Annotated in this window: 37 protein-coding genes and 4 pseudogenes; 18 read left to right on the forward strand and 23 right to left on the reverse strand. The window is 41.2% G+C overall.

Annotated elements, in window-relative coordinates:
- Nucleotides 1–69: 69 nt before the first annotated feature.
- Both RMY63_RS33140 and bioU read right to left on the reverse strand, forming a co-directional pair.
- Nucleotides 70–981: an alpha/beta fold hydrolase gene (locus RMY63_RS33140; RefSeq protein WP_322732769.1), complete on the reverse strand. Its 912-nt coding sequence runs from the start codon at nt 979–981 to the stop codon at nt 70–72.
- A 166-nt stretch (nt 982–1,147) separates the two neighbouring features.
- On the reverse strand, nt 1,148–2,167 hold the full coding sequence (bioU, locus tag RMY63_RS33145) for a (S)-8-amino-7-oxononanoate synthase BioU (protein WP_322732770.1): 1,020 nt from the start codon (nt 2,165–2,167) through the stop codon (nt 1,148–1,150).
- A gap of 189 nt (nt 2,168–2,356) precedes the next feature.
- On the opposite strand from bioU, the pseudogene RMY63_RS33150 reads away from it, so the two are divergent.
- Nucleotides 2,357–2,443 (forward strand): annotated as a pseudogene (locus RMY63_RS33150) (toxin-antitoxin system HicB family antitoxin); the annotation flags it as partial.
- A 146-nt stretch (nt 2,444–2,589) separates the two neighbouring features.
- Nucleotides 2,590–3,087, forward strand: coding sequence for a hypothetical protein (locus RMY63_RS33155; RefSeq protein WP_322732771.1), 498 nt, complete (start codon nt 2,590–2,592; stop codon nt 3,085–3,087).
- A gap of 243 nt (nt 3,088–3,330) precedes the next feature.
- On the opposite strand, the gene RMY63_RS33160 is transcribed toward RMY63_RS33155, so the two are convergent.
- Nucleotides 3,331–3,741, reverse strand: coding sequence for a universal stress protein (locus RMY63_RS33160; protein WP_322732803.1), 411 nt, complete (start codon nt 3,739–3,741; stop codon nt 3,331–3,333).
- An 89-nt stretch (nt 3,742–3,830) separates the two neighbouring features.
- Here RMY63_RS33160 and RMY63_RS33165 point away from each other — a divergent pair, with 89 nt between their 5' ends.
- Nucleotides 3,831–5,033, forward strand: coding sequence for a phosphoglycerate kinase (locus tag RMY63_RS33165; RefSeq protein WP_322732772.1), 1,203 nt, complete (start codon nt 3,831–3,833; stop codon nt 5,031–5,033).
- 66 nt (nt 5,034–5,099) lie between these two features.
- Nucleotides 5,100–5,717 carry an NUDIX hydrolase gene (locus RMY63_RS33170; protein ID WP_322732773.1) on the forward strand — a complete coding sequence of 206 codons (618 nt, stop codon included), beginning with the start codon at nt 5,100–5,102 and terminating at the stop codon, nt 5,715–5,717.
- Between the two features lie 208 nt (nt 5,718–5,925).
- Here the strand turns inward: RMY63_RS33170 and RMY63_RS33175 are convergent, their stop codons facing one another.
- The 3 genes from RMY63_RS33175 to RMY63_RS33185 form a co-directional block, all read right to left on the reverse strand.
- Nucleotides 5,926–6,861, reverse strand: a complete 936-nt coding sequence (locus RMY63_RS33175) for a DVUA0089 family protein (RefSeq protein WP_322732774.1) — start codon at nt 6,859–6,861, stop codon at nt 5,926–5,928.
- Between the two features lie 879 nt (nt 6,862–7,740).
- Nucleotides 7,741–9,906 (reverse strand): serine/threonine-protein kinase, encoded by a 2,166-nt coding sequence (locus RMY63_RS33180; protein WP_322732775.1) that lies wholly within the window; start codon nt 9,904–9,906, stop codon nt 7,741–7,743.
- A gap of 208 nt (nt 9,907–10,114) precedes the next feature.
- Nucleotides 10,115–11,809, reverse strand: a complete 1,695-nt coding sequence (locus tag RMY63_RS33185; protein ID WP_322732776.1) for a serine/threonine-protein kinase — start codon at nt 11,807–11,809, stop codon at nt 10,115–10,117.
- 181 nt (nt 11,810–11,990) lie between these two features.
- On the opposite strand from RMY63_RS33185, the gene RMY63_RS33190 reads away from it, so the two are divergent.
- A complete protein-coding gene (locus tag RMY63_RS33190) occupies nt 11,991–13,505 on the forward strand; it encodes a phenylacetate--CoA ligase family protein (protein WP_322732777.1) in 1,515 nt (504 codons plus the stop codon).
- 68 nt (nt 13,506–13,573) lie between these two features.
- Here RMY63_RS33190 and RMY63_RS33195 read toward each other — a convergent pair whose 3' ends face one another.
- Nucleotides 13,574–14,200, reverse strand: coding sequence for a transposase (locus RMY63_RS33195; protein WP_322732778.1), 627 nt, complete (start codon nt 14,198–14,200; stop codon nt 13,574–13,576).
- A gap of 99 nt (nt 14,201–14,299) precedes the next feature.
- Between RMY63_RS33195 and RMY63_RS33200 the strand changes: the two genes are divergently transcribed.
- Nucleotides 14,300–14,437: a hypothetical protein gene (locus RMY63_RS33200; RefSeq protein ID WP_322732779.1), complete on the forward strand. Its 138-nt coding sequence runs from the start codon at nt 14,300–14,302 to the stop codon at nt 14,435–14,437.
- 101 nt (nt 14,438–14,538) lie between these two features.
- On the opposite strand, the gene RMY63_RS33205 is transcribed toward RMY63_RS33200, so the two are convergent.
- On the reverse strand, nt 14,539–17,388 hold the full coding sequence (locus RMY63_RS33205; protein WP_322732780.1) for an NACHT domain-containing protein: 2,850 nt from the start codon (nt 17,386–17,388) through the stop codon (nt 14,539–14,541).
- A gap of 154 nt (nt 17,389–17,542) precedes the next feature.
- On the opposite strand from RMY63_RS33205, the gene RMY63_RS33210 reads away from it, so the two are divergent.
- The 3 genes and pseudogenes from RMY63_RS33210 to RMY63_RS33220 all read left to right on the forward strand — a co-directional run.
- Complete coding sequence (locus tag RMY63_RS33210) at nt 17,543–17,782, forward strand: hypothetical protein (RefSeq protein WP_322732781.1); 240 nt, start codon at nt 17,543–17,545, stop codon at nt 17,780–17,782.
- A gap of 456 nt (nt 17,783–18,238) precedes the next feature.
- Entirely contained in the window at nt 18,239–18,631 is a 393-nt protein-coding gene (locus RMY63_RS33215) for a hypothetical protein (protein ID WP_322732782.1), read from the forward strand.
- Nucleotides 18,632–18,703: 72 nt separating this feature from the next.
- A pseudogene (locus RMY63_RS33220) lies at nt 18,704–18,871 on the forward strand (phenylacetate--CoA ligase family protein); the annotation flags it as partial.
- Here RMY63_RS33220 and RMY63_RS33225 read toward each other — a convergent pair.
- The gene (locus RMY63_RS33225) at nt 18,853–18,936 is read right to left on the reverse strand and encodes a transposase-like zinc-binding domain-containing protein (RefSeq protein WP_416212568.1); all 84 of its coding nucleotides are present in this window, start codon (nt 18,934–18,936) and stop codon (nt 18,853–18,855) included. The pseudogene RMY63_RS33220 and the gene RMY63_RS33225 sit on opposite strands and share 19 nt — an antisense overlap.
- Between RMY63_RS33225 and RMY63_RS33230 the strand changes: the two genes are divergently transcribed.
- Both RMY63_RS33230 and RMY63_RS33235 read left to right on the forward strand, forming a co-directional pair.
- On the forward strand, nt 18,924–19,079 hold the full coding sequence (locus tag RMY63_RS33230; protein WP_322732783.1) for a hypothetical protein: 156 nt from the start codon (nt 18,924–18,926) through the stop codon (nt 19,077–19,079). The genes RMY63_RS33225 and RMY63_RS33230 overlap by 13 nt on opposite strands.
- 36 nt (nt 19,080–19,115) lie before the next feature.
- Entirely contained in the window at nt 19,116–20,312 is a 1,197-nt protein-coding gene (locus RMY63_RS33235) for a DUF3466 family protein (RefSeq protein WP_322732784.1), read from the forward strand.
- A gap of 412 nt (nt 20,313–20,724) precedes the next feature.
- On the opposite strand, the pseudogene RMY63_RS33240 reads toward RMY63_RS33235, so the two are convergent.
- Nucleotides 20,725–21,960: pseudogene (locus RMY63_RS33240) on the reverse strand (glycosyltransferase family 4 protein); the annotation flags it as partial.
- 718 nt (nt 21,961–22,678) lie between these two features.
- Here RMY63_RS33240 and RMY63_RS33245 point away from each other — a divergent pair.
- Nucleotides 22,679–22,846 (forward strand): hypothetical protein, encoded by a 168-nt coding sequence (locus RMY63_RS33245; RefSeq protein WP_322732785.1) that lies wholly within the window; start codon nt 22,679–22,681, stop codon nt 22,844–22,846.
- A gap of 144 nt (nt 22,847–22,990) precedes the next feature.
- Here the strand turns inward: RMY63_RS33245 and RMY63_RS33250 are convergent, their stop codons facing one another.
- The 3 genes from RMY63_RS33250 to recQ form a co-directional block, all read right to left on the reverse strand.
- Complete coding sequence (locus RMY63_RS33250; protein WP_322732786.1) at nt 22,991–24,181, reverse strand: MFS transporter; 1,191 nt, start codon at nt 24,179–24,181, stop codon at nt 22,991–22,993.
- 12 nt (nt 24,182–24,193) lie between these two features.
- On the reverse strand, nt 24,194–24,766 hold the full coding sequence (locus RMY63_RS33255) for a Uma2 family endonuclease (protein WP_322732787.1): 573 nt from the start codon (nt 24,764–24,766) through the stop codon (nt 24,194–24,196).
- Between the two features lie 113 nt (nt 24,767–24,879).
- Nucleotides 24,880–27,039: a DNA helicase RecQ gene (gene recQ / locus RMY63_RS33260; protein ID WP_322732788.1), complete on the reverse strand. Its 2,160-nt coding sequence runs from the start codon at nt 27,037–27,039 to the stop codon at nt 24,880–24,882.
- Between the two features lie 321 nt (nt 27,040–27,360).
- Here recQ and RMY63_RS33265 point away from each other — a divergent pair, with 321 nt between their 5' ends.
- Nucleotides 27,361–27,660, forward strand: a complete 300-nt coding sequence (locus RMY63_RS33265) for a type II toxin-antitoxin system HigB family toxin (protein ID WP_322732789.1) — start codon at nt 27,361–27,363, stop codon at nt 27,658–27,660.
- Nucleotides 27,644–28,063: a transcriptional regulator gene (locus RMY63_RS33270; RefSeq protein ID WP_322732790.1), complete on the forward strand. Its 420-nt coding sequence runs from the start codon at nt 27,644–27,646 to the stop codon at nt 28,061–28,063. The genes RMY63_RS33265 and RMY63_RS33270 overlap by 17 nt, the downstream gene beginning before the upstream one ends.
- Nucleotides 28,064–28,150: 87 nt before the next feature.
- Here the strand turns inward: RMY63_RS33270 and RMY63_RS33275 are convergent, their stop codons facing one another.
- The 3 genes from RMY63_RS33275 to RMY63_RS33285 all read right to left on the reverse strand — a co-directional run bounded on the left by RMY63_RS33275 (nt 28,151) and on the right by RMY63_RS33285 (nt 31,990).
- Nucleotides 28,151–28,762: a Uma2 family endonuclease gene (locus RMY63_RS33275; protein WP_322732791.1), complete on the reverse strand. Its 612-nt coding sequence runs from the start codon at nt 28,760–28,762 to the stop codon at nt 28,151–28,153.
- 88 nt (nt 28,763–28,850) lie between these two features.
- Nucleotides 28,851–30,434 (reverse strand): AAA-like domain-containing protein, encoded by a 1,584-nt coding sequence (locus tag RMY63_RS33280; protein ID WP_322732792.1) that lies wholly within the window; start codon nt 30,432–30,434, stop codon nt 28,851–28,853.
- 143 nt (nt 30,435–30,577) lie between these two features.
- Nucleotides 30,578–31,990: an AAA-like domain-containing protein gene (locus RMY63_RS33285; protein ID WP_322732793.1), complete on the reverse strand. Its 1,413-nt coding sequence runs from the start codon at nt 31,988–31,990 to the stop codon at nt 30,578–30,580.
- Nucleotides 31,991–32,388: 398 nt separating this feature from the next.
- Here RMY63_RS33285 and RMY63_RS33290 point away from each other — a divergent pair, with 398 nt between their 5' ends.
- Nucleotides 32,389–33,348 carry a protochlorophyllide reductase gene (locus RMY63_RS33290; RefSeq protein WP_322732794.1) on the forward strand — a complete coding sequence of 320 codons (960 nt, stop codon included), beginning with the start codon at nt 32,389–32,391 and terminating at the stop codon, nt 33,346–33,348.
- 511 nt (nt 33,349–33,859) lie between these two features.
- Nucleotides 33,860–34,480, forward strand: a complete 621-nt coding sequence (locus RMY63_RS33295; RefSeq protein ID WP_322732795.1) for a TMEM165/GDT1 family protein — start codon at nt 33,860–33,862, stop codon at nt 34,478–34,480.
- 101 nt (nt 34,481–34,581) lie between these two features.
- On the opposite strand, the gene RMY63_RS33300 is transcribed toward RMY63_RS33295, so the two are convergent.
- On the reverse strand, nt 34,582–35,475 hold the full coding sequence (locus tag RMY63_RS33300) for a tetratricopeptide repeat protein (RefSeq protein WP_322732796.1): 894 nt from the start codon (nt 35,473–35,475) through the stop codon (nt 34,582–34,584).
- Between the two features lie 379 nt (nt 35,476–35,854).
- Between RMY63_RS33300 and RMY63_RS33305 the strand changes: the two genes are divergently transcribed.
- A complete protein-coding gene (locus RMY63_RS33305) occupies nt 35,855–36,883 on the forward strand; it encodes a hypothetical protein (protein ID WP_322732797.1) in 1,029 nt (342 codons plus the stop codon).
- A gap of 61 nt (nt 36,884–36,944) precedes the next feature.
- On the opposite strand, the gene RMY63_RS33310 is transcribed toward RMY63_RS33305, so the two are convergent.
- The 3 genes from RMY63_RS33310 to RMY63_RS33320 form a co-directional block, all read right to left on the reverse strand.
- Nucleotides 36,945–38,114, reverse strand: a complete 1,170-nt coding sequence (locus tag RMY63_RS33310; protein ID WP_322732798.1) for a homocysteine biosynthesis protein — start codon at nt 38,112–38,114, stop codon at nt 36,945–36,947.
- A 143-nt stretch (nt 38,115–38,257) separates the two neighbouring features.
- Nucleotides 38,258–39,403: an AI-2E family transporter gene (locus RMY63_RS33315; RefSeq protein ID WP_322732799.1), complete on the reverse strand. Its 1,146-nt coding sequence runs from the start codon at nt 39,401–39,403 to the stop codon at nt 38,258–38,260.
- Nucleotides 39,404–39,493: 90 nt separating this feature from the next.
- On the reverse strand, nt 39,494–39,685 hold the full coding sequence (locus RMY63_RS33320; protein ID WP_322732800.1) for a hypothetical protein: 192 nt from the start codon (nt 39,683–39,685) through the stop codon (nt 39,494–39,496).
- A gap of 195 nt (nt 39,686–39,880) precedes the next feature.
- Between RMY63_RS33320 and RMY63_RS41975 the strand changes: the two are divergent.
- Nucleotides 39,881–40,174, forward strand: a pseudogene (locus RMY63_RS41975) (hypothetical protein); the annotation flags it as partial.
- Between the two features lie 55 nt (nt 40,175–40,229).
- Here the strand turns inward: RMY63_RS41975 and RMY63_RS33325 are convergent.
- The 3 genes from RMY63_RS33325 to RMY63_RS33335 all read right to left on the reverse strand — a co-directional run bounded on the left by RMY63_RS33325 (nt 40,230) and on the right by RMY63_RS33335 (nt 42,443).
- A complete protein-coding gene (locus RMY63_RS33325; RefSeq protein WP_322732801.1) occupies nt 40,230–41,222 on the reverse strand; it encodes a hypothetical protein in 993 nt (330 codons plus the stop codon).
- An 814-nt stretch (nt 41,223–42,036) separates the two neighbouring features.
- On the reverse strand, nt 42,037–42,234 hold the full coding sequence (locus tag RMY63_RS33330) for a hypothetical protein (protein WP_322732802.1): 198 nt from the start codon (nt 42,232–42,234) through the stop codon (nt 42,037–42,039).
- Nucleotides 42,231–42,443, reverse strand: a complete 213-nt coding sequence (locus RMY63_RS33335; protein WP_322732804.1) for a Uma2 family endonuclease — start codon at nt 42,441–42,443, stop codon at nt 42,231–42,233. The genes RMY63_RS33330 and RMY63_RS33335 overlap by 4 nt, the downstream gene beginning before the upstream one ends.
- Nucleotides 42,444–42,527 lie beyond the last annotated feature (84 nt).

Here is a 42,527-nt window from a genome sequence, read left to right on the forward strand (position 1 = left end):
TAACTCCTAACTCCTAACTCCTAACTCCTAACTCCTAACTCCTAACTCCTAACTCTTAACTCCTAACTCCTAACTCCTAACTCCTAACTCAATCCAATCTAAAATCGCTTGGTTAACTTGTTCTGGACATTCATCATGGGGGCAATGCCCGACATCCTCCAGATTTAGTAGTTCCAACTTCTCGTTATATTGGGCAAATTGGCTAGCCAGGGCGGGCGGAACAAACCGATCTTTTTGTCCCCAAATTAAAAGCATGGGAATTGTTAAGGTTGGTAATACTGTCTTGACACTGGGACTAAAATTAATTCCGATCGCAGCTTTGAATAAAGCACTAAACGCCCTCGCAGAACCCCGATCTTGGGGAGGCCCTGCTAAAATTTCGATCAGTTCATCGGTAATCGCCTCTGGGTTAGCGTAGGCAAGACGTGCCCAGCGACGCATCACTCCAGGACGGCGCACGAAGTTAAATATAGGTTTAAGTATCAATGGTGAAGCAACAATATTTTTAATTGCTGTGACAATTGGGCGCAGCACAGGAGGAATTGCTTCTTGTTCTAATGACGGGTCGGGTAAACTCATCATCACCATACCCAGCACCATATCGGGGTGATTGGCGGCGGCGGCCATAGAAATCAGTGAACCGTTGGAATTGCCTATTAATATCGCTGGTTGACGGATAAATGTTTTCCAGAAATCGTAAACTTGCTCAACCCAGAGTTCGATGCTGTAATTAGCTGCGGCTTTTTCAGAAGCGCCAAAACCCAACATATCTATGGCGTAAACCGTGTGATGCTCACTCAACACCTCTAAATTATGTCGCCAATGACCAATGGAAGCGCCAAAGCCATGTAACAGAATTAGGGGCGTTGTCTTGTGGTGATTTTGGCTAGGGCGAATGTAAGTATAGCGGGTTTGCCAGCCACGCCAAATCCAATCTCTTTGATTACCAACCCGTTCCTGCCAGTGTACCGTAGTGGTCACACTTACCTCCGATTTATCAGCGCTGAAATACCATTATAAGAATTGGGGATTGGGCATTGGGGATTGGGATTGGGCATTGGGCATTAATCAATAATTCTTCTTCCCCTGCTCCCCCTGCTCCCCCTGCTCCCCCTGCTCCCTCATCTCCCCATTCCCCATTCCCTATTTACCTAACAAATTGAGGCATAATTTCGGCAGCGGTGAATATTCCATAGATGCCGCGTTCGTGTAATTGTTTACCAGCTTTGAGATAGCCGAAAGCAGGGCCGCAGACATTGGCTGCCATGCTGGTTTCATCTCCCAGAGTAAATGTATGAGTAGAAATCTTCCCTTCAAAGGTACGTCCTGTTACCTTAACATTGGTGCTGAGAGGCTTTTTGGGATTGCGGGTATCAACTACACCACCAACTGTAACGCGATCGCGCCCTACTATCCCTGCGACTTCTAACATCACATCATCAGCGTGTTCCATATTTGTTAAGGTCAGGACGCCATTAGTTTTATCTAGTAGTGCTTCTACTTGTGCGTCAGTCATCGCCCTCGCAGTTTCCACTGTATAACCAGGCATGTGACCTATATCTTCCCGAACAGTGGCGCGGTAAGCTTCCCAGTTCGCAATTCCCACCCCAAAGGTAATTTCAACTTGATGAATTTCGGCGTAACTTTGGGCGGCTAAAGCTGCTGCTGCTGTTAACAGTCCAGGGGTAGCACCACATCCTGTCATATAGGTAATCCCCGCAGCTTGTAGTTCCTCCTTCATCGCTAGGAGTTGTTCTACAGCAGTGGTGCGTTTAATCGCATCTACTAGTACCCCACGCCAACCAGATTTGATAAATTCCTTGGCGACAGTGGGAATAAAGTCATTTGGCAGGTTGGGTAAAGCCAAAAAATACCCATCTACTTCAGCTATTTCAATTAAATCCTGAATACTTTGATTTGTTAATGTACCAATTGGTTCTAAATAACCCACCGAACCTTGAGACTGATAAGTTGCAATGGATTTTTCAGTATTTAAACCTTCAGCAGCGTAAACGTAGCCTTTTTGGTCTGCTGCTGCGACTAAAATCATTTCTTGTTTACCAGCAACTACCTTGGCGGCTGCTTGTCCAAGTCCGCCGAAACCCAGTACTCCCACACGTATCGCTGGCGAAATATTTAGAGAATTTTTGATTTGTTCAGAATTCATAGTTAATTCGTTAAGTTGAATCAAAAGCCTTGAGTATTCCGCATCTCAGCTTCCGGCTGGTAACTGGTGGCTGATGGCTGATAACTCAAAGCTATAGAGATTAATTATGATTCATTATCCTGGGTTCTTTGGCTGGATATTGCAGATATTTATCTGTGAGCGATCGCTTTTGAGTTTTTTGAGTGTAACTATACCAGATTTAAAGCAATGGTCGCAACTGGCAACCCAGAACAAAGCTTAAGAATACTGGCTAAACTTGACGCTTTGACAGAATAGAGTTTCTGGGGCGATGATGCAAACACTCATCAAAGCGATCGCTTCAAATAATTTGTAGTTAGTAATGACCCTCGATAGCGTCCCTTAGTTTCATTCATATTTCTTTCTTCTTGCTCCTCTTATAAATTATTGGCATTTTGAGTATTATGAAGCGTATTTGCACTATATTTAATCTTTTTACAATAACTTCATTATCTGCTTTTATCTTTGCTAGCACCACTACTTTATTGTTAGTGCAGACAGCCACAGGTAAACCAGTACAGACAAAAAAGCAAGTCAATCAACCAATACCATTCAACTCAAAAGTACGAATGTATCCGGCAAATAATAGTTTACCAGCAACCCGTTTTATTACGATTGAAAGTGTTATTAAAAACTCTACCAAGATGCGAATTACAGAAGCGAAACTTACAACATACGAGGAATTTGCAGCCAAAACAGGAGAGTACAAATCATCGATTTCTAACAATCGAATGGTGTGGATAGTGACTGGTTTTGTCCAAGGTGAGTTGAGAATGTCTAAAGGTAGAAGTGTCTGTACTGATAACGCTAAACTTGTGGAATTAAGGGATGCAGAAACTGGCGATTCTTTTGGTAGAAGTATTTACTGTCCCCCAAACAATGTGAGAAATTTTATGCCGTAAAGTTGACTTATAGCGGTTCTCGTTTATGTCAGGTACACCCGTAGGGGCACGGCAGTGCCCATTGGTGTCAACTAAGGAGGCAGGAGGTAGGAGTCAATAATGCTCGGTTAAGGCTAAAACTTGATGCCTGTATTTAGCACCACTAAATCTAGGACAACCTTCCTCAGCCCCGTTTTGACAACAATCGCAGAACTTTTTATTAGCGATCGCACTACAAATTTACTAGTATTGAGCAACACACTGCTAAGGCACAATCAGCACTGGACAAGGGGAAAGGTTAATCACGCGAGTCGTAACACTATCATCCGCTCCCTCTTCAGTCAAGCCTAGCCCTCGACAGCCCATAATAATTAAATCAGCCCCGATTTCATCAGCAACATCGCAGATCGTAAAAGCTGGTTTACCTTGCCTTTCCAGGGTTTCAGATTGAATTCCTTGTCCAGAAAATAAAGATTGGGCATTTTCCAGCAGTTTAGCAACTACCTCTGGCGACACCATTGGATCGTCTGCACTAGGCGCATCTGGAGGTGGCTCTTCTACCACAGATAGCAGCACCAAGCGACTGCTGTACTTTTTGACTACATTGGTAACAACATCAGCAGCTTCACGCGTTTCCCGGCTTTGATCGATAGGAAATAATACCGTCTTAAATATATCTGTCACTTGGGTACCCCTGACTCCGGTAAAATCTTGATGGTTCTACTTTCAAAACAATAACAAAAAGGCAATCAGGAGAGTTTGGTGTGTCCAAAAAAAGTTTAGCAAGTTTATCTTCGGCCGACATATCTGGGAAACGTGCCTTAGTGCGGGTTGACTTTAATGTACCTGTGGACGATCAAGGCAACATTACTGACGATACTCGCATTCGCGCCGCTCTACCAACCATCCAAGATTTGACGCAGAAGGGAGCTAAGGTCATTCTCGCCAGCCATTTTGGCCGTCCCAAGGGTGTGGATGACAAATTACGCCTAACTCCCGTTGCCAAGCGTCTGTCTGAGTTACTGGGGCAAGAAGTCATTAAAACTGATGATTCCATTGGCGATGAAGTTGCAGCTAAAGTTGGCGCCCTGCAAAATGGCCAAGTGCTGTTACTGGAAAATGTCCGTTTTTACCCAGAAGAAGAGAAAAATGATGCAGAATTTGCAAAAAAATTGGCAACTAATGCTGATTTTTATGTAAATGATGCTTTTGGTACTGCACACCGCGCTCATGCTTCTACTGAAGGTGTAACTAAATTCCTCAGCCCTTCTGTGGCTGGATATTTGGTTGAGAAGGAATTGAAATATCTGCAAAACGCCATTGAAAATCCCCAACGTCCTTTGGCGGCAATTATTGGGGGTTCCAAGGTTTCTAGTAAAATTGGCGTGATTGAAACTTTGCTGGAAAAGTGCGACAAGCTGATCATCGGCGGTGGGATGATTTTTACTTTCTACAAAGCCCGTGGTTTGAATGTTGGTAAGTCTTTGGTAGAAGAAGACAAGCTAGAACTAGCAAAATCTTTGGAAGCTAAGGCTAAGGAACGGGGCGTTACCTTTTTGTTACCCACAGATATCGTATCAGCAGATAAGTTTGCTCCCGATGCTAATGCGACAACCGTCAGCATTGAGAACATCCCCGCTGATGGTATGGGTTTGGATATTGGGCCAGACTCGGTGAAAGTTTTCCAAGATGCCCTTGCAGATACCAAAACAGTAATTTGGAACGGGCCGATGGGTGTATTTGAGTTTGATAAGTTTGCGGCAGGTACGGAAGCGATCGCTCATACCCTCGCCGATATCAGTAAAACTGGCACAACTACCATTATTGGCGGCGGTGACTCAGTAGCGGCTGTGGAAAAGGTTGGTTTAGCTGACCAAATGAGCCACATCTCCACCGGCGGCGGCGCTAGCTTGGAGTTACTTGAAGGCAAGGTATTGCCTGGAATTGCAGCTTTAGATGATGCTTAATAGCCATCTTTAGAATTATGTAGAGACGTTACATGTAACGTCTCTACATTAAATAGAGGAAAAATTGTGGAAACTAAATGGCTGGAATGGGCACAAAAATTACAAGCGATCGCTCAAAATGGTCTAACCTATTCTCAGGGTGTTTATGATATAGAACGTTATAAGCAATTACGAGCGATCGCCACGGAAATGATGGCGAGTTACTCAAATGTAGAACATAGCTATGTCCTCGATTTATTTAGCCGTGAATTAGGATATGCAACTCCCAAAATTGATGTGCGAGGAGCAATTTTTCGTGATGATACTATATTGTTAGTCAAGGAACGAGTAGACGGCTTCTGGACTTTACCTGGTGGATGGGCTGATGTTGGCGAGTCGCCGAGTGAAGCAGTTGTGAAAGAAGTATATGAAGAATCGGGATATCAAGCACGCGCTATCAAACTCCTAGCAGTCTATGACAGAAACAAACAGGGACATCCACCATTACCATTTTATGTCTACAAGCTGTTTTTTAAATGTGAACTTATTGGTGGTTCTCCATCATCAAGTATTGAAACTGAAGAAGTAGGTTTTTTCTCTGAAGATGCGTTACCAGTACTTTCCATCGGACGTGTGACACCAGCGCAAATCACGCGACTTTTCCAGCATTACCGCCAACCAGATTTACCAACAGACTTTGATTAAATGCCTCTGCATTACAAAAATTGGCATACAGAATTCATGGCTTTATTCTGACTCCTGAGTTCTGAATTCGGACTCATAAAATAGCCCGGACTTGTAAATAGTCTCTTGTCGGGTAAGGGGGACACGTTACCGTGTTCCCCTAGCTAGGAAGAAAAGTATCCTTGAATCTGCCCTCTGATGTCAGTACTTTTTTAAGTTGACAACGTTCTTATGCCAAACTGACTTGTAACGTATAAGAAAGAGGGTTAAAGGTGCTACTAGAGAAAGTTCCGCCATCTTGAGGGAAGAAAGCATAGTCACTCACTGAGATGAAATACGTACCTGCACCCAGAGAACTGGTGATTAATGACGAATTGCCACCGCCACCATCGTCGTTACTGGTCACTAACTTCCCAGCACCGTTAAACAGTCCGAGAACTGTATCTCCCGATGTCACTGTCCTGATAGTGACAGTTCCTGGATTTGCTAAAGAAAATTTAAAAAAGTCGAAACCAGGACTACTCCCCGGTTGAACTGCTGTTAACTGGGCTGAAAGATTAACGTTTGAGCCTGATGATAAGGAACCTAACCCTTCAGCGCCGCCCAGTGTGCCGTTTGTAGCTTCTCCAGCATTTTCCCGCTCATAGAACAAGAAGTCATCACTGTCAAGTCTGAGATTTTTTCTCCCCTGCACAACACCTATGATCTCATCTTGCTCTCCTGTCGGTTTGTCTAAGAATATTCGTGTGCTGTTTCCAGCAACTTGCAGGCGGTAGTCCTGTGGAGATCCTTTGAGTTCAATTCGATCTTGGCTAGAGTCGAAGTCAATAATAGTAGCCAAGTCCCCAAAACCAGGACTTGTAGTGTTGGTATCGTCGTAGAAAACATTTTCAGCGTCGCCCAGGATAAATCTATCTACTCCAGCCCCGCCAGTCAACTCATCAGTTTCCCCTAATCCAGGTGGAAGCGGACTACCAGGCCAAACACCGATGAGGATATCGTTTCCAAACCCCCCATTGAGTACGTCATTGCCTGGCCCGCCTTGTAGACTATCATCGCCGTCGCCACCATTGAGGATATCATTGCCGAAACCACCGTCTAGCGTGTCATTTGCCGGAGTCCCATCTATCGTTTCAGAACCTGCAGTGCCGAATTTAAATGCCATATTATCTCTCCTGAGTTTCTCACTAATACGTAAGTTCAGCCTCAGTCAAAGAACTATTCATTGTAGATTACTTGCCATTTAAGTAATCTCTAAGTTAGAAAACATTAATTATTTGGTTAGGAACTTCTAAAGAAAAAAATATCCAACTATTTGTTGTAGGCTGACCCGAAAAGCCCATCTTTGGTTGCGCGCGAACGAGACGCCTACTCCACAAAATTAGATAATCAATTTCCTGAAAATTCCTTAATTGATGATTACCCAAATGGAAAGTAATTAGCTGAAATATTTTGGTTCTTTTTTTAAATCTTTTTGAACCCACGTTGTACTTATATGCATATCATGAAGTACAAGGTTACATCAATATCTTTAACAAATCTTAAAAAGGCAACAAATGCGATTGATTAAGACATTAAAAAATAGGTGTAAAATTTAATTAAATATTGTTTAAAACTACTGTTCTTTTTGGTGAACGTTGCGAGATTTTTCAGATGAAGGTGGTATCGTTGTTAAGTTAAGTTTCAACATCAGATTTTATATAGTTATTTGGGATCGGAAAATTAGGTTTTTGTGCCAGTTCTGTGTATTTTTGCTTGCATTGGGATGCTTCCCATAAATTTTATCGAAACAGAATTCAGAAGTCAGAAGTCAGAATTCAGCATAAATTCTGTGCGACTAGCAGACTTCGGCGTGAGCGCTCAATCGAACGCTGAATAGATGGGTTTAAGACCCCCACCAAATCGTAGATTTGGTGGTGCAATCTTTGAGTGGCGGGTCTGAATCCCTCACTCAAAGATTGCTGAATTCTGAATTCTGAATTCTCCATTCTTCTTCAATTCACGTAGAGACACTCCACTCCAGATAGATGCAGAGGATGACTCTCTACTGAGGCGTTGTCTCCTGCGTTGGTGTCGGTGTAGGAGTGGCGGTTTCTGTGGGAGTCGGTGTAGGAGTTGGCGTGGGCGTGGGCGTAGGAGTTGGTGTAGGCGTGGATGTTTCCGTGGGCGTTGGTGTTGGCGATGGGGGAGGGGTGGGATTTTCCGCTGTAATGCTGAGTTGATAATCTACTGGTTTCGTTGCTGTGGAAACTACAACAAACTCATAAAATCCATTTTCTGATAATTTAGTTGACAAACTACGCTTCGTAGAATCTTCTAAAAATCGAATTTTGCCAGAGGGTGAATAGACTGATAACAAGACTTGGGAATTTGCTTCTAGCTTCAAGTCTAGAGATTGGTCTTTGGCAAGTCCAGCAATGAATACTTTACCACCACCAGGTTGGAGAGTACTGCTGACTGTTTTGCCAGTAGCCCCAGGATCGAAGACAAGTTTCTGGAAAGCGTTACCGCCAAGGATAGCACTGAGTCGATCGCTAACAAATCCGTACCAAACTTGCCCAATGGGCTGATCTCGAAAATTTTTACTACGCTGTTCAGGGAATACACTGAAAAAAGCCTCGTCTCCCAAATCATACAAAGAACGACTACCAACGTTGACTTTGTTGACTTCCAGTTTCCAGCGATCGCGTTCAGCAGTTGTGTAAGTTCCCAGTTTTTGGCGTGCATTGGAACTCAGTGGTGCAAGCTTTTCCAACAATTCCGAAGCTGTTTTATCCCATTCTGCGCGCAAACTCTCATCTTCAGAGCCATCGCTGAGAGTGCGTCCTCGTAAACTGGGATTTCTGTCCCAAAAAACTTGATTCACCAAGTTCACGTAGAAGTTAGAGTTAATACCCAACTGTTGACGGCGATCGCTTAATCTTTCTTTGCGTTCTCGTTCTGCTGGCGAATATTGCGCCAAAGGATCGGTTGGTTGTTCGCTAGTTGGAATGGGGCTGGCTGTAGGATTAGGGTCGACTTGCCCGACATCTCGTCTGCCATTCAATCCCCACCAAATTAATCCCACACTACCAACTACTAGCGCCGCCACCAGGAAGGTTTTTGTTGGTGTCCACCAGGAGGAAGAGGGGGAAGATGAGGGATATGAGGGATATGGAGGGGTTGGGGAAGGTGGGGGAGGTGGGGAGACGGCGACGGTGGCGGATGTGGGTTGTGGTGGAGTGGGATATTGAGTTGGTGGATAGTTCGCTGGGGGTGAGTTGAGGGCTTGGAGTACTTGACGGGCTGATTGATAGCGATCGCTTGGTCTAGCAGATAGCATTTTATCTAATACCTGTGCCAAATTTTGACTCAGATTAACTTCCCGTCGCCACTGCCACGTGAGAGTATAGGTATCAATTAATTCTTGGGGTTGTTTCCCTGTCAATAAAACCAACATTGTTGCAGCCATTGCATACAAGTCGCTATGAGGAGATACTAACCCTGTTTGCATTTGTTCTGGGGGTGCAAATCCGATTTTACCTAATAAGGTTGGTGCTGGCGGAGGTGCGGCTATACCGGGTTGGTAATATTCAGAAACTACGGTTGCTACTACTTGTTTGACACCGCCAAAATCAATTAAAACTGGCAGTTTGTCAACAGTCCTAAGCATTAAATTATCTGGGGAAATATCTCGATGAATTACTCCTAGAGAGTGAATGTATTCCAACACTGGCAAAATTGAAAGCACAAGAAAGCGTATTTCCGTCTCTGTAAAGCGCAAACCCTGTTGTATCCGGGCATTTAACAAGGAATTGTAAGTTTCCCCTTCTACATAATCTTGCACCAAAAATAGATATTCTTTGCCCCCTAAATTCAGCCGCAGCAGTTCCCGAAAGCGGGGAATTTGGGGATGTTGTAGTTTATAAAGAACACTCGCTTCTCTCTCAAAGAGTTCTTCAGCTTTTTCGACAACGTAAGCGGTTTGAACTTGGGGGGAAAATTCTTTTAAAACACAAAGTTCTCGGAAACGGTTGACATCTTCAGCTAAATAAGTGCGTCCGAAGCCACCTTGGCCAATTTGACGCACAATCGCATAGCGATCGCCTAAAGTCTGTCCCGGTTGGATACCATAACTCATGGGCGCATCCAACAAATTTTCACCACACTGGAGACAAAAGCGACTACCTGGGGAATTTTCATGTCCTTTAGAACAATAGATAGAATTCATTGGAAAGTTAGGAGTTAGGAGTTAGGAGTTAGGAGTTAGGAGTTAGGAGTTATAAGTTAAGAGTTAATAGTCAACAGTGAGCAGAGAGTAGCGTTTTTCAATTGATTAAACTACACTACTCCCTACTTCCTGTCTTAAACCATGGTCTATAAAGAAAGAAAATTGCCCTAATTCATAACTCATAACTCATAACTCCTAACTCCTAACTCTATCTTTGTACTTTACTGACTTGATCGGCTGCGATCGCATACCAAATTTGACCAAAAGTCTGTTGATTCAGTTTCTTACGATCATGATTGGGAAACAACCGATCAAATTTTTCATTTGTGTCTTTGGTCAACTGATCGATTGTATAGTTCCCAAACTGACCCGATCGCGCTTGTCGTCTCCATGTATCGTAATCTTTTTGACTATAGTTCCCTAATTTTCGACGAGTTGCTGTACTGAGGTCAGCCTGTTCTAGTTTATCCAATAAATCATCAGCGATACCAGACCATTCATCTCGTAAACCAGTGTCTTCAGGTTTAGATGTCAGGCTACGCCCTTTTAATTCTGGTTTTTTTGTATAAAATAAATCATCTACTGTGCGAATAAAAAATCCTTCAGGAATTTCTAGCTCTTGACGACGACTGATAATTTTCTCGAGGTTGCTATTTTTTCCTTTGTCGCTTACTGGTTTACCGCTGGGATTGGGAAACTGGGGAATTTGCGGTAATGAAATTGACGGGATAGTAATTGAAGTTACACTCTTAATCACTGCATTTACCACCGCCCAAGTCCCTGCACCAGTTAAGACAACTAAAGCCGTTCCCCCTAAACTCATCACAAAAGGACGAATCCAAACAGGGAAAGATGCCGGTTTAGCAATCGCTTGCGTTTGCCTCTGGAATCTACTTACAACGGCACTGGCGCGTTGTCTTCCGGGAGCAACTACCATCGTCTTAATCTTGGTGGTAATATAATTACCTGGAGATTTAGCCGCAGTTGGCGATGGTAAATCTTTGAGGATTTGCTCGGCTCGTTGGTAGCGATCGCTCGGTCTATAAGCCAGCATCCTTTTTAACACCGCTTCCAGTTTGGGACTAACTTGGATTTCCTTTCCCCATCCCCAAATTCCCTGATAGCTGTCGTATAGTTTCTGCGGTTCTTGACCTGTGAGCAACACCAGTGATGTTACCGCTAAAGAATATAAATCACTACTAAAAAATGCTTTGCCCTGCCGTAGCTGTTCTTCTGGAGCGTAGCCTTTTTTACCCAGCAAAGTATTATTTTCAGCCAACTTGGTACGCCAAAAACCTTGAGAAGCTGGCAATTGCTTAACGCCACCAAAATCAATTAACACTGGCAGATTATCAGAACGCCGCCAGATGAGATTATCGGGAGAGATATCGCGGTGAATTACATCTCGTGAGTGGATGTAGGATAACACGGGTAAAATCTGTTGCAGGAGGGTGATTACTTCCTCTTCACTAAAGGTTTTTCCTTGACTTTCACGCTGTTCTAATAACTGGTAGTAATTGTCACCATCCACATAATCTTGCACTAAAAAGAAAAAATCTTTAGTGCCTATCTTCACTTGTAGCGAGGCGTGAAAACGTGGAATCTGTGGATGCTGGAGTTTTTTCAGGACATTCGCTTCTCTCTCAAATAACTCTTTAGCTTTTTGTAAATCTTGATTTTCTTGTACTTGGGGTGCAAATTCCTTCAGCACACAGGTTTGATGGGATTTATTGATATCTTCCGCTAAATAGGTGCGTCCAAAGCCACCCTGTCCTAGATGACGGATAATTTGATAGCGATTATCCACAACCTGTCCCACAGCAAGAGGTAATGGTTCACCACAATGGGTACAAAAGCGGTTACTACCATTATTTGTGTGTTGTTTACTGCAATAGAGCTGCATGGTGCTGAAGGATAAATTAAGGTTTTATTGAATGACTACAACGCGCATACCCTCATTTTCGGATATTCTACGAATTACGTAGCTTGCTTCTCGCCTTCTCTACGAGACGCTACGCGAATGGCGAGTATTACGAATTATTTTTAACGGTGTTGATTCTACTTCAGGATAAACAACAAGCGTCATGAACAGCAAATCACGACATCAGCAAGTAATTAAAGCATTTGAAGATTTTTTATCTACCCCCTTAGAAACTATACTGCAACGGCATCTCAACACTAAAATTCCGTCAGCTTTGAGTTTATTTGACGATGTAGCGGCGAATGTACCAGCCTACAAGGCGTTTTTAGCAGAAAGGGAAATTAATCCCGCAACTATTCAAACCTTGGAGGAGTTTCAGAAATTACCAGCGATCGCTAAACAAAATTATATACTGCGTTATCCTCTAGCTGACTTGTGCCGTAACGGACAACTCCAAGAGTGCGACATGATAGCTGCTTCATCAGGTTCTAGTGGTAAACCGACATTTTGGCCTCGTTTTTTCACAGATGAACTCCAAATCGCCACACGCTTTGAACAGATTTTTCACGATAGTTTCTATACAGACACCAGACGTACCCTAGCAGTGATTTGTTTCACTTTAGGCACTTGGGTAGGTGGGATGTTTACCACTAATTGCTGTCGTTATCTTGCTAGTAAAGGTTATCCCATCACTGTAATTACTCCTGGTAACAACAAAGAAGAAATCTTGCGAGTTGTGCAGGAACTAGGCTCAGGTTTTGAGCAAGTGGTGTTATTGGGATACCCACCATTTTTAAAAGATGTGATTGATACTGGTATTGCTCGTGGTGTGGAGTGGCAGCAATATCAGATTAAATTAGTGATGGCGGGAGAAGTATTTAGTGAAGAATGGCGGAGTTTGGTTGGCGAAAGAGTTGGTTCACAAAATCCTTGTTATGATTTTGCATCACTTTACGGGACTGCGGATGCCGGAGTTTTGGGTAATGAAACACCGTTAAGTATCTGTATTCGCCGTTTTTTGGCAGAAAATCCCGATGCAGCGAGAGCTTTATTTGGGGAATCGCGTTTACCCACATTAGTACAATACGATCCCTTCACTCGCTTTTTTGAAGTTCAAGATGGCGGATTGCTGTTTTCGGGAGATAACGGTATTCCCTTAGTGCGTTATGACATCTTGGATACTGGCGGGATAATTAGTTATGATGCGATGCTGCAATTTTTAGCAGAATGGGGATTTAACCCGCTGGAAAATCTCTGTTCTGATACTCAAGAATCACCAAGAGGTATTCATCAGCTACCTTTTGTTTATGTCTTCGGTCGTTCTAACTTTACAGTTTCCTACTTTGGCGCAAATATCTATCCCGAAAATGTGACGGTGGGATTAGAACAACCAGTAATTCAAGAATGGGTGACGGGTAAATTCGTGTTGCAGGTAGTAGAAGACGCAGATAAGAATCGATTTTTATCTGTAGTTGTGGAATTAGCACTAGGGGTAGAGGGTAATGAAGCTCAAAGACTTGCGATCGCATCTTCTATTCTTTCACAATTGTTACGCTTAAATAGCGAGTTTGCTAATTATGTTCCGGTAGAATATCAAACACCACAGGTTACATTAGCGCCGATGGGTGATTTTGAATATTTTCCCATTGGGGTGAAACATCGGTATACGCGTCAATAGTATAAGACGCAATGAATCTAGGAAGAAGACGCGATGAATCTAGGAAGAAGACGCGATGAATCGCGTCTCTACAAGGGGGAATGGGGTGGTTGTTCGCGATCGCGTTCCCAATTGATTGGATTATTGATAATATATTGTCTAATTTTATCGAGGGCGAATTCATTACGAATTATATTGTCATGGAACCTTTCTTGCCATCTAAAACCTTCATATATTTGATTAATTTCAAATGTACATCGTCCTTTATACCACCTAATAATTTTAGAAAGGGAGTTTTTAGACAACATCGGATTAAATAACCCAGTAACCCCACCCCGTTGATCATCCCCCCTTGTAGAGACGCGATGAATCGCGTCTTCTTCCTGTATTTGATTCGCGTCTCCTTCTCGTATTTGATTAATAACCAAAATTCCATGAATATGATTAGGCATGACGCAAAACGAATCTATCTGGCAATTAGAAAAATGATTAGGAATCTCATACCACAATTTCTGAGCAATTTCTCCAATTGGCGATCGCTGCATTTTACCATCCACAACCTCACCAAAAAAGCATTTCTTATCGTCGGTGCAAATAGTAACGAAATATCCAGCATTACTGGCATAACTCCATGCTGGCAAACGGGTTGAGTCAATTCGATATTTACCTTTGTATTTGGGTTTGTTGTTTTTTGGTTGAGGATCGTCATTATTCATAATTACATTTTTTGTTGAGGCAAAAACTTATGCTAGTATTGCCTTGCATTTATGTAATTGCCAACCCAACAAATTCGGAATTATTCTCACTATGTAAATGTGGGAAATAAAGACGCGATGAATCGCGTCTCTACAAGGGGCGATCGTTTTTGCGATCGCATTTCCATCTTGTTCACGATATCTGTTTTATTAGGGGCGATCGCATTCCCTGGATTGCGGAAAGATCGGACGCGATAGATTTACGAAACGCTTACGAGACATGATGAATCGCGTATTTGCAAGGGATTGCTGCTTCTACATTTCGCTTATGTTTTGGCTGGAGGAAGTATTTTTCTTTCCTACTCTTCATCTTTCACTTTCTCTTGTTGATGCCAAGCTTGATAAAAAGCGGGGTAGGGCATACTTTGGGCGCACTTCCAAATAACTTCGTAGCAATATATTCTACGTATAAATTGAGAATCGTCTTCTTCTTTCTGATTTATGCATTCTTTTAAATTATTAACTGCTAATGGGTAAAGCTGGTTTTGAAGTATCTCAATGAGGCAAAAAGAAGCTGATTGTAAAACATTTCCTTCTTTACTCGCATAGATTATCTTAATTAAAGCATTATATATATGAAAATTTCCCCCACATATTTCTCCTATAGCACGGGCAATTAAACTACGTACAAATTTATTACGCCCTAACTTTAATAGTTTATTTAAATTATCCATCAACAGGCTATTGTCGTCACTACTTAGATGAATAAATCGTGCAACCTGTCTTAATTGATTAAAATATTCTACAAAAGTTAAATATCCCACTATTTTGTTGTTTTCATCCAAAACAGGAATTTTTTCTTTTTGTTCACTGATTTCTTTAGTTTCGATTGAACTAGAATGTTTTTTTCTAAGTTTGTCTAACACACAAGAAGCATAAAAACGAATTGACAGGTCTTTGCTAGATTGAAGATTATTTAAAACATGTTCTACGTCTTCGTTATCTGTTTTTATTTCTACTGCGATCTTAGCTAATTTTAAGAGTATTTCTTCATCATGGCTTTCATGTAAAAATCTTGTTAAAAATATTGTTAATTGACGACGATTAGTTTCGATCAATGCAGCGTTAGCATTTGTTGTAATCGGAGTTTCTAAGATTTCTCTCATTCTATTTAAATCACCAAAGCCCCAATCTATCAGTTGAGTAAAGATTTCTTTTGTGCGTTTATAGGATTCATACTCTGCAAGACACATAGCAGCTAGAAAGTAAGATTTAAATCCGTAAAAGTCACCACAGCTATCATCAAACCCTACCAAAGCATCTAAAAAAGCATTTTTCTCCTCCTTCTCCACATCTTCACGTCCCAACCACAGCAAAATCACCTCTTTCCACTGCGGTTCAAAAATGCGATAAACGCCTAGCGCGGGGTTATCGGGAACATGATTCAGAAACTCGTGCCAATCATCAACCGCCAACCCTGCAAAATATTCCTCAAATGTGGGATGGTAGAAAGCGTAAACTTTCTCTTTCGTTGCTGATTCCGCAGCCAGTCCAACTTCATTTAGCCATCCCAACTTTAACGCTAACCAAAATAAAGAATTTTGCTGTTTTGGATCACCTAATTCCTCACGCACAAGCTTATGTCGTAGCCGAAACCGTGACGTTTCTTGGTGAATTGCCCGTTTTACCAAACGTCCCAACGCTGCGTTTAATTCCTCTTGCTGATGTTCGCTGGTAGGGAAGCGGTTTTCTTTCCAGTTGTAAAACTCTTCCACAAACTGTTGATACAGTCCGGCTTTCGTTTCCGGTAAACCTTTATCAGAACTTTGCCAAGTGCTACACAACAGCGCTAACCGCAAAGGATTTTTAACTAAATCTTGGATGCGCTGACGTTCAGCTTTATCTAATTCCTGCCATAATCTTTCCCCTTTGTCTGCATCCTTGTTGTGAAACCAACGCCCAATAAACTCTTGCACTTGTTGCGGATATTCAAAATTGAGTAACCGATACGTCTCAAAATTTTCTAAAGCGTTGGCGTTTGCTTCCCAAACATTTACCCGACAAGTCAGCACAACCCGCGCATTTTTCACCCATCCCATCAACTGCTGGGAAATCTCAGTTAATGGTTGGGGTGAAGACATTTCATCTGCTGCATCCAACAACAACCACACAGAATTATTCTTGAATAAATCTGCAAAAGCGTTTTCCTGTTCTTCTGTTACACGCACCACTTCTAAAGCATTCTTCAGCCAATGTTGCAACAGATAATTTTCTACACTCTTTCCTTGCAAGTCTGCCAAAGAAATCCAAATTGGTAAACCCAGATTTTTGTTTAATATCCAAAAAGCTATAGTTTGCAACTGAGTAGTTTTTCCCGCACCCGGTTCCCCAATTAAAGCGATGCGGTGTCCTTGAGTTTTACCAACACCATCACGGATAATTTGCTCTAAAAAAGCCTGATGTTCAAATCGCTGCTTCTCTTCATAACTCGGTTCGTAAAGTTGCGAACCTTGTTCTGGGGAAATATCCTCGCTGCACTTCTTCGGTTTATTACGCTCCACCAATGCTAAAGGAACATGAATTTCCTTTAGCTCAAATTTCATTTCATCCTCAGCAAACAGGAACTCATTTGTGGTGAGACGCTTGTGCTTTTCCAGCATAGCACCGTAGATTTCTTGCCAGTCAAAGCTATTATCTGTTGTTTGTACCTGGAATGTTTCTTTTAAATTCGTCTTCTGGTATTCCTTCCACTTCTGCTTAACCACCTCCAGATTATCTTTTATCGTTGCTGTCTGATGTTTTAGCGTCAGGGTAAATTTCCAATAACCTTGATTGTTTGCAGCTTTTTCCGGTTCTCGCACTCTCAACTTCCATAGCCAGTCAAGTGCAGTTTGAAGCTCTTGTAATTCTCTTTCTTTCTGAGAAACGTTAGATTCTGCTTTTTGCCGGGGAAGTTTTAAAGTTTTGCCAACATTTTTAATCTGTTGGAGTAAATATTCCTTCTTTGCACCAATTTCAGATGTTTTGCTTCTGTTTCCTCTTGTTTGTTGGCTTTTATATCCGGTAATTCTCAGCTTATCTGCATTCCAGACAACGCAAAGTGGAAGTTTTGACTCACAGTCTTGCTCTTGGGACAGTTGCAGCAATGCTTCTACCAAACTGAGTACATTCTCTAAAACTGATTCATCTCCACGAATATTTCTTGACATCAGTCAAATAATTTTAAATTACCCAAACAAACAAGCTTCCCCAAGCCGCAAAACCTGATTATACAAGCATTATAGACGCTGCGTGGGGGATGTGTCTGAGGAAATACCCAAAAAAAGAATTGACCTTGTAAATCTAAAAACAAGGTGAATTCAGATGTCAGCTAAAAAACCTGTTAAAACTACAAGTCAAAGAGCGATCGCTTTCTTGTTAATTCTGCAAACAATATTAATTGGCGTAAATGTTGAAAACCGCCTTCAGCAAGGTGACTCACCAATCGAAGTTTTAATCTGGATGATTAACCAGTGTATTCCAGTCCTGAAACAAGCCAGCAGTTTCCAAGAAAAACAGAAAAAGAGCCTGTTACCCAGAGCTCGCCATTCTGAAGATAAATAGTAATACAGTTCGGTTAAGGTTATCAGATAAAAATTATAGATCCCAAAAACGCGGTAAATCGCAATTTTTACTTGTAGAGACGGCGATTTATCGCGTCTTTTACCTTAACCAAACAGTATTCACAACACAAGTCCATTCGTTCACAACACAAGTCCATTCATTCACAACACAAGTCCATTCGTTCACAACACAAGTCCATTCGTTCACAACACAAGTCCATTCGTTCACAACACAAGTCCATTCGTTCAGAACGCAAGTCCATTCATTCACAACACAAGTTCATTCGTTCAGAACATAAGTCTGTTCTCAACGATTTGTTGTCTAGTATTGTATAATTACTGAGCTAGCAATCAAATCTTATTACAAAAAACACCTTTTTTTGCAAGTTTTACTGAACCACTAAATTGTTCCATTGAGACACTCTAGAAAGATAAGTTTAGTAAAAGGTGTGCATTGATGCCACGCAAAAAAAGAAGTTCTACCGTGCTAGAAAAAACCGAACAGAGAGTAATCGGATTTAAATCGATTAATTCCAGCCTCGATTTTGGTAATTCGATCAGTTTAAACCATTTAACCGAGTTAACCGGGCAGTTGCGCAACCAGATTGACCAATATAATATGATGTTAACTGCCCTTGACACAGCAAAGGCAGAAATAGAAACCCTTGAAAAGAGCATTCGCGAAACTTCAGAACGCTTAGTCAGTGGTGTGGCGTTGAAGTATGGCAAAGACAGCCGGGAATACGAAATGACAGGCGGAGTACGCAAAAGCGATCGCATTCGTAAAGCTACTATCACCCGGTTAAAATCGACCGCAGACTCAAAAGCGGCTTCTACACAGACAGCGTAACAAGCAATAACTAGGCATTATTACACCGTGAATGATGCCGATTGCTTTGCGTAGGCGTAGCCCGCCGCAGGCATCGCATCTTCTATTCTTTCACAATTGTTACGCTTAAATAGCGAGTTTGCTAACTACGTTCCCGCAGAATATCAAACACCACAAGTTACATTAGCGCCAATGGGTGATTTTGAATATTTCTCTATTGGTGTGAAACATCGTTATACCCGTCAATCGACACAGATGTAGTTCTGTTTACCACGACGATGCCCGTTCTTACGGATAAGGTTGGATGCACAATATGGACAGTTCATCCCTTAATTATGCAACGCCGTATCGAAGAACCGCCACCTTTTTAGAAGTTACACCAGCTTACCTCAAGAAGTTTGAGAGTAGTAAAGAGGCGATCGCTAAAATGCCAGATACGGCAGCTTGCCACCCTACTGTTCAGTGGTAGATTTAGTAGGGTAATAAAAAATCACGGCAAAGTAACATGGTTTTATTTAAGTGGAAATCCTGCATAACAGCAATAACCTTCACCGCAATCAGTCTTACTGCATCCAAGTCGGCATTGGCGGTATCTTTATACTCACTTACTGACTTAGGCAATCTTATAGGAGAACCTTACAGTTACGCTACAGATATTAATAACTCAGGTGAGATAGCCATTAATACTTTTAGCGGTGCTTTTTTTTACAGCAATGGTTCAGTCCAAAAAATTAGTCCCTTACCTGGTGATGGTCAACTTGCAGTGAGTGGTATCAATAACTTGGGGCAAGTAGTTGGTAATTCCATCGGTAAGACCGACAGTGATAATAACATCTTTATTTACAGTGGTGGAACAACGCAAAATACCGGTCTTAAAGGCATTCCTTATGCTATCAATGACTCAGGTGAGGTGGTTGGCGGTACAAGTGGTGGCGGTATATTCCCAAAACTTGCCTTTCCCTACGGAGCCGCTTTTCTATACAGCAATGGTAAGACAACTATTATTAATAGTAATCTAAATGAAAATTATGTTGCCTATGGCATAAATAATCTAAGTCAGGTAGTTGGCATTTTCGGTTCTTCCAGCCGAGCCTTTTTATCCGACAACGGTATAATCACTAATCTCGGTACTCTCCCTGGTGACAGGTACAGTCAAGCAAACGATATTAATGACTCAGGACAAGTAGTTGGTAGTTCGGGATTCACTGGCGTAGGTGATAGTCGTGCTTTTCTGTACAGTTCCAGCACGGGACTCCAAGACCTCGGTAGGTTACGTCCTACAGATTTATTTAGTACTGCTTTGGGAATCAATAATTTGGGTCAAGTAGTCGGGTTTTCTGGCACTAAGAATAACTTTTTTGCAGCAGATGGCAATGGTTTACGAGCTTTTCTTTATAGTGATAACACTCTGTACGACTTAAATGACCTGATTGCTCCTGGTTCAGAGGCTGGCTTTACCTTGACGGCAGCATCTGCCATTAATAATAAAGGACAAATTGTCGGTCGTGGTGCAATTAATGGTGAATTACACGCCTTCCTCTTGACACCAATCTCATCTGTCTCTGTAGCTGAACCAACTTCAGGTGTTCCTATTTTGTCGTTTGGTGCTAGTGTAATTTTATTAGCAACGTTCAAGCACAAACCTCACCGAAGAGGCAGGGGGGGAGAGGGCTTTCTAGCAGGGGAAGCAAGCCCTTCCTAAGAGCGTGGAGTGGAGCGGAACATGGGTATGTTCGCGCAGCGTCTCGTAGATAAGCCCCGCCCTTCCAGGGCGCTCTTACATTTATCTGACCAGGAAGGCATACCAAGAGGTCTTAATTTACCGTTCTTCTTGGGAATCCTACACCGTACCTGTACTCAGGTCGGTATAGGTAGTTCACAATAAATGATTGAGTAATGGTGAGTGACGACTAGGAAAATAAAATTATTGCTTACTTCCGAGTTACCCATTCACCATTATCTGTTACACAAGAGAATTATTTAGCAACCAAAACTGGTTTTTTTGCTGTTGATTGCACTAGTTCTGTGGTTGAGTGTACTAGTTCTTTTGCTTTTGATTGAACTAGTTCGGCGGTTGAGTGTACTAGTTCTTTTGCTGTTGACGCTACTGTTTGTGGCTGCAACAGTTGGGTGTAAAGTTCACTCAATTGATTTGCGACACCATCCCAGCTAAACTTACTTTCAACGCGCTTTCTACCAGCTTTACCCAATTCATCTCGCCATTGTGGACTTAAGAGAATTCGGTCAATAGCAGATGCAAAAGCATCTACATCTTGTGCTGGAGCCAATAAACCAGTTTTTTCATTCACTACAGTAAACTGAAGTCCGCCGACATCACTTGCTACCACTGGTGTACCGCTTGCCATAGCTTCGATCGCTACTAGTCCAAAGGGTTCGTAGTGACTGGGAACAACGCAAACATCAGCAGCGGCGTAATAAGTTGGTAAAATATCTTGACTCAGACGACCTGCAAAAGTGGTAAAGTCACTCATCCCCAATTCGTTGACGATTTGCTCAATCCGATCGCGCTCAATGCCGTCGCTGTTACCTGGAATACTACCACCACCAATAATTAGCTGGAGATTGTTGGAGTCACGTAGCCCAGACTCATTTACTGCCCGCACTAAGGTTTCTATCCCTTTGCGTTGGTCAAAACGCCCTACATATAATACAACTTTGGCTTCTTTGTCAATTCCCAATTCAGCCCTGGCTGCTTCTCGTGCAATCGAACCAAATCGCTGAATATCTGTACCACAGGGAATAATGTCGATATTACCTTTTGTGGAAACTAGCGATCGCATGTGTTCCTCTTCTTGCGGACTTGTCGCCACAATTCGCTCTGCATTTTCCAACACCTGTTTTTCCACTGCTAATCGCTGACTAGCAATTAGAGGAATATCTTCTATAGTGTTGTACTTGACTGCTCCTAAGGAGTGGTAGGTGTGAACTTGTTTACTCTTTTGGATTTTCTTTAACTGCATCCCCACCCAACTAGAGAGCCAATAGTTAGTATGAACTAACTCGTATGTAACATCATTTTTTACTTGAAATTTAAGGAAATTATCAACAAATTCTGGCAGATATTCAAAAATCTCATCTCGCGGCACAAACTCAAGGGGGCCAGCTTTTAAACGAATAGTTCGACAATTGTTGCTATGTTCAACTATCGAGTCTTGCTCCAGACTCACTTTCCGGGTAAACATATCAACTTGCCATCCTAGTTGCGCTAGTGCTTCACCTACGTGGCGCACATAAACATTTTGTCCCCCAGCTTCTTCTTTCCCTATTTCAATCGCTGGGTCTCCGTGGACAGAAATCAAGGCGATACGTTTTTCGGTGGTAGAGTTCATAGTTTGTGTGTTGCTGATTTTAACAAAGTTTTAGGTCGTTCCAAGCTCGTGTATAGCACACTTGGATAAATTGTTTAGGAACTTTGATTTTTATTGATTTTAGTTTATGATGTCTAATTTTTTTTTACATCCTCTGTCAGAAGTAGACTTTTAGATGAAATACAAATATTTTTAGTTTCTTTAGATATAGGAAATTGTTATATCCGTATCTCATACTTTTGATAGATAAAAATGAGATTTTTTCATTCATCTCTAGCTTTAATTTCATAGATATGGCAATTTTAATTTGCTCTTTACCTAGAGACTCAGCTCGCTGACTTCTGCGAGGATATATCTGGTGAATAGGGGGTTTGACCCCCTAACACATCTCAGAGCAGGAAGTCAGAAGACATAAAAAGTAGAGGTATGACGCTGCATCCAAAAAATCAAGGGAAATACCAAGAACGGACAATCAGCAATATCTCTAGGTAAGCTGGGATTATAAGTAGGTTTGACCTGCGACAAACGCTGTTACGCTAAGTGATAACATCTCCTACATATATTTAGATGTTTTCAAATGTTTTCAGAAATCAAATCGGCTTACTATAAGATAAAAATATATTTATTTAGCTTATATTCTTTAAAAGAAATCTAAAATCTGTTTTTACGCAATTGTACTGATTTTGCTTCAAACTAAAAATATAGTCAACACCAATTTTCAAACGGAGAAGATTAATATATGAGTTTGATAGATGGTATATTTATGACGCTGCTAAATACTGTTGCCTGCCTAGCACTGCCTAAGCTGGTATCTGTCATTATGTCTGCCAAAAGCCAAAAAACTGCATCTTCAACGTCTACGCTTACATCACAAGATTCCAACTCGGAAATCCCCAGTTTTTCTTAATGTAAACTGATTATTTATAGATGTCGCCTTGATGAGGAGAAAACTTAGTTATTGGTGCAAGGCGATATCTGAATAATAAGTTATACACATCTTGATTTTGGTAAAAGAATGAGTGTGCTAACTTAATCAAAAACGATTGTTTGATTATTTATTTGTTCTTGCTGTAATTATTTTAGGTCTGACGATAATAAAAAATGCCAGCAAAGTAAAAACTAACATTTGCCAAGTTACTAAATTCCAGCCACCAAGATCCCAGCAGAATAGGCCAATGCTAGTACCTACAGCACCGCCAATAAAATAGGTAGTCATGTAAACTGTGTTGATGCGACTATTCGATTGAGCATCAAGAGTGTATATCCTTGCAACATTGGTGACTTGGACTGCCTGTACACCTACATCTACTAACAATACAGCAACAGCGATCGCTAGTGCAGAATGAGAAGCAATTTTAGCAATTACTAAACTTGCTATCACCATTGATACAGCAATAGTTAAAGAACGTTGGGAGTTACCTCGATCGGCTAGTTTACCAAAAACTGGTGCCATTAATGCACCTGCGATCGCCACAAAGCCATACATCCCAATTGTGTCAGATTGAAAATTAAAAGGCGCTCCGCTTAAATGGAAAGTCAGCGTTGTCCAAAATGAGCAAAAGACACCAAACAATAACCCGCTAATTAAAGATGCTTCTCTTAATAATGAAAAACGTTTTAATTGCTGAAGCGTTGAGTTTAATAATTCTACATAATAACCATTAAATTCATTTTTGACATTAGGCAAGTATATTTTTAATAAAACAATAACAATTAAAATCATTACTGCCGAAAATCCATATACATAACGCCAACTCAACCATTCAGCAATATAGCCACTAAAAACCCTTGCTCCTAAAATTCCAATCAATATACCAGTAAAAATGTTGCCTACGGTTTGACCTGTAGTTACTCTATCTATACTTGCTGCTAAGGGAAGAATAACCTGAGCGGAGACTGTCGTAATCCCAATTGCGACGCTCAATATCCAAACTTGGACGATGTTTTGTGAAAACGTTATGGCTATCAACAAACAGAACAAACATCCCAGTAAGCAAAGAATTAATTTTTTCTTGTTGATTTTATCGCCCAAGGGGATTAAAAAGAAAAGCCCAAAACCGTAACCAACTTGCGTAAGCACAGAGATGCTACCCGCTTCGCCTTCACTGACTCGAAAAGATGATGCAATATCTTTAAGGATTGGCTGATTATAATAAACGTTAGCAACACAAACACCAGCTGCGATCGCCATTATCACTACCTGGACTTTAGTTAATCCGTTACATGAGATTTGTTTTTCCATTCAAGCTAAAATTTATACAGGAAAAAACTGGTTTACAGTACAGCTAAAACCAGGCAATAGCGGAGAAATTATATTATCATTACTAAATAAAGTTGCTACCAAGTTAAGTTGACTTTGTTCGCGCCGATAAACCTCTAGTTTACGCGATCGCCAATCAGCAATCCAATATTCTTTTACTCCTCTGGTAGAATAAAGTTTAAGTTTGGCTTCCTTATCTCGTCTTAAGTCTTCATTGCTAAAAGACAAAACTTCGACTACTAAATCTGGTGCGCCAGTTAAATGTCCCGCTTCATCCAATGTTAGCGCTAAGGTTTCTTTAGTCGCCCAAACTACATCAGGAATCACATTATCTGATTCTGAAAATAAAACGCCGGGGTTGATTACAGCTTCTCCTAAACCAGTAGACTCCGACCAAACATCAAGCTGTCGGAAAATTCTGCCACAAGTTTGCTGATGTTTAAAGTGAGGTGCCCTGGTCATAAATAATTCTCCATCAACTATCTCGTAGCGTGTCCCTTCATTTTCTGCCAAGAGTTCCACATCATGAATTGTCCAGCGTACTCCTGTATTAAGCATCTGACTCATCGCCTAACTCCTTTAATCTTGCTCTTGTATTTTAATCATAAGATTTAAGTTTAGCTTCCTTATCTAGTTTTTCAAAAAATAAATATATGAGTAAATAGTAAGACTTAAGCAAATTATCTCTTGCGATTTTCGCGCCGCCACTTACACCGCACTAAGCGAATTTCATCAAAAGTGTAGCTTTCACCTAGTTGTTCTTTGATGGGAGTCAGGGAAATGTCACCGAGTACTTCTAAAACTTGCCAAATTTTTTGTTGATGTTCTATAGGCACTAATTGATTTAAATCAACTGGCTGATTTTTTTCAATAAGTTTTTCTAGATGATTGCTAACTGTTGCCGGACTAAGGTTACGTTTTTGGGCAATTTGAGCAATATTTAAACCTTGCTGATGTAATTGTAATGTCTGCAATTCAGTGTAAGAAGCTGAATTGGGAAATGATACAGAAGTAACAGATTTATTTTGCAAACCTTTTTCTTGGCGGTAGGCGCGAATTTCTGTAATAAACTTTTCGCCATATTGAGCGAGTTTGTGGCTACCTACACCAGAAAGTTTGGCAAATTCAGCTAAGTTTTGGGGTTGCACCTGTACCATCAATTTTAAAGTGGAATCGTGAAAGATGACGTAAGGTGGTACAGATTGCTCATCAGCCAATTGTTTACGTAGCGATCGCAACTTCTGTAATAATATTTCTGCAACTTCTGCTTTTTCACTCCCCTGTTCCCAGGTAATCTTTTGAACTGTGGTTACAGCTACGGAAACTGGGCGTTGTTTTCGCATTACTTGCCAACTTAAGGCATTTAGTTTTAAAACTGAGTAACCATCGCTAGTTTGTTCTATTAACCCCTGATGTAAAAGCGATCGCCCCAACATTCGCCATTCATCTACAGTTCTATCTTTACCAATACCATAAGTAGAAAGTTTATCGTGTTCATACTGGATAATTTTGTCTTTTTTTGCTCCCCGCAACACATCAATTATGTGCAGCATCCCAAATCTTTCTTTGCAACGCGCCACACAAGATAAAAACTTCATAGCTTCAATTGTCCAATCTTGCATAGGTTTGGGATGACTACAATTGTCACAGTTACCACAATTACCCGCAAATCTTTCGCCAAAATAACCTAGTTGAATCGTTCGCCGACAATCAGTACCTTCAGCGTAATCAATCATCTGCCGCAGTTGTTGTTTAGCAATCAACTGTTCTTGAGGATCAGCTTTTTGATCGATACTCCATTCAATTGTTTTAACATCACCAAAACTGAAAAATATTGCACACCGAGATGGTTCTCGGTCTCTCCCGGCTCTCCCCGATTCTTGATAATAACTTTCTATATTTCTAGGTAGATCGAAGTGAACTACCAAACGCACATCAGGTTTATTAATTCCCATTCCAAAGGCGATTGTTGCCACCATCACCCGGACATCATCTCGAATAAATCGCGTTTGATTACTACTACGTTCTTCATCAGTTAATCCGGCATGATAAGGGAGAGCAACAACTTTATCATTTTGGAGTTTAAAAGTGAGTTCATCAACTTTTTTCCGAGTTAAACAATAAATAATTGTTGAACCTTCAGTTTCTCGAATTAGTTCTAATAATTCAGCGTAAGCATATTTAGTTTTAGGACGAACTTCGTAATAAAGATTTTCACGATTAAAACTAGCAAGATGGATGCTAGGTTGTTTTAGCCCTAGTTGTTGAATAATATCACTACGGACGCGATCAGTTGCTGTGGCGGTGAGGGCGACGGTAGGAACATCAGGATAGCGTTTCCGCAGAGATTTTAACTGGCGGTATTCTGGACGAAAATCGTGTCCCCATTCCGAAACGCAGTGTGCTTCATCAATAGCAAAGCTAGAAATGCCGATTTTTTCTTTAACTAAATCGAGAAACGGAAGAAACCTTTCACTGAGGAGACGTTCCGGGGCGACATAGAGTAATTTTACTTTACCGTTGAGGATGGCTTCTTCCCGCGATCGCACTTGGAAAGCATTCAGACTGCTATTGAGAAATGTCGCATTAATATTATTATTTCGCAGTGCTTCTACTTGGTCTTGCATTAAAGCAATTAACGGCGACACCACCACCGTTAGTCCATTTTTTAACAATGCTGGTAGCTGAAAACATAAAGATTTCCCCCCGCCAGTCGGCATCACAACCATTAAATCTCGATTTTGCAGCGCATCTTCAATAATTTGCCGTTGTCCGGGACGGAATTGATCGTAACCGAAGTGATATTTCAGCGCTTGTTCGAGATGGGGATACTGAAGCATAGCGATCGCTTTTTCCGGGCCGTTCTGCGTGGGTAGTTATTGAAGATATCAAGATTTTAACTTACATCTTCCGCAGCTTTGGTCAGGTCTGCGTTTGTGTTGGCGATGTCTACGACGGGCTACGCCGCCTACGCACGCTGATCAAACATCATAATATGATGCGATGTCTACGACGGGCTACGCCTACGCACTAAATCAATTATCATACATGAGCAAGCGCTTGACTTTCAAGACAGTCCCTACAAAATTGGCGATCGCCCTATTCCCCAGGCGTTCGGCTCAATCAATGCTATCATTAGCACAAATATTCTCACTTTCGGGATGCACGTAATCAGCAAAGTGAAATTGCGGGAATTCTGGGTTCAACACGTTGATTCTGAAGATGCTCTTAATGATTGGTACAAGTTTGCATCTATAGCCAATTGGTCTAATTTGGTGGATGTTCAGAAAAGATATCCAAAGGCAGAAGCGGTTGGTAACTTTACAGTGTTTAACATCAAAGGTAATAATTATCGTTTGATAGTAGACATTAAATATTCTAGCCAGACAATTTTTATTAAATACGTTCTTACCCATCCTGAATACGATAAGGAAAGGTGGAAAGATGACCCCTACTTCTAGTCAAAAAACTTATACTGACTTACTGATTCACTATCAGCCTAAGCCAATTAAAACAGAACAGGAGTATAACAGAGCCTTAACAGCAGTAGAGGGGATGATGTCTGGTGAGTTGACAGAAGCTGAAACTGCGCTTTTTGAGTTGTTGGTTCTTCTAATTGAAAATTACGAGTCACGTCATTATTCGATGGGTGAATCAAAACCTGTTGCTACTTTGGAATCTCTCATGCATGAGTTTGATGTACAGCCAACTTCTTTATTAGGGGTTTTTGGTACTATTGAGATTGTTAGGGAAGTGATTAATGGTCAACGGAAAGTTAGCCAATCTCAAGCTGAGTCCCTAGCTCAATTTTTCAATGACCATTATTCTGGGCTTTCCCTAACGGCTGTTGACTTTGGACAGTAAGAAAATTGAAGATTAAACAGTCACTATAAGATTGGCGATGTCTACGACGGGCTACGCCTACGCGCTTCCCAAAATCGGGCGATCGGCCTAAACTACATTCTCGGCATCAGCTGCTAATACTTGGTCAACGGTTAAAGTTAAGTCTGGAAAAATTTGACAAGGAATTGTTTCTCCTTCAAGATACTCAGAGCGTTGATATTCACCATTTTCTAGGGTCAGGACGATCGCCTTTTTTCCTTTTCCTCGCAGACAATACTTAGCAGGAATTTGACCTCGGTAGTCGATAATCCAATATTCAGGTACTCCCAAGGCAAGATATTCTTCTTGCTTGTCTACGAGGTCAGTTGACCAGTTGAATGAGGCAATTTCAACAATCATGAATGGCTGAGTTTGGATACCCGTCCTCGGTTGATCGTCGGGGTAAAACTGGGGGCGTTGGATAATCGCAATATCGGGTCGTCGGCTTTGTGTCTCGTTAATTTGTAATGCGTTTCGCTTCCGAACTGAGTATTTCAGTTTACGCTTGCGGTAGGCAAGTTCAAACATGAAGGACAGAAATTCAAGAATTTCTTCATGCAGTTCGCTGGGTTCTGGCATTAACACCAGCCTTCCAGCAACCAACTCATACTCATTAAGTTCATTACCTTCGGCGAAATCAAGGAATTGATTAAAGGTTAGTGGTTTAGGGGTTGCGATCATGGCGATCGCTGCTGATTGATTAGCATTTGGCTTCTCATAACCTTTTGATCTTCAAGTTTATATCTATTTGCCATTAAGTTTAAGTTTTTTAATGACTATTACGATCAACTTCCCTAGCAGTTCTTGACTTTGGACAGTGAGAAAATTGAAGAGGTGTAGTAAGATCGGTGCATTTTAGCTGTGATTCTAAAGCATCAATCTTTCGTAAAAGCGATACTCCCCACAGTATAGAAATCACCAACTTGATAGTCATGCCCACGAGCAAAAGTGTCACTATCGTAGCATTTTTCTTTTGTTGAGCCAGCCTTTTTTGTTGCTCTGCAAGTCGTGCTTCGACTTCTTGAGCACGTTCAGCCTCTAATGCTTGCTGTACTTCTCGCCGATCTAATTCTTCACTAGCAGCTAAAAACCGATAATCTAAGTTGCTCAAGCTTTTACCATTTGCCCACGTTTGAGCATCCATCAAAGCTTGTCCACGCAATAGGCGAGATTTATCTTTTTCTTCTGAGACCACCCATGCATTAAAGTTTTCGTAGTAGGGGCGCAAGTCAGCTAATTTTTTTCTAACCCATTCTAAATTAAAAACTTCTTGATAAATTCGGTTTTTTACTTGGAGATAACTTTGTTTTTTGATTACCAAGCCAGACAGCAACAGTTCTACCTGTTCTCGACTATCATCGGCTGGTACTTTCATTCCTTGGAGGATTTGTTGATAAATTCCTAGTAATCTGGCAGCAAATTTTGCATTTCTGAGGATGCGATCGCGAATAGTTCGCAAATGCTCAGGCTCATCTTGTGATTCCCATTTCTCGATGATGTGCGATCGCACCACATTTTCTATCCAAAATTCTTCTGTACCAGGGGGAATTTTCAGCTTTCTACCCATATCATCTTGAGATAAACTCACAAGTAGCCGACACAGCTTTTGAGTAATAAATGGTTGCCCATCTGTCCAAGCTAATATTTCTTTCAAAACTTTCTGAGGATGATTGTCTTTAATATCTAGTCCCAAAGAAAGTGGTTGAGCTTCTTCAAAGCTAAAACCATTTACTTGGATGGTTTTACCAAGATTAAAGGGGGTAGTATTATTTCGATATATAATTAAATCAGAAGGTGTAGCAACTCCAAAAACTGCAAATGTAATCCGATGATACTCTGGATTAATTGCTCGTTGGTTATAACAAAACCGAATCAAGCTAAAAAAGTCATCAACAGAAAAATCGAGGTTGAGTATACTATCAACTTCATCAATAAAAATAAATAGTCTTTCGTTAGGAAACTGAGCTAATAAAACTTCCGAAATAAACCGACTGATTTTCTGTACCAAAGAAAGATCGCTTTGTTCTTGCCACCAGGTTTTTAAATTGACTTTTCCTAACAGTTTAAAACCCAACCATAAGTCCCCAACAACTCCTTTATACCACTGTTCTGGAGTTATATTTTCACAACCAATATTAGTCATATCAACAGTGGCACATTTAAAGCCCTCTTTTTGCAAGCGGTGCTTTGTTTTTACCATAAGTGAAGATTTACCCATTTGCCTACAGCTTAGGATGTAGCAAAATTCACCCTGTTTCAAAGCTTCGTAAAGTTCCACATCCGCTTTACGCTCAACATAGCTAGGAGCGTCACTAGTGAGAGTACCACCAACTTGGTATCGATAATTTTTCATTTTATTGATCTTTAATTTTCAATTACTTCTATATTTATTTCAATCAATAAATTTGTATTGTGACAGTTGATAAAATTCCTTTAAGCTCGATGAGTAATTAGGCTCGTAGTAATAACTTTAGTGCTTACTATGAACACTCAAAACTAGCTGGAAAATTCATTAGAAGCATTAGCACTATTTTGCTTTCCCAACTGTTGACTAAAATAAAGACGATATAACTCACACATGGCACTAGCTTGATTACCGTTTAGTTGAACTAAACCCATACTTTCTAGTTTGTAAGCAGCGATCGCGTCTAACTCTACTTTTTGATCTGTTGCAATTACCTGTTTCATAGCTGACATTAATTCTGGTTCTGCTTGCAGTAGTGTCAACAGTTCTCGTAAATACTGACCGTAAATTCCTACTGGTGTAGATGCGGTTTCTAATAACACCTCCAGCGTCATTTCTCCCTGACATAGATGATAAAATGCAAGGCTTACCAGATAGGGATGTCCTCCTACCATCGCTTGTAGGGGTGCAAGGTATTTTGTCCCTTCCGAGTCTCCTGCCCAATCTAATCCGTAACGTAATGCTAAATTCTGTACCTCCTTAAGGGTAAATGGTGGCAATGTAATTGTTATCCCTACATTGAAAGGCGATTGGTTGAGTTTAAGCTGAATATAAATTTCTGTTGTGTGAACCACTACCATCCGCAGTTTTTGCCAAATCTGATCTTGCTTTGCTTGTTCATGCCAAAATCGCAGCATTGGCAGAAAGTCTTGCGCAATATTGGGATGTTCAAAAATCCGATGGACTTCATTCAAAGCCAAAACTAAAGGACTATCATTAATGTATTGCAACAGATATGCTTCAAAATAAATTTTGCAGCTTACCTTGCTGCCCATTTCCATATCCCAAAAATCATCTAGACAAGAAAGGAGATTTAACTGCCTACTAACATTTACACAAAACCAACGCAAAAATTTGTCCAGGGAAGCAAAAACGTCTTGGTCAGCTTCTTGAAAGTCCAAATAGACAATTTGATAATCTTGCTCTCTAGCATAAGCAATCATCCGATTGAGCAGGGAACTTTTTCCCATCTTTTTAGGTGCTTTGAGCCTGATTAAGCAACCAGGGTGTAAAATCTCATTACAAACAAGTTCTTCTAGGGAAGGGCGATTGATGTAAAGAGGAGAACCTAATGCTACAGGGCCGCTAGGAAATTCTATCTTGCTTCCTGAAAAAAAGTCTGGAAAAACCATTTCTAAGCTAGATTTTTCATTGAACTTTTGTTGGATCTGATTTTCCTGAGCGTCTGCATCTATCTCGTCTTGCAAGTGTTTATTTAAAGCTAAATGCAGATTTTTTTTTGTTATTCTTTTTCCAAGTGCTATAGAAAGGTCTTGCCACAACTCAGAACCAACTTCCTTGATGTAATTGTTGCCGTAGCCTGATGCCTCTGCCATTTCACCGTAAGTTTTGCCCAACCACGATTGATAGAGCACAAACCACTGAATTGAATCGAGAGGCTTGTCTTGAAGAATTTTTTTTACAAATTGTAGAAGCTTATCCACAGCGTATAAATTGTTAAACAGCTAGACAATTTACTTATACTTTTCAGTCTAGTAATAATATATATCTAAAAAAATACTTGAAAACAGAAAAAGTCAAGATTGCATTTATGCAATTTTAAACTTTATCAGTACTCAAAAAATATAATTATATTTTTTTGAAGATTTTTTGTATAGAGGTTAAGTAGGTAAGCACGATAAAAACAATATATATTTAGTTTTGTCAAAACCGTGAAATAACGATTTTATAAAGTATGTGCTGTATTTACATTTCGTAACATACTTGGGAATTTTCTCGCCCACTTACTTAGTTCAGCCTAAAATACAGCCTTGAAAAACCTGGTGATAATGATGGCTCACTGGTATGAGATCCTAGAGACAGTCAATGAACGCTCAACAGAATGGAACAACATCAGAAGCCAACAGTTGTAATTACGGGTGCCTCTTCGGGGGTGGGTTTATATGCTGCAAAAGCTCTTGCTGATAAAGGATGGTATGTGGTACTGGCATGTCGGGATTTAGCAAAGGCACAAAAAGCTGCTCAAGCTGTGGAAATCCCCTACAACAGTTATACCAGCATACATATTGACCTTGGCTCCTTGGAAAGTGTTCGACAGTTTGTGAAGAACTTTCGAGCCAGTGGAAAGTCTTTAGACGCTTTGGTGTGCAACGCTGCAATTTATATGCCCTTAATCAAGGAGCCGTTACGCAGTCCAGAAGGTTACGAGTTAACTGTCACCACGAATCATCTGGGTCATTTCTTATTGTGCAACCTGATGCTAGAGGATCTGAAGAAGTCATCTTTAGAGCCACGGCTGGTAATTTTAGGAACAGTCACGCACAATCCAGACGAACTGGGTGGGAAGATTCCACCACGTCCCGACTTGGGCGATTTGCAAGGCTTTGCAGAAGGGTTTAAAGAGCCAATATCGATGATTGATGGCAAGAAATTTGAACCAGTCAAAGCTTACAAAGACAGCAAAGTTTGCAATGTGCTGACTATGCGGGAACTGCATGAGCGCTATCACGAGTCAACCGGTATCGTCTTCAATTCTCTCTATCCGGGATGTGTTGCAGAAACGCCGCTATTTAGAAACCACTATCCCCTGTTTCAGAAAATCTTCCCATTATTCCAGAAGTATATTACTGGGGGATATGTGTCTCAAGAGTTGGCGGGAGAACGGGTTGCTGCTGTGGTTGCCGATCTTGAGTATAATCAATCCGGTGTTTATTGGAGTTGGGGAAATCGCCAGAAGAAAGATGGTAAGTCTTTTGTGCAAAAAGTCTCTCCTCAAGCTCGTGATGACGAAAAAGGCGATCGCCTGTGGGAACTAAGCGCCAAGTTGGTTGGACTTGCCTGATGATATAGGACTTGGCGTTACCCTTGTGCATGATTCATCGATTCATTTTTTTGAATTAATTTAGCATTATGTGCAGGTAAGTGATGGTTGAGGTGATTATTACGTCACCTCTGACTTTAGTAAAGTTGTAGACAAAGAAAATGATATGGCGCTTAACGATTTCAGAGCAGAAGTCACAAATGATGAGTTTTTACCTCAGTAAGCACTGAATCGTTCTGTATGTGCTGTTTCATTCTAAAGTTATACCTCTCCATTCCCTACCTCCTTGACTTATACATGGGAAATATGTATGATTGCGATCGCACAGAAGGGGAGTAGCTGCTGGCAAAAAATCTAAAAGCCAGTACATCTGAATCAACATACTGGCGATGAGCCTGGTTCAGGTGGCAAGTAATCAATATTTGAAAGCGAGACCTTCACTAAGTTCACACGGAAAAGTGTAAACTTGGTGAGGTTTTTTGGCTCTCATCAAGCTTTACATCGGTAAACGATTCTTCAGGAGCTTGAGAGAGTGTTAACAGCTTTTACCGCAGGTTTATTACTAATTACAGTTTCAGAACTAGGCGATAAAACTTTTTTTATTGCTGTAATATTGGCAATGCACCACTCGCGGCGGCTGGTATTTATAGGTGTTACAGCTGCTTTAGCCGCGATGACAATCCTTTCGGTGCTATTTGGACAAGCGGTATCTTTGTTACCAAAAGTTTATATTCATTACGCCGAAATAGCTTTATTTATTGCCTTCGGTATCAAACTGTTATGTGACGCTAGTAAGATGTCTGCTGCTGCTTGTGATACAGAAGTTGTGGCAGAAGCCGAAGCTGCGGTGAAACAAGCAGATTTGCAGTTACCAAAGCAAAAGACTGAGTTGGCAATTGTCGTAGAAGCCTTTGTGTTGACATTTATGGCAGAGTGGGGCGATCGCACTCAAATTGCTACCATTGCCCTAGCAGCAGGCAATGACCCCATTGGAGTGACAATAGGTGCAATTTTAGGACATGCTATTTGTGCTGCGATCGCAGTTATCGGCGGCAAAATGATTGCCGGACGCATTTCTGAGCGTCAACTCACCCTGATTGGCGGATGCCTGTTTTTAGTCTTTGGTGTCGTTGCTGCCATTGAAGGAGCGTGAGGGGAATGAGGGGGATGAGGAAGAATTATAATTGTTTACTTACTCCCTCATCTCCCCCATCTCCCCCATCTCCCCCTGCTCCCTCATCTCCTTGCTCCCCATTACTTAGGAGTATTTCCCAATGAAGGCGCGGGAGATACAGCAGGATTAGGCGTGGGGGAAGCCGTTGCTGCCTTTTTAATTCCGTCTTTGTACTGAGCAGGTGCTAAAGCTACGGCACTATCAAATAAAGATTTTGCATCTGCGTTTTTGCCCTGTTGTTTCAGGAGCATCGCTTTTGCCACGACGGGGCGAAAATCTTTGGGATCTTTCTTTATTGCCTGGTCATAAACAGAGCTAGCTTGAGCGTAACGTTTCTGGGAAGCATGGACAGAACCTAATAGCACCTGCACGGCTACTATATCTACACTTCCAGGCTGAATTGTATTTGCTTGGGCTGCGTTAGAGAGGGTTTCTTGCAACAAACCAATGGCTGCTTCGGGGCGTTGCTGATTGATCAATAGAGCCACCATTCCTCGCAAAGCATTCAAATCGCCTGGTTTAGTGGACAAAATCGAGCGATAAGCTTGAGCGGCTCCTTCGCGATCGCCAATTTGCTGTTTGGCTTGAGCTAGTAACACTGAATATTCCGACTGTTCGGGATTCAGCTTTGCTAACTTTTCTAGAGGTTCAATAACAACTTGGATATCAGCTGGTTTAACCTCGCTTTTATCTTTTTGACTTAGTAATTGCAGTCGCGCCTGTAATAGGCCCTTAAGCGCAGTCTGATTTTCTGGTTCCCTTTGCAAAACTTGTTCATAACCCCGTACTTCGTCTTCCAGTTTTGATTTTTGGTCAGTGGAGGGCAAATTACCTCTGGTGCTAGCGGTATTCTGACTTGAGGGTGGCGTATTATTAAATGCTTCAATTATGGGAATCACCGAAACACCCACAAAAGCAAGAATTGCCACTGCTAAGACGACTTGAACTATCCAACGATTGCGCGGTTGAGACACAGTTTTGTCTTTCTCCTGAATTCTAATGACATTATCATTTACACAAATCGTAAAGTTAAAAATTTCCAAAACTTTGCGGAATACCGCCAATTACCTGTGAATTTTATAACAATTAACTATCCACACTGCTAAAGTAAGTGATGACTTTAGGAGGAGCCGTCAGAATTGTAGCTATGATATGCTTCCGAAACTAGTGTCTAGAGCGCTAGATTAGACTTTTAGTGTTTACACACTAAATTTAGCGCCTTTAGGATTGTGTAGAGTACTCTAGTGTGACTTTGTGAGAAGTAAATATACTTTTATCAGCCGCACAAACGTTCTTACCAGCTGCCTTTGTAAAATCCCATAATGGGATGTGTCTGTGCCGCAAGGAGTTTTTATGAATTCCGACCTGATGCCGTTGCCTGAATCTTCCAATTCTTCTGCCTCTAACCAAGGCCCAACTAACGTAGAGGCAGCCACTAATGTTCATATAGCAGCCCAGTCCTCTAAAAAAGTTGACAATTTGCCTGTCAACACCAGCGAGACTGACTCAAATGGGAACTTGATTAATCGCCAGCAACCGATTCCACCTCCCAGTGAACCGATGCAGTATCGAGCGATCGGGTTAGTCCGAGGTCGCTATCATGCTAGTAGCGAACAATTTACTCAAGGTATGCTGCTGACCGCAGATGGTGTAGAACTCAATGCCGTCCTCCTAGGCCGGATTATGAGCTTAGTCAAGAATCATCTAGACTTAGAAAAAGAACACTTGTGGGTAGTATATCCACGTACCAGACAAGAAAATGATACCTTGCACATCCAAATCGTCGGAGTTTGGGAGCCAGAAAATCTCGCTAAAAACTCAACAGATGAGGACGAATCGGATTTTGAGTTGCAAGAGTTACAGACAATCGATGATGGCTTATCCGAGAACTCTGAACTAAGTACAACTGCCCCCAGACCTTCATCAGAAGTTGCAGATGGTGGTTTTTCTGTTCGTGGTGAAGTAGTATACCAATCTTTTGATGCTAAAAGCTTGGTAGTCAAAATTAGGCAGGCTCCACGCAAATCAACTGACAAACCCAAATATTTTAAGTTGAAATTAAGGGGTGTACTAACTACCAAAGCAGTGGGTAAATTCTGGGACTTCCAAGCCAAGCGGGAAGCAGACGTTTTAGTAGTAGAAAAAGCCGAGGCGATCGCTGATTTGCCCAAAAAACGCAAACCACCATTTAAAGGTGGGCCTCGTGCTGGCGGTGGAGGTGGTGCTGGTGGTAGAAAACCATTCCCCCCCAGACGCGCTGGCGAAACTCCCCGCCCCATCAAGAAAACAAGTACAGGCGGCGACCCCTCAGTCGTGTCAAAACCTATACCAAGAACGCCCGTTCCTAAACCCATCAAGCGACCGAAACCGACTCAAGAATAAGGTATGGGGAGCAGGGGGAGCAGGGGGAGTAAGTAAACAATTATTATTCTCCCTCATCCCCTTAAAAATCCGTCCGACGGTCTTGGGGTAGAAAAGATCGCTCCATCGGAATTGGAGAAACTGGTTCTGTAAGGGTAAACGTACCTGCTTCGATCCACTTTTTCAACTCTAGGGCGACTTGCCTAGAAAAAAACAAACTCGCTAAAGGGGCAGAGCGTACTGCTTTGCCCTCTATGGTGATCCACCCAGATTTTAGTTGGGCGTAACTCACTAAACCAAAGGTGGGACGGACGCGCCGGGGAATAGAAAAATCTACTATTGGGGCTACTAAGTCTTGATCTTGGACAGCACAGTGTTCAATTACTTGTTCATTTAATACAGGTAGTGGTACACCAACCCCTAACATTAATGAGGGGCCATAACTTTTGAAGTAACACCCCCGCACCCAATGAGCATCCATTTGCTTGGCATCACCAATTAAAGCTAAGGTGGCAGAAGGCCCAATCGGTGTACGATTAGCTAAACGCTTTTGTAAGGGGAAGTGCTGAGTGCCTTCCCAAGCGACATATCCAACACCACCGCCTAAAAAAATTCGAGTACCTATACCAACAAGTTGCAAATCGGGGTCGTTGAGTAAAGGTGAAATAGCGCCGGGGTTAGAATAAACAGCATTCCCCAAACGTGGTTGTAAAGGGCCGAGATAGGTGAAGAGGGGGCGATCGCCACCATTTACACCAATAATAAAATTTTGATAAAGATTGCGCGGATTGAATAAATAAAACTGATTAATTGTGTCACTGGTAATTGTAGTTTCAAAATTTGCTCTGGGGTAACAATCTGTTACTTGTCCTTGTGCTTTCACGTGTATAGATTTACCAGCGATCAAATCTTCGATTACATGACCCCCACCACGTTCTCGCACTTCTTCCCCATCTGTCGTGTCTACAGCACAACTCGCACCCAAATATAAATCTACTGCACCAAAACCAGAGTATGCTGGCACGCCATCAAACCAACAACGGCGAATTTTTATCGGGGGATCAGTATGTCCCAGATTGATAATTGCACCACTTGATTCCATCGGCTCAAAAGTACCAGTGGTAATTACATCAACTTCTTTAGCAGCTTTAGTAACACCGATTTCTACAACTCGTGCTTTTAATTCTTCAGTTGTCAACACTACCGCACGTTGGCGCTTAATTTTCTCGTTAATTTCTGCAATTGTTCGCATCTTATCAGTGCTTACGCTTCCTGGTGAATGGGGAATGGGGAATGGGGAGTAGGGAGTAGGGAAAATAAATTTTCACTCCAGCACCCAATTATCCCAATCACTTCAACATTTGCAAGACTTCATATAACTTCGAGTGACTAATTTTATTTTTTCAAGATATCATCATCAATCGAGGGATTCTCATTTATATCTGGATTTTCTGCCGTCCAACTATCATCTGTTCCAGGAGATTTAGAAACTATCACAAACTCAGTCTCTTTTCTATTGTTATTTCCCCATTCATCCAAAACATCTTTAATTAACACTTCTTGCAACCAAATTTTAGCGACAACAGTTAGAGGTAACGCTAGAAATAATCCTAAAAAGCCAAAGAAAGTTACGAAAAATAGCTGGGCAATTAAGGTTATGGCTGGCAGCAATGATACTTGATGCGCCATGACAACGGGTGTGATGAAATTACTCTCAGCCTGTTGAATGAAAAAGTAGAGAATCAAAACAGCGATCGCTTTCCAAGGTTCATCTAAGAAGGCGATCGCCATTGCTGGGATTACACTCATTGTTGGCCCCAAATTGGGAATCAAGTTAAAAAATCCCGCTAAAACCGCTAAAGCAAGTGCGGCCTTGACATGCAAAATTGATAAGCCAATCAGACTCATCAGACCCACTACACAGATGGCAATGAAAGCGCCTGTAATCCATCCCTCCAAAGAGACTTCACATTTATCTAAAATCCCATCTACCCGCCGCCGATAAAATGAGGGGAAAAGCCGCACAAATACTTTGCGGTAAGCCACGGGGTCGGCTAACATCATTCCTGTTAAAACCAACACTAACAAAATCTTGAGGACAACTTCCAAAGAGCCAGATACAAAGGCGAAGGAGTTTCCCAGTAGCCGATTGACGAAGGGCTGTACTTGTTGAATCAGGCTATTGATATCTGGGACGTAAGGAATTAACTGGTCAGGAATACGAGTTCTCAGGGCATCAAGCCAACTATTAAAGCGTCCAAACCCTTTAGGAACTTGATAGGTTAGTTCTTGAAACTGCTGGGCAAATGGCGGCACAATTAGCCAGAAAAAACCCACGATACCCGCGAGAAAGATAGCTACTGCTAGGAGGACGGCGAAGCTGCGCCTCATCCCAAACCGTTGAAAGCGTTTCGCTAGCCGATTTAAGGTGGTGGCTAACACAACTGCGGCAAACATTAGCAAAAGCACTTCCCGAATTTGCCAGAGGATGTATAAACAAAGAAGTATGGCGATTAAGCCGATCCATTGACCGAGGTTCACAGGCTAACTCCCAACGGTTGGCGAGATGCAATTTTCTTGTAATTAAGCTAGGTTAGCTGATTTTAGGAACTTGTGCGCAAATGGTTTGAGTTAATTTTGTTTCTGTGCTTGAAATCGCCACAGGAGAGCGATCGCTACGATCACCATCGGCAACAATACTATAATCAGCGCGTTGGTTGCTGTCGCCGGAATTGGTAGACTTGGCCCTGCATACTTAATCAATACTGATAACAAAGCCGAGAGTAAAAGTAGTTTTAGAATTAATCCTAGTTGATTTTCCATAAAAGTATGGCAATACAAATTTTTGTGGTACGCACAAATTTGCGCTGTACCGTCTAGTTTCTACAATAAACCCACAGATACAATCCTTGTAGATTCACAAAAATATAATTTTGAGTACCTGTCAGAAGCGAAGGATGTGAGGCGCGATCGCTAATGAACTTTGTGAGTGCTGCCTGAACCACAGACAGCACATTATACACTATTAAAGCTATACAAAAAGTAATCAAAGCAGCCTTTGAGTCATTTAAACTAAGCACAAAGAAATGCAGAGTTTTACAAAGAAGGCAGGAGGCAGAGGGCAGGAGGCAGAAGGAAATAAGTATTAATAAAAACTGTCAATTCTTGGTTATTGCCCAGTTTCAAAAAGGAATTGTATCGATAGCGCCGGCGGCAAGCGAGTCTTCTCCCAAGGGGAGACGCCAAGGGCGAACGAGCGTCGCGGAAAGTGCCACGAGATACAAAGCGTCCAAGATCCAATCCCACATTTGAAAACGTGGGTTCCTCCAGCATAGCTGCCTCCTATCTCCTGCCTCCTGAACAAACTTTATTTGCTCCGAACTGGCTCAATTTTATATTTAGCTTTGATCAACTCAGGCAATTCCATCAGAAATTTTTTCACTCTAGCTTGAATATATTTAGGATTTTTAGGTACACGTTTAGCTATATACCTTAAGAAAGCAATCTGATAACCAAACTTATATTGAATTGCAGAAAATATATTAGATTTGACCTGGTTGGCTGAACCTTTGTCTAGGTTTTTTAACTTTGATACTTCACGATGATATACGGGATGCTCTCCCCAAACGCAGGCAAAGTGTACAAGAGCAGGAGACACCACTTGATTGTATTTTTGAAAAGTAGATTTACCTGCGATCGCATCTATATTAAAAGAACCACGAAGACCGATTGGTGTTCGCATCATCTGACCATTATCTTCAAACATACTTTGATTGTGTAGCATCATCGCTAGGGCAAAAATACGTTCATCATTAGGGCCATCACCACGAAATTCACTAATGCCTAGCTTTCTCCAATCTCTTGAAAATTCTAGTGCTGTTTCAAAAAATGCCTTAGCAGTATCATTTTTTTCAAAATAATAGAGACCTCCATTAAATCTAGGTAGTTTTGTCAGATTAAATCGTTTGAGTGTGTCATCTACATCAATAAACTTATCTTTATCACCTGCTTGAAGATATACATTACCTGCCACACTAAAACTTCTACCTTTAAAATCATCAAAAATAAAGTTAATATCCCTTACTGCTATGCAATCACTATCAATACAAAGTGTATATTCAAATGGAGAATAATCATAGACATGAAGCTTTTGTTTGACGTTAGAACCATATTGGTGTTTAAAGGTTATAACATAATCATAAAGTTCGAGTAACTCTCGATCATTTGGATTGTCAGTAACAATAGCACGTGGAACATTTGGTGAATGAAGACGTAGAGAACGTGCTAAGGACTTTGCCATTTCGAGATAATAAGATGCTCCGTAAGCATAGGTGATAATGCCACGTTGTAAAATAAACATTATTTTTATTCCTTAACAGTATTTAAGCTTTAGTTGTCTAGCTGATTTCTAACTTCTACGCCAAAGGGTAGATATCTAATAATATCAAACAAGCTTAAAATCTATATAAAGTCTCCGTAAAGTCTAGTCTAATTTTTATTGAAATCTGTTTAAACCGACCTAGTTAGTTACCTTTATAAAAATGAATATGTACAGCAAGAAACAACTAATAAACAACACAGATATCAGATTTTATATTCATCCAACCCTAAAATTAAATGTAGAAAATAGATTTCTATTACATTTATTAACTTGATATTGAAATCATTGCCAGAAACTAGCGCGATCGCTGGTAGTATACTTACTGTTAGTCTGGCTTTGCTGGTAAACACAAAGCAGTAGGGTGCGTTACGGCGTTAAGCCTAACGCACCCTTTAGTTGAGACAATTTTTACTATCTTGAAAGTATTCTTTGCTAATTGTGTCAGTAGGGAAATAATGGTTGTTTTCAACAACTACGGTATTATCGTTCTGGGCTAAAACTGTGCGACTTTAAATTGCTTTTGGCATAATAAATAATTTTGTGATTAAAGTTTACATATATATTTTGAAATTTCCCCAGCTGTAAGCACCCGACGACTAAAAGTCGCTAAAGCATCTGTCTTAACATGAGTTAGGCAAACAACCCTGGCTGATTTGCCAAATCAGTGAAACTACCTTGCTGTACTATTTTGCCAGCTTGAAGTACATAAATTCGGTCAGCGTTGTGGATGGTAGTAAGGCGATGAGCGATTGACCTGAAAAGTCAGAATCCAGCAACTTTACAGAACGCTTTTTTACGTCAAACTCAACCAGCCAAAAACTTGTTCAACAGTCAATTCCAATTCGATACCTTCAAGAATGGGTAATTTATCAGCACCTTCGTATAATTCCAATCGCTGTCCAGGAAAAATCCCCAGCAGACTTTCGTCTTCTGGATTAATTAACCAGCCTAGTTCAGTACCATTGTGTGAACAATGCAATAATTTACTCAATACTTTTTTAACCTTTGCTCTGGGGAAAGAATTTCAATTGCCCAGTCGGGATGAATTTCAAAGCGATTAACAATTCTGCCAGATAGAGTTTTAAGAATTCTATCCCAGCGAAACACAGAGACATCAGGGACGATAGAAGCATCGCCAAAAGTGCAGCGTAATTTGGGCAAAGTGTAAGCAATTTTTTGGCTTCTAGCTATCCCGTTAATTGTTTCGCAAAGAGTAGTTTGGAGTAAGCTAAGTAAGTCGACGCGAAAAAACTAAACTATGTAAAGATAAATAAATACGGAGAA

Source organism: Nostoc sp. ChiQUE01b (assembly GCF_034531255.1).
Lineage (GTDB): Bacteria > Cyanobacteriota > Cyanobacteriia > Cyanobacteriales > Nostocaceae > Nostoc.

Excerpts from the sequence above, each read along its gene's own strand:
- bioU (WP_322732770.1), bottom strand. The coding sequence starts at position 2,167 with ATGAATTCTGAACAAATCAAAAATTCTCTAAATATTTCGCCAGCGATA.
- RMY63_RS33155 (WP_322732771.1), top strand. The coding sequence starts at position 2,590 with ATGAAGCGTATTTGCACTATATTTAATCTTTTTACAATAACTTCATTA.
- RMY63_RS33175 (WP_322732774.1), bottom strand. The coding sequence starts at position 6,861 with ATGGCATTTAAATTCGGCACTGCAGGTTCTGAAACGATAGATGGGACT.
- RMY63_RS33180 (WP_322732775.1), bottom strand. The coding sequence starts at position 9,906 with ATGAATTCTATCTATTGTTCTAAAGGACATGAAAATTCCCCAGGTAGT.
- RMY63_RS33185 (WP_322732776.1), bottom strand. The coding sequence starts at position 11,809 with ATGCAGCTCTATTGCAGTAAACAACACACAAATAATGGTAGTAACCGC.
- RMY63_RS33190 (WP_322732777.1), top strand. The coding sequence starts at position 11,991 with ATGAACAGCAAATCACGACATCAGCAAGTAATTAAAGCATTTGAAGAT.
- RMY63_RS33195 (WP_322732778.1), bottom strand. The coding sequence starts at position 14,200 with ATGAATAATGACGATCCTCAACCAAAAAACAACAAACCCAAATACAAA.
- RMY63_RS33205 (WP_322732780.1), bottom strand. The coding sequence starts at position 17,388 with ATGTCAAGAAATATTCGTGGAGATGAATCAGTTTTAGAGAATGTACTC.
- RMY63_RS33210 (WP_322732781.1), top strand. The coding sequence starts at position 17,543 with ATGTCAGCTAAAAAACCTGTTAAAACTACAAGTCAAAGAGCGATCGCT.
- RMY63_RS33215 (WP_322732782.1), top strand. The coding sequence starts at position 18,239 with ATGCCACGCAAAAAAAGAAGTTCTACCGTGCTAGAAAAAACCGAACAG.
- RMY63_RS33230 (WP_322732783.1), top strand. The coding sequence starts at position 18,924 with ATGGACAGTTCATCCCTTAATTATGCAACGCCGTATCGAAGAACCGCC.
- RMY63_RS33225 (WP_416212568.1), bottom strand. The coding sequence starts at position 18,936 with ATGAACTGTCCATATTGTGCATCCAACCTTATCCGTAAGAACGGGCAT.
- RMY63_RS33235 (WP_322732784.1), top strand. The coding sequence starts at position 19,116 with ATGGTTTTATTTAAGTGGAAATCCTGCATAACAGCAATAACCTTCACC.
- RMY63_RS33245 (WP_322732785.1), top strand. The coding sequence starts at position 22,679 with ATGAGTTTGATAGATGGTATATTTATGACGCTGCTAAATACTGTTGCC.
- RMY63_RS33250 (WP_322732786.1), bottom strand. The coding sequence starts at position 24,181 with ATGGAAAAACAAATCTCATGTAACGGATTAACTAAAGTCCAGGTAGTG.
- RMY63_RS33255 (WP_322732787.1), bottom strand. The coding sequence starts at position 24,766 with ATGAGTCAGATGCTTAATACAGGAGTACGCTGGACAATTCATGATGTG.
- recQ (WP_322732788.1), bottom strand. The coding sequence starts at position 27,039 with ATGCTTCAGTATCCCCATCTCGAACAAGCGCTGAAATATCACTTCGGT.
- RMY63_RS33265 (WP_322732789.1), top strand. The coding sequence starts at position 27,361 with ATGCACGTAATCAGCAAAGTGAAATTGCGGGAATTCTGGGTTCAACAC.
- RMY63_RS33270 (WP_322732790.1), top strand. The coding sequence starts at position 27,644 with ATGACCCCTACTTCTAGTCAAAAAACTTATACTGACTTACTGATTCAC.
- RMY63_RS33275 (WP_322732791.1), bottom strand. The coding sequence starts at position 28,762 with ATGATCGCAACCCCTAAACCACTAACCTTTAATCAATTCCTTGATTTC.
- RMY63_RS33280 (WP_322732792.1), bottom strand. The coding sequence starts at position 30,434 with ATGAAAAATTATCGATACCAAGTTGGTGGTACTCTCACTAGTGACGCT.
- RMY63_RS33290 (WP_322732794.1), top strand. The coding sequence starts at position 32,389 with ATGGAACAACATCAGAAGCCAACAGTTGTAATTACGGGTGCCTCTTCG.
- RMY63_RS33305 (WP_322732797.1), top strand. The coding sequence starts at position 35,855 with ATGAATTCCGACCTGATGCCGTTGCCTGAATCTTCCAATTCTTCTGCC.
- RMY63_RS33310 (WP_322732798.1), bottom strand. The coding sequence starts at position 38,114 with ATGCGAACAATTGCAGAAATTAACGAGAAAATTAAGCGCCAACGTGCG.
- RMY63_RS33320 (WP_322732800.1), bottom strand. The coding sequence starts at position 39,685 with ATGGAAAATCAACTAGGATTAATTCTAAAACTACTTTTACTCTCGGCT.
- RMY63_RS33325 (WP_322732801.1), bottom strand. The coding sequence starts at position 41,222 with ATGTTTATTTTACAACGTGGCATTATCACCTATGCTTACGGAGCATCT.